At 65.0% G+C, this 57,671-nt stretch carries 50 protein-coding genes and 1 tRNA gene (2 of these 51 running past the window's edge); 45 read left to right on the top strand and 6 right to left on the bottom strand.

The window, feature by feature from the left end:
* The 15 genes from QME84_02585 to QME84_02515 all read left to right on the top strand — a co-directional run.
* Positions 1 to 2,474, top strand: partial view of a cation-transporting P-type ATPase gene (locus tag QME84_02585; GenBank protein ID MDI6873163.1) — the 3' portion only. 325 nt of this gene lie to the left of the window's left edge; only the last 2,474 of its 2,799 coding nucleotides appear in the window; its start codon lies off the left edge, out of view; it ends in the stop codon at positions 2,472 to 2,474.
* A 434-nt stretch (positions 2,475 to 2,908) separates the two neighbouring features.
* Positions 2,909 to 3,559, top strand: coding sequence for a TrkA family potassium uptake protein (locus tag QME84_02580; protein ID MDI6873162.1), 651 nt, complete (start codon positions 2,909 to 2,911; stop codon positions 3,557 to 3,559).
* Between the two features lie 11 nt (positions 3,560 to 3,570).
* A complete protein-coding gene (locus tag QME84_02575; GenBank protein MDI6873161.1) occupies positions 3,571 to 4,233 on the top strand; it encodes an NAD-binding protein in 663 nt (220 codons plus the stop codon).
* A gap of 103 nt (positions 4,234 to 4,336) precedes the next feature.
* Positions 4,337 to 4,999, top strand: coding sequence for an NAD-binding protein (locus tag QME84_02570; protein ID MDI6873160.1), 663 nt, complete (start codon positions 4,337 to 4,339; stop codon positions 4,997 to 4,999).
* A 236-nt stretch (positions 5,000 to 5,235) separates the two neighbouring features.
* Positions 5,236 to 5,571: a V-type ATP synthase subunit H gene (locus QME84_02565; protein MDI6873159.1), complete on the top strand. Its 336-nt coding sequence runs from the start codon at positions 5,236 to 5,238 to the stop codon at positions 5,569 to 5,571.
* 19 nt (positions 5,572 to 5,590) lie between these two features.
* Positions 5,591 to 7,573 (top strand): V-type ATP synthase subunit I, encoded by a 1,983-nt coding sequence (locus tag QME84_02560; GenBank protein MDI6873158.1) that lies wholly within the window; start codon positions 5,591 to 5,593, stop codon positions 7,571 to 7,573.
* A 3-nt stretch (positions 7,574 to 7,576) separates the two neighbouring features.
* Positions 7,577 to 8,089, top strand: a complete 513-nt coding sequence (locus tag QME84_02555) for a V-type ATP synthase subunit K (GenBank protein MDI6873157.1) — start codon at positions 7,577 to 7,579, stop codon at positions 8,087 to 8,089.
* Between the two features lie 23 nt (positions 8,090 to 8,112).
* Positions 8,113 to 8,724 (top strand): V-type ATP synthase subunit E family protein, encoded by a 612-nt coding sequence (locus tag QME84_02550; GenBank protein ID MDI6873156.1) that lies wholly within the window; start codon positions 8,113 to 8,115, stop codon positions 8,722 to 8,724.
* A 162-nt stretch (positions 8,725 to 8,886) separates the two neighbouring features.
* Complete coding sequence (locus QME84_02545; protein ID MDI6873155.1) at positions 8,887 to 9,849, top strand: V-type ATPase subunit; 963 nt, start codon at positions 8,887 to 8,889, stop codon at positions 9,847 to 9,849.
* Between the two features lie 66 nt (positions 9,850 to 9,915).
* The gene (locus QME84_02540; GenBank protein MDI6873154.1) at positions 9,916 to 10,239 is read left to right on the top strand and encodes a V-type ATP synthase subunit F; all 324 of its coding nucleotides are present in this window, start codon (positions 9,916 to 9,918) and stop codon (positions 10,237 to 10,239) included.
* A gap of 82 nt (positions 10,240 to 10,321) precedes the next feature.
* Positions 10,322 to 12,085 carry a V-type ATP synthase subunit A gene (locus tag QME84_02535; protein MDI6873153.1) on the top strand — a complete coding sequence of 588 codons (1,764 nt, stop codon included), beginning with the start codon at positions 10,322 to 10,324 and terminating at the stop codon, positions 12,083 to 12,085.
* A gap of 138 nt (positions 12,086 to 12,223) precedes the next feature.
* Positions 12,224 to 13,600, top strand: a complete 1,377-nt coding sequence (locus QME84_02530; protein ID MDI6873152.1) for a V-type ATP synthase subunit B — start codon at positions 12,224 to 12,226, stop codon at positions 13,598 to 13,600.
* A 40-nt stretch (positions 13,601 to 13,640) separates the two neighbouring features.
* Positions 13,641 to 14,273 (top strand): V-type ATP synthase subunit D, encoded by a 633-nt coding sequence (locus QME84_02525; GenBank protein ID MDI6873151.1) that lies wholly within the window; start codon positions 13,641 to 13,643, stop codon positions 14,271 to 14,273.
* A 275-nt stretch (positions 14,274 to 14,548) separates the two neighbouring features.
* A complete protein-coding gene (locus QME84_02520; protein MDI6873150.1) occupies positions 14,549 to 17,191 on the top strand; it encodes a SpoIIE family protein phosphatase in 2,643 nt (880 codons plus the stop codon).
* Positions 17,192 to 17,319: 128 nt separating this feature from the next.
* A complete protein-coding gene (locus QME84_02515; protein ID MDI6873149.1) occupies positions 17,320 to 18,747 on the top strand; it encodes an AMP-binding protein in 1,428 nt (475 codons plus the stop codon).
* Positions 18,748 to 18,833: 86 nt separating this feature from the next.
* Here the strand turns inward: QME84_02515 and QME84_02510 are convergent, their stop codons facing one another.
* Positions 18,834 to 19,985, bottom strand: coding sequence for a pyridoxal phosphate-dependent aminotransferase (locus QME84_02510; protein ID MDI6873148.1), 1,152 nt, complete (start codon positions 19,983 to 19,985; stop codon positions 18,834 to 18,836).
* 261 nt (positions 19,986 to 20,246) lie between these two features.
* On the opposite strand from QME84_02510, the gene QME84_02505 reads away from it, so the two are divergent.
* Entirely contained in the window at positions 20,247 to 20,897 is a 651-nt protein-coding gene (locus tag QME84_02505) for a haloacid dehalogenase (protein ID MDI6873147.1), read from the top strand.
* 177 nt (positions 20,898 to 21,074) lie between these two features.
* Here QME84_02505 and QME84_02500 read toward each other — a convergent pair whose 3' ends face one another.
* Complete coding sequence (locus QME84_02500; protein ID MDI6873146.1) at positions 21,075 to 21,818, bottom strand: TetR/AcrR family transcriptional regulator; 744 nt, start codon at positions 21,816 to 21,818, stop codon at positions 21,075 to 21,077.
* Positions 21,819 to 22,433: 615 nt separating this feature from the next.
* Here QME84_02500 and QME84_02495 point away from each other — a divergent pair.
* Positions 22,434 to 23,783: an alpha/beta fold hydrolase gene (locus QME84_02495; protein ID MDI6873145.1), complete on the top strand. Its 1,350-nt coding sequence runs from the start codon at positions 22,434 to 22,436 to the stop codon at positions 23,781 to 23,783.
* Between the two features lie 360 nt (positions 23,784 to 24,143).
* Here QME84_02495 and QME84_02490 read toward each other — a convergent pair whose 3' ends face one another.
* The gene (locus tag QME84_02490; protein ID MDI6873144.1) at positions 24,144 to 24,818 is read right to left on the bottom strand and encodes a metal-dependent transcriptional regulator; all 675 of its coding nucleotides are present in this window, start codon (positions 24,816 to 24,818) and stop codon (positions 24,144 to 24,146) included.
* 496 nt (positions 24,819 to 25,314) lie between these two features.
* Between QME84_02490 and QME84_02485 the strand changes: the two genes are divergently transcribed.
* The 16 genes from QME84_02485 (at position 25,315) to QME84_02410 (ending at position 43,926) form a co-directional block, all read left to right on the top strand.
* On the top strand, positions 25,315 to 27,444 hold the full coding sequence (locus QME84_02485; protein ID MDI6873143.1) for a sodium-translocating pyrophosphatase: 2,130 nt from the start codon (positions 25,315 to 25,317) through the stop codon (positions 27,442 to 27,444).
* Positions 27,445 to 27,630: 186 nt separating this feature from the next.
* Positions 27,631 to 29,808, top strand: coding sequence for a DNA topoisomerase I (locus QME84_02480; protein ID MDI6873142.1), 2,178 nt, complete (start codon positions 27,631 to 27,633; stop codon positions 29,806 to 29,808).
* Positions 29,809 to 30,479: 671 nt separating this feature from the next.
* Positions 30,480 to 31,418, top strand: coding sequence for a malate dehydrogenase (gene mdh, locus QME84_02475; GenBank protein MDI6873141.1), 939 nt, complete (start codon positions 30,480 to 30,482; stop codon positions 31,416 to 31,418).
* Complete coding sequence (locus QME84_02470; protein MDI6873140.1) at positions 31,396 to 32,250, top strand: fumarate hydratase; 855 nt, start codon at positions 31,396 to 31,398, stop codon at positions 32,248 to 32,250. Before mdh ends, QME84_02470 begins: the two co-directional genes overlap by 23 nt.
* 17 nt (positions 32,251 to 32,267) lie before the next feature.
* Entirely contained in the window at positions 32,268 to 33,893 is a 1,626-nt protein-coding gene (locus QME84_02465; GenBank protein MDI6873139.1) for an MFS transporter, read from the top strand.
* A gap of 83 nt (positions 33,894 to 33,976) precedes the next feature.
* Positions 33,977 to 34,537 carry a FumA C-terminus/TtdB family hydratase beta subunit gene (locus tag QME84_02460; GenBank protein ID MDI6873138.1) on the top strand — a complete coding sequence of 187 codons (561 nt, stop codon included), beginning with the start codon at positions 33,977 to 33,979 and terminating at the stop codon, positions 34,535 to 34,537.
* 454 nt (positions 34,538 to 34,991) lie between these two features.
* Positions 34,992 to 35,651, top strand: coding sequence for a dTMP kinase (gene tmk / locus QME84_02455; GenBank protein MDI6873137.1), 660 nt, complete (start codon positions 34,992 to 34,994; stop codon positions 35,649 to 35,651).
* Between the two features lie 289 nt (positions 35,652 to 35,940).
* A complete protein-coding gene (gene holB, locus QME84_02450; protein MDI6873136.1) occupies positions 35,941 to 37,098 on the top strand; it encodes a DNA polymerase III subunit delta' in 1,158 nt (385 codons plus the stop codon).
* 161 nt (positions 37,099 to 37,259) lie between these two features.
* A complete protein-coding gene (locus QME84_02445) occupies positions 37,260 to 38,132 on the top strand; it encodes a stage 0 sporulation family protein (protein MDI6873135.1) in 873 nt (290 codons plus the stop codon).
* A gap of 186 nt (positions 38,133 to 38,318) precedes the next feature.
* Complete coding sequence (locus tag QME84_02440) at positions 38,319 to 38,915, top strand: 2-oxoacid:acceptor oxidoreductase family protein (GenBank protein MDI6873134.1); 597 nt, start codon at positions 38,319 to 38,321, stop codon at positions 38,913 to 38,915.
* Positions 38,916 to 39,065: 150 nt separating this feature from the next.
* A complete protein-coding gene (locus QME84_02435; protein MDI6873133.1) occupies positions 39,066 to 39,368 on the top strand; it encodes a 4Fe-4S binding protein in 303 nt (100 codons plus the stop codon).
* A gap of 82 nt (positions 39,369 to 39,450) precedes the next feature.
* Positions 39,451 to 40,671 carry a pyruvate ferredoxin oxidoreductase gene (porA, locus tag QME84_02430; protein MDI6873132.1) on the top strand — a complete coding sequence of 407 codons (1,221 nt, stop codon included), beginning with the start codon at positions 39,451 to 39,453 and terminating at the stop codon, positions 40,669 to 40,671.
* A complete protein-coding gene (locus QME84_02425; protein MDI6873131.1) occupies positions 40,668 to 41,630 on the top strand; it encodes a thiamine pyrophosphate-dependent enzyme in 963 nt (320 codons plus the stop codon). The genes porA and QME84_02425 overlap by 4 nt, the downstream gene beginning before the upstream one ends.
* Positions 41,631 to 41,752: 122 nt before the next feature.
* Positions 41,753 to 41,828, top strand: a tRNA-Thr gene (locus QME84_02420).
* 326 nt (positions 41,829 to 42,154) lie between these two features.
* The gene (locus QME84_02415) at positions 42,155 to 42,679 is read left to right on the top strand and encodes a hypothetical protein (protein MDI6873130.1); all 525 of its coding nucleotides are present in this window, start codon (positions 42,155 to 42,157) and stop codon (positions 42,677 to 42,679) included.
* A 233-nt stretch (positions 42,680 to 42,912) separates the two neighbouring features.
* Complete coding sequence (locus QME84_02410; GenBank protein MDI6873129.1) at positions 42,913 to 43,926, top strand: hypothetical protein; 1,014 nt, start codon at positions 42,913 to 42,915, stop codon at positions 43,924 to 43,926.
* Positions 43,927 to 43,952: 26 nt separating this feature from the next.
* Here QME84_02410 and QME84_02405 read toward each other — a convergent pair whose 3' ends face one another.
* Positions 43,953 to 44,183, bottom strand: a complete 231-nt coding sequence (locus QME84_02405) for a hypothetical protein (protein MDI6873128.1) — start codon at positions 44,181 to 44,183, stop codon at positions 43,953 to 43,955.
* Positions 44,184 to 44,607: 424 nt separating this feature from the next.
* Positions 44,608 to 45,210 carry a PASTA domain-containing protein gene (locus QME84_02400; protein MDI6873127.1) on the bottom strand — a complete coding sequence of 201 codons (603 nt, stop codon included), beginning with the start codon at positions 45,208 to 45,210 and terminating at the stop codon, positions 44,608 to 44,610.
* Positions 45,211 to 45,492: 282 nt separating this feature from the next.
* Between QME84_02400 and QME84_02395 the strand changes: the two genes are divergently transcribed.
* The gene (locus QME84_02395; protein ID MDI6873126.1) at positions 45,493 to 46,344 is read left to right on the top strand and encodes a prolipoprotein diacylglyceryl transferase; all 852 of its coding nucleotides are present in this window, start codon (positions 45,493 to 45,495) and stop codon (positions 46,342 to 46,344) included.
* Complete coding sequence (locus QME84_02390; protein ID MDI6873125.1) at positions 46,322 to 46,837, top strand: DUF6141 family protein; 516 nt, start codon at positions 46,322 to 46,324, stop codon at positions 46,835 to 46,837. The genes QME84_02395 and QME84_02390 overlap by 23 nt, the downstream gene beginning before the upstream one ends.
* 75 nt (positions 46,838 to 46,912) lie before the next feature.
* Here QME84_02390 and QME84_02385 read toward each other — a convergent pair whose 3' ends face one another.
* Positions 46,913 to 48,055, bottom strand: a complete 1,143-nt coding sequence (locus QME84_02385) for an acyl-CoA dehydrogenase family protein (GenBank protein ID MDI6873124.1) — start codon at positions 48,053 to 48,055, stop codon at positions 46,913 to 46,915.
* A 547-nt stretch (positions 48,056 to 48,602) separates the two neighbouring features.
* Between QME84_02385 and QME84_02380 the strand changes: the two genes are divergently transcribed.
* The 10 genes from QME84_02380 to tilS all read left to right on the top strand — a co-directional run.
* Complete coding sequence (locus tag QME84_02380) at positions 48,603 to 49,031, top strand: response regulator (protein MDI6873123.1); 429 nt, start codon at positions 48,603 to 48,605, stop codon at positions 49,029 to 49,031.
* A 657-nt stretch (positions 49,032 to 49,688) separates the two neighbouring features.
* A complete protein-coding gene (locus QME84_02375) occupies positions 49,689 to 50,672 on the top strand; it encodes a 2-hydroxyacid dehydrogenase (protein MDI6873122.1) in 984 nt (327 codons plus the stop codon).
* Positions 50,673 to 50,687: 15 nt separating this feature from the next.
* A complete protein-coding gene (locus QME84_02370; protein MDI6873121.1) occupies positions 50,688 to 52,361 on the top strand; it encodes a thiamine pyrophosphate-binding protein in 1,674 nt (557 codons plus the stop codon).
* Between the two features lie 21 nt (positions 52,362 to 52,382).
* Positions 52,383 to 52,805 (top strand): secondary thiamine-phosphate synthase enzyme YjbQ, encoded by a 423-nt coding sequence (locus QME84_02365; GenBank protein MDI6873120.1) that lies wholly within the window; start codon positions 52,383 to 52,385, stop codon positions 52,803 to 52,805.
* 16 nt (positions 52,806 to 52,821) lie between these two features.
* Positions 52,822 to 53,670 (top strand): SAM-dependent chlorinase/fluorinase, encoded by an 849-nt coding sequence (locus QME84_02360; GenBank protein MDI6873119.1) that lies wholly within the window; start codon positions 52,822 to 52,824, stop codon positions 53,668 to 53,670.
* A complete protein-coding gene (locus tag QME84_02355; GenBank protein ID MDI6873118.1) occupies positions 53,667 to 53,864 on the top strand; it encodes a DUF6485 family protein in 198 nt (65 codons plus the stop codon). The genes QME84_02360 and QME84_02355 overlap by 4 nt, the downstream gene beginning before the upstream one ends.
* Positions 53,865 to 54,095: 231 nt before the next feature.
* Positions 54,096 to 54,359, top strand: coding sequence for a hypothetical protein (locus QME84_02350; protein MDI6873117.1), 264 nt, complete (start codon positions 54,096 to 54,098; stop codon positions 54,357 to 54,359).
* A 378-nt stretch (positions 54,360 to 54,737) separates the two neighbouring features.
* Positions 54,738 to 55,916 (top strand): thiolase family protein, encoded by a 1,179-nt coding sequence (locus QME84_02345; protein ID MDI6873116.1) that lies wholly within the window; start codon positions 54,738 to 54,740, stop codon positions 55,914 to 55,916.
* A gap of 391 nt (positions 55,917 to 56,307) precedes the next feature.
* Positions 56,308 to 57,483 (top strand): CapA family protein, encoded by a 1,176-nt coding sequence (locus QME84_02340; protein MDI6873115.1) that lies wholly within the window; start codon positions 56,308 to 56,310, stop codon positions 57,481 to 57,483.
* 52 nt (positions 57,484 to 57,535) lie between these two features.
* Positions 57,536 to 57,671: the 5' end (the start) of a tRNA lysidine(34) synthetase TilS gene (tilS, locus tag QME84_02335; GenBank protein ID MDI6873114.1), read on the top strand. The gene runs 1,262 nt beyond the window's last position; 136 of the gene's 1,398 nt are visible here — the first part of the coding sequence; the start codon lies at positions 57,536 to 57,538; its stop codon lies beyond the right edge, outside the window.

Here is a 57,671-nt window from a genome sequence, read left to right as displayed (position 1 = left end):
AAGCCCTAAAGAAGCTCCTTCCCCCTATGGCCACCGTCATCCGGGACGGGGAGGAGAAGCAGATCGAGGCCACCCGGCTGGTTCCTGGCGACCTCATCATCCTGCGGGAGGGCGACCATGTCTCCGCCGACGCCCGCCTGGTGTCCAGCGCGGACCTGCGCACCAACAACTCCGCCCTCACCGGGGAGTCCGAGCCCGTGCGCCGCTCCGCGGCCCCGGTCATCGAGGAGGGGCTCTCCCTGAGCGACATCCTCAACCTGGTGTTCATGGGGACCACGGTAACCATCGGGAGCGGCAGGGCGGTGGTCTACGCCACGGGAATGGACACCGAGTTCGGGAAGATCGCTCAGCTCACCCAGACGGTGGAGGAGGAGGAATCCCCCATCCAGATCCAGATGAAGCGCATCACCAAGTTCGTGGCCGTTTTGGCCGTGAGCCTGGGGATCGTTTTCTTCCTCCTGGGCCAGTACGTGGTGAAGCTGCCCTTCGCCGAGAACATGATCTTCGCCATCGGCATCATCGTGGCCAACGTCCCCGAGGGGCTTCTCCCCACGGTCACCCTGGCCCTGGCCATGGCCACGCAGCGCATGGCCAGGCGCAACGCCCTGGTGAAGAAACTCTCCAGCGTGGAGACGCTGGGCTCCACCACCGTCATCTGCACCGACAAGACGGGCACCCTCACCCAGAACGAGATGACCGTGCGCTCCTTGTGGGTGCCATGGTTAGAGGTTGAGGTGAGCGGAGTTGGTTACGCGCCCGAGGGAGAGTTTCTCAAGCGGAACGGCAACGATAAGGGCGGCGGAAAGGGCAACGGCAGGAGGCGCCTCTCGGCGGAGGAGATGAACGACCTCCGCGAGGCCCTGCTGGTCTCCCTGCTGTGCAACAATTCCCGGCTGGTGCAAGAGGACGACAGGTGGCGCGTGATTGGGGACCCCACGGAGGGCGCCCTGGTGGTGCTGGGAATTAAAGGGGGTTTGAACCCGGAGGAACTGAATAAGGATCACCGCCGGGTGACGGAACTCCCCTTCGACTCCTCGCGCAAGATGATGACCGTGGTCTGCGAGGAGGGCGGGTCGAGGAAGGCCTACGTGAAGGGCGCCCCGGGAGAGGTGGTGCGCAGGTGCGCCCGTATCCTCACCCGGGAGGGGGTCCGGGAGATGCGCCCCGAGGACCGTGACCGCATCATGGGGGTCAACGACCGCTACGCCCGTTCCGCCCTGCGCGTCCTGGCCCTGGCCGTGCGGGAAATGCCCCCCGATATCACGCGCTACGAGGTGGAGAACACGGAAACGGACCTCACCTTCGTGGGGCTGGCGGCCATGATGGACCCCCCGCGCCCCGAGGTGGAGGAGGCCATACGCAAGTGCCGTACGGCGGGAATCCGGGTGATCATGATCACCGGGGATTACGGCCTCACCGCGGAGTCCATCGCCCGGCGTATCGGCATGGTGCAGGAGCAACCGGCCATCATCACCGGGGCGGATCTGGAGGAGATGAGCGACGAGGAGCTCAAGAGGCGGCTCAGCGAGGAGGAGGTCCTCTTCGCCCGCGTGGCGCCGGAGCACAAGATGCGCATCGCGCAGGCACTCAAGGAGATGGGCCACGTGGTGGCCATGACCGGCGACGGGGTGAACGACGCCCCGGCGCTCAAGACCGCGGACATCGGCATCGCCATGGGCCGGGCGGGGACGGACGTGGCCAAAGAAGCGGCGGACATGATCCTCATCGACGACAACTTCGCCTCCATAGTGGCCGCCGTGGAGGAGGGGAGGGCCATCTTCGACAACATCCGGCGCTTCATCACCTACATCCTGGCCTCCAACATACCGGAGATCGTACCCTTCATCCTCATGGTCATCTTCAACATCCCTCTCCCGCTGACCATCATCCAGATCCTGGCCGTGGACCTGGGAACCGACCTACTTCCCGCCTTGGCCCTGGGTACGGAGGCCCCGGAACCGGGGATCATGGAGCGGCCGCCCCGGCCCATGGAGGAGAGGTTGCTCAACCTGCGGGTGTTGCTCCGCGCCTACGGGTTCCTGGGCCCCCTGGAGGCCCTGGTGTGCATGCTGGGCTACCTCTACATGTTCGGGTGGAGGTGGGGGGCCGAGCTGCGTGCCTTCAGCGAGGCCAATCCCCTCACCTACGTGAAGGCCACCACCATGTCCCTCACCGGCATCGTCATGACCCAGATCGGCAACGGATTCGCCTGCCGCACCACGCGGGAATCCATCCTGCGGGTGGGCTTCCACACCAACCGTCTCTACCTCCTGGGCGTCGCCACCGAGGTCTCCCTGCAGGTGCTCATCGTCTACGTCCCCTTCCTGAACCGCGTCTTCGAGACGGCGCCCATCGGCTTCAGGGACTGGCTCTTTCTGGTGCCCTTCATCCCCACCTGCCTGGTGGCGGACGAGATAAGGAAGGCCCTGGTTCGCGCCTACCTGCGGCGGAGGAAGAAGGGGGACGAGGGGTGACCGGGAGAGCGGAGACGTTGCCACTCCGCATCGGGTTTACAGGCAAGACGACAGAGGGCGGACTTCGAGGGGTGACCGGGAGGGCGAGAGGAAGCGGCGACACCCTTCATGGGTGGAGATTAAAATGGAAGTTTGGAACATGGTGGGGAAGGCGTTCCCGGCTGGAGAAGCGGCCGGAGGGCCGCGGATGCATGGGGAGTTGCGCGGGTGCTACTATCGAGATGAACGGTTCCGATCACTCGAAAAGCGAGGTCCGGAAGCCTCGCCCGCCCGGCGCAAGTGCAGAAAACGGAATGGATCGGCCGATTGGCCGGGAAGAAGGAGGTTAAACGGGGGTCGGGAAAGGGTCATATGGTAAGAAATGGTAATGATCGGGCGAATGCCTTGGGGCTCCGGCAGGACGGCTGAGGAATCGACAGTGCGGGGGTGAGGAGATGCACGTGGTCATAGGCGGGTGCGGCCGGGTGGGGTCCTACCTGGCCTACATGCTGGAGAGGGAGGGCCACACGGTGGCGGTCATCGACAAGGACCCCCAGGCCTTCGAGAACCTGTGGGAGGGGTTCTCGGGCAAGAAGGTGAAGGGCGTGGTCTTCGACCGCGATGCCCTCATCGAAGCCGGTATAGAGAGGGCGGACGCCTTCGCCTCGGTGACCAGCGGCGACAACAGCAATATCGTCAGCGCCCGGCTGGCCAAGGAATATTTCCGCGTCCCCCGGGTGATAACCCGCATCTACGACCCCCGGCGGGCGGAGATTTACCGGCGCCTGAAGATCCCCACCGTGGCCACCGTGGCCTGGGCGGGCCACCGCATCCTGAGCTACATATCCCACGGCGAGCTGGACAGCGAGTTCCAGTTCGGAAGCGGCGAGGTGGACCTGGTGAGGCTGGACCTCCCCCTGCACCTCGCGGGAAGGAGGGCGGCCGATCTCAACGTTCCCGGGGAGGTCCAGGTGGTGGCCGTGGTCCGCGAGGGGAGCGCCAGGCTGGCCATCCCCGGGACCATCTTCAGGGAGGGGGACATCCTCTTCTTGGCCGTGGCCAAGGAGAGCCAGGCCAAGCTGGAGAGATTGCTGGGTCTTAAGTGAGGGGGACGGAGATGCGTATCATCGTGCTGGGCGGGGGTATGGTGGGCAGGTACCTCCTAGAGGCCTTATCCAAGGAACACCAGGTCGTGGTGGTGGAAAAGAGGCTGGAGAGGGTAAAGGAGTTGCGCGAGTGGTTCCCGGACGCGGCCATCGTCCACGGCGATGCCTGCGAGCCCAAGATACTGGACACGGCCAGGATGGCCGGGGCGGACGTGGCGGCCGCGGTCACCGGGGACGACGAGGACAACCTGGTCATTTCCTACCTGGCGAAGTTCGAATACGGCGTGCCCCTGGTTTTCGCGCGGGTGAACAACCCCAAGAACGAATGGCTCTTCACCTCCGACTGGGGCGTGGACGAGGCCATCTGCAGCGCCTCCATCATCGTCCAGCTGGTGCAGGAGGAGATCTCCCTGGGGGAGATGGTGACCCTCCTGAAGCTGCGCCGCGAGAACCTGGCCGTGGAGGAGGTCCTGCTCGAGGCGGGGAGCAAGGTGGTGGGAAAGAGCATCGGAGAGCTGAACCTACCCCCGCAGACCCTGGTGGCCACCGTGCTCCGCGACCGCCGCCTGCTCATACCCCGCGGGGACCTGGTCCTTAAGCAGGGGGACAAGGTGCTCTTCGTATCCGAGGCGGAGAAGGCGGAGGAGCTGAAGAGGATCCTGGGGCTCAGTTGAATGGTGATAATGGCATGAGGGTGCTGATCGCCTTCAGGAAGCGGGCGAAATGTAGTAAAAGGGACCTGGCGGCGTGGCTGTATGGGGCCTAAGAAAGGGGTGAGTGGAGATCAGGGTAGTGATCATGGGTGGCGGGAAGGTCGGCTCCTTCCTGACCGAGATACTGGAGGCCAAGGGTCATAAGGTCACGGTGATCGAGCGTAACCGCGAGCTCTGCGAGAGGATCGCCTCCCGCACCTCGGCGGTGGTCATAGAGGGGGACGGCTGTGACTTGCGCTACCAGGAGGAGGCCGAGGTGGGGGCGGCCGACGTCTTCGCCGCGGTCACCGGGGACGACGACGACAACCTGGTGGCCTGCCAGCTGGCCAGGACCCACTTCCAGGTGCCCCGCGCCGTGGCCCGGGTGAACAACCCCAAAAACGAGAGGATCTTCAATCGCCTGGGCATAGACGCCATATCCAGCACCACGGTCATCGCCCAGCTCATCGAGGAGCGCACTACGGTGGGGGATATCATCACCCTACACACCCTGAAGAAGGGAAAGCTGGCCGTGGTGGAGCTGGACCTCCCCGAGGACCGCTGCCGCTCCTGCGAGATCCCCCTGCGGGACCTGGGACTCCCCCAGGGCTGTGTACTGGTCTCCATCATCCGGGGCGACGAGGTGATCATCCCCCAGGGCAACTCGGTGCTGCAGCCGGGGGACACGGTCATCGCGGTGACCGAGCCGGAGAAGGAGGCGGATCTCAAGCGCATCCTCACCAGTTAAGTCCGCTCCGGGAACCATCGCGGAAAACCTTCCCGGACAGGCCTTGTCAACGGTGCTGAATGGAATTAATATGTTTAATGCCGGAATTAAAATTTTGGTATTCCGAAAATAAAATTACGGCCGACTGAAAATCTCGCCGACTCGAGGGAGGGTGTACAGAATAGCTTTTGGGGCGGGCGTAGCCCGATAAGCCGTCCCTCTTGCGCTGCGCGTGGAGAGGGAAAGGAAGTCAGGAGATGAGAACCACGGCGGAGAAGTTGAGGATGATAAAGGAGGCGGAGGAGTCCGCCTCGGAGGTCATCGCTGCAGCGCACCGAGAGGCGGAGAAGCTAGTGAGAAAGGCCCGGGAGGAAGCGGAGGCATACAGGGAGGCGGAGAGGAAGAAGGCCCGCGAGGACGGCGAGAAGGAGCTGGAACGCAGGTTGGGGGAAGCCAGGCGGGAAGCCGATGAGATAGCTGCGGAGTTCTCCCGGAGGAAGTCGGCCCTGCTTACTGTCGCCCGGGAAAGGAAGGGAGAGGCGGTAGCTCTCCTATTGAAAAGATTGCAGGAGGCCGGAAAGGCCTCCTTTTAATGTGGCGAAGAGGTAAAAGATGCCCATCGCCAGGATGTCCAAGGTCGCCATTCTAGCTCCCTGCGAATACGGGGAGGAGCTCATCCAGCGGCTCTACGAGCTGGGAGCCGTGCACGTGGTGAACCTTCCGTCCCGTCTTGAGGAGGAGATAAAAGAACTGGCCGAGCCGTGCCGGCCTGAGGTCCGGGAGTTGAGGCTGTCCCTTTCGAAATCCGATTTCCTTATCGAGCTCCTGGAGCGCTTCGAGGAGAAGAAAGGGGGGCTTTTAGGGAGCTTCCTGCAGGAGAGGGTCCACCTCACCTACGAGGAGTTCCTGCGGGTGGAGCGGGAGATTGACCTGGAAGCGCTCTACCGGGAGCTGGAGGAGATCGACATCCAGTTACGACATACCGAGAGCCGCATCCTGGAGACCAGGAGGAGTCTGGAAGCCCTGGGCCACTGGAAGGACCTCCTTTTTCCCCTGGGCGAGCTTGGGCGCCTGCGCTGGTGCCGGGCCGCCTTAGTGACCCTGGGCGCTCCTGGGTACGCGGCATGGGCGGAGGAGATGGAGGCCGCCTGTCCCTATTCGTGGTGGGAGGAACTCCGCAGAGAGGGGGAGCGCCTCTTCCTGGCCGTGCTCGTGCACCGGGATTGCCTGGACGCTTACCGGGAGTTGGCGCAGAAATACGCACTGGAAGAGGTCTGTTTCCCGGGCGTGGAGGGAACTCCAGAGGAGGAGATAACCCGGCTGGAGAAGGTCCTGGAGGAGGAAAGGGCTGGCAAGGAAGCGCTTGAGGAAAGGATCAGGGAAAAACTACCCCTCAAACCCAGGCTCCTGGCCCTCCGCGATTACCTGCGCAACCAGCTTCTCAAAGAAGAGGTCAAGGAGAACTTCCTGCGCACGGAACGGGTGGTGGCCGTGGAGGGATGGGTAGAGGAGTCACAGAAGGAAGAGGTGCTCCGGGCAACCGAGGAACTGGGAGATACCCTGGACATCGCTCTCCAGCCCCCCGGAGAGGGGGATTTCCCGCCCACATTACTGATCAACCGCAGGGTGATAAGGCCCGCGGAGAGTCTGATCAACCTTTTCGGGTTGCCCAATCCGGCAGAGACCGATCCCACGCCGTTCGTGGCTCCCTTCTTCATTCTCTTCTTCGGGATGTGCATCGGGGACGTAGGATACGGAGCGTTGATTTGCCTGGCTTCCTGGTTCGCCCTGAGAAAATTCGATCTCTCCGAAGCTGTGCGGCGCTTTTTCCGCCTCATGCTCTATTGCGGCATAGCCTCAATGTTTGCCGGGGTTTTCACTCGAGGCTGGTTCGGTATAGACGGGGAATCCCTCCCCTCCTTCTTAAAGTTCAAGGGATCCCTGGACGTGCTCATGAACCCCGTGCCTATGATGCTCATCTGTGCCGGGCTGGGGCTTCTGCACATATCCATCGGGGTGGCCATAGAGATGTACGACAACATGCGCCACAACTCGGTATGGCTGGGTTTCTGCGAGCAAGGGACTACCTTGCTCCTGTGGCTTGGACTGGCCGTACTAGCCTTAGGGGGTGGGATAAAGGCCAAGCCGGTGCAGACGGCGGGAACCATACTGCTGGCCGCGGGAGCAGGGGGTGTGATATTCCTCTCCAACATCTCCAGCAAGAGCATCCTGGGCAAGATATTCGGCGGCCTCTACAACTTGTATGGATTGTTCGGGGGCACCATCGGTGACGTGGCCTCCTACCTGCGCCTCTACGCCCTGGGCATGGCCACGGTGGCCATCGGGAGCGTGATCAACCGCATGGCAGGAATGATCTACGCTATCCCTGTGTTGGGAGTGGTTCTGATGGTGGTCATCCTCGCCGGTGGCCACCTCTTTAACTTGCTCATCAACCTGCTGGGCGCCTTCGTCCACCCCCTGAGGCTGCAGTACGTGGAGTTCTTCGGGAAGTTCTATGAGGACGGAGGGGAACCCTTCCGGCCATTCGGACTGGTTACGGAAAAGGTGGTAGTCGACGATTACTCGAGGAGGTAAGGCATGAACGCGACCTTCGGCGGATTGTCCGGCGTGCACTGGGCGGTCCTGGGCGCTGCCCTGGCAGTCATCGGAGGAGGGATGGGCTCGTCCATGGGAATAACCTATATCGCCAACGTGGCCGGGGGCATCCTGGTGGATATGCCGGATCTATTCGGCCCCCTCCTGCCGCTTGTAGTCATCCCCGGTACCCAGGGAATCTACGGGTTTATCACCGGGGTGGTGGTGGCTTTCGTTATGAAACCCGGCTCGGGATGGGGGGCCTTGCCCGGCTGGGTGGGTTTCCAGGTCTTCCTGGCCTGCCTCCCGGTGGCCTTCGTGTGCTGCATTTCGGCTATCTACCAGGGCCTTACCAGCGTAGGTGCGGCTCCCATGGTGGCCAAGCGGCGAGAGGAGATGGGAAGGGCCTTGGTGCTCCCGGCGCTGGTGGAGACCTACGCGGTGCTCTCCCTTATCGTGACCATTATTTACCTTTTCGTGGTCATAAAGCCGCTCTACTCTGCCTTGGGGATTTGAGAGTTGTGAGTGGGGAATAACAGATGTCCTTGGAAAAACTACTCAATAAGATTCGGAGCGATGCCGAGGAGGAGAGCCGCCGCATACTGGCTGCGGCGGAGGAAGAAGCTGTCCGAATAAGGAAGGAAGCGGAGGAAGAGGCGCGCCGCGAAGCAGAATCCATAGCCAGGTCCTTCGGATCCAGGGCGGAGAGAGAACGTCTCAATATCCTCAGTCGTGCCAGGCTGGAGGGGCGTATCAGTTTGCTTGCAACCAAGGATGAATTTGTGGAAGAGGTGGTAAGGGAAACCGCTCGCCTATTCCGAGAGCTCCCTGAAGAGAGTTACCGGGGTTGGTTGAAGGGGATCATCCTAGAGGGCGTGGTCAGTGGAAATGAGATGATCATGGCTTCACGGCATGACAGGGACCTGCTGGAAAGCGGTCTTCTTGAAGAGATAAACCGGGAACTTGCCGCTATGGGAAAAAGGGGCGAGCTGGCCCTTTCCGGAGAAGACGTAACCTTCGACCGCGGGGTGATTCTGCGCGGCGAGGGACTCGAGGTCAATCTTTCGGTGGATGCATTGTTGCAGAGGGTGTGGGAGGAGAACGAGGAGATTATCATTCGTCTTCTTTTCGGCCCGGGAGAAGGCAAGTAGAGCATGGTTATGTCCGGTAAACTGAGTTTGGGAAAGAGGCCTCGTTGGAAGAGGAAACCCTTGGAATACACTCTTGAGGAGGCGGAAAAGCCTCTCGCCCGTTTTCAGGTACGGCGGCCGGTATTCAAACCTTTCCATGACGTGCTTCGTTACGGTCATGCGGTGGGGAGGGTTAGGGCTCAGGAGAAGAAACTTCTTGTCTCCCACCACCTGGGCAGGTTGGTGGAGGCCGATTTCCAGGAGGCCCTGCACATCCTGGAGGAGGTGGAGATGGGGGACTACCTGGCCGGGGCTTCCACGGCCCGGGAGGTGGATGACGGGCTCATCAACTACCTGCACGACGTCTACGAGTTCCTGCGGGAAGCCCTCCCCAAGGACTCGGTGCTCTTCGAGTTCTTCCACTGCCGGTACGACTTCCACAACCTCAAGGTGTTGCTCAAGGCGCGCCTTGGGGGGACAGGGGAGGAAGCACTCCTGCCCCGGCTGGGGAGGATGGACGTCGAGGTCCTGAGGCGGGGGGTGGAGAACCCCCTGGAGCTCCCCTCACCATACAAGGAAGTGGTGGTGGAGGTGATGGAGAGAGAGCCCTCCCCGCAGGAGGCGGAGACCATCATCGACCGCCACTACCTGCGCTACCGCCTGTTCCTCGCCCGGCGGGAGGGGAGCGAGTTCCTGGTGGAGTTCGCCCGCACGAGCATCGACTTCGCCAACCTCAAGGCCCTTCTGCGGGCGAGGCGGCTGGGGAAGGACCGGGAGGCGGTGCAGAGGTCCCTGGTGGAGGGGGGCTTCATCCCCCTCCCTCACCTTCTGGACCTCTACGGCGACACCGACGAGGTGATGATGCGCAAGCTGGAGCAGACCCGCTATTCCTCCCGCCTCCTGGAGCTCCTGGGAGAGGAGGAAGAAAAGCCAAGCCTGAGCGACTTCGACCGCCGCAGCGACGACTATATCATGGACATGCTGCGGGCCAGCCGGCGCATCTCGGTGGGCGTGGAGCCGGTATTCGCCTTCGTGCGGGCCCGGGAGAACGAGGTGACCATGGTGCGCATGATCCTCATGGGCAAGCTCCACAACCTGGCCCCAGAGGCCATCGAGAGGATGCTCCGCAAGCCCTACTTGGAGTAGGGAGAGGAGAGAAGTGGCAATACAGGGCGGGAGGCGGCTAAGGTATGGGAAGGAGAGAAGAAGCGGATGACGACCAGGAAGAAAGTGGCCATGATCGGGGGTCGAACCTCCACCCTGGGATTCCGGGCCCTGGGGGTGGAGACCTTCATCGCTTCTCTTCCCGAGGACGGTCCCCACATCTGGGGAGAGCTGGACCTGGAACGTTACGCGGTGATCATGGTCACCGAGCCGGTCTTCGAGGTGCTGCACCGGGAGGTACCCGGGTTCCCGCCCCATGGCGGGTTGCCGGTGGTGCTGGTGATTCCGGCGGTCACCGGGACCCGGGAGATGGCCGCGGCCAGGTTACGGGAGCGGATCATCAAGGCGGTGGGCGCCGACCTGGAGAGATGACGTGATTGGAATAAGCTGGAAATAGATTCGGAACCGGTGTGTGAGGGATCGCGAGATAAGTCAAAAAGAGGGGATGGATCAGATGGAAGCGGGAGTAGTGGTCAAGGTTTCCGGTCCCCTGGTGGTGGCCAGGGACCTGCCCGATCCCAAGATGTACGACCTGGTCAAGGTGGGCAGGGAGCGGCTGATGGGGGAGATCATCGAGCTGCGGGGCAACCTGGCCTCCATCCAGGTCTACGAGGAGACGGCGGGCCTGGGGCCGGGGGACGAGGTCATATCCACGGGCGAGCCCCTCAGCGTGGAGCTGGGACCGGGCCTGCTCACCTCCATATACGATGGCGTGCAGCGTCCCCTGGACGTCATCCGGGCCAAGTACGGTAACTACGTCACCCGCGGGGTGGAGGAGCCCGGGCTTTCCCGGGAACGCCGGTGGGCCTTCACCCCGGCGGTAAAGGTGGGGGACGAGGTGGGCCCCGGGGACATCCTGGGCACCGTCCCGGAGACCAAGGTCATCACCCACCGCATCATGGTGCCGGTGGGGGTGGAGGGAAAGGTCTCCGAGATCAAAGAGGGGGAGTTCACCGTGGAGGACGTGGTGGCCGTGGTGGAGACTCCCCGGGGAGAGGTCCCGGTGACCATGATGCAGCGCTGGCCGGTCCGCCGGCCCCGCATGTACGCGGAGAAGCTGACCCCCTACGAGCCGCTGGTCACCGGGCAGCGCATCGTGGATACCTTCTTCCCCATCTCCAAGGGGGGGACGGCCTGCGTGCCCGGCCCCTTCGGTTCGGGGAAGACCGTCCTCCAGCACGCCATCGCCAAGTGGGCCAACGCCCAGATCGTGGTCTTCGTGGGCTGCGGGGAGCGCGGGAACGAGATGACCGACGTCCTCCTCGAGTTCCCCGAGCTCACCGACCCCTACAGCGGCGAGTCCCTCATGCTGCGCACGGTACTCATCGCCAACACCTCCAACATGCCGGTGGCCGCCCGGGAGGCCTCGGTGTACACGGGGATAACCATCGCCGAGTACTACCGGGACATGGGGTACCACGTGGCCCTACAGGCGGACTCCACCTCCCGCTGGGCGGAGGCCATGCGCGAGATCTCGGGTCGGCTGGAGGAGATGCCCGGCGAGGAGGGATATCCCGCCTACCTGGGCACCCGGCTGGCCGCCTTCTACGAGCGGGCCGGGAGGGTGGTGTGCCTGGGGAAGGACCGCCGGGAGGGCTCGGTGAGCGCCATAGGCTCGGTGTCCCCTCCAGGAGGCGACCTCTCAGAGCCGGTGACCCAGGCCACCCTGCGCGTGGTCAAGGTCTTCTGGGGGCTGGAGGACCGGCTGGCCTTCGCCCGCCACTTCCCGGCCATCAACTGGCTGAACAGCTACAGCCTCTACCTGGACAAGGTGGAGGACTACTGGAGGCAGGAGGTGGAGCCGGCCTACGCGGAGCTGCGCGAGGAGGCCATGGGCATCCTGCAGAGGGAGGCGGAGCTCCAGGAGGTTGTGCGCCTCATCGGCATCGAGGCCCTCTCCGACCAGGAGCGCCTGATAATGGAGACGGCCAAGTCCCTGCGCGAGGACTTCCTGCAGCAGAACGCCTTCGACGATGCAGACGCCTTCACCTCGCTGCGCAAGCAGTACCGGCTCCTCAGGCTGATCATGACCTACCACCACCTGGCCACCCGGGAGCTGGAGAAGGGGAGGCCCATCGAGGAACTTATCGACCTCCCCGTCCAGGAGGAGATCGCCCGGGCCAAGTTCATCCCTGAGGAGGAGCTGGAGAGGTTCGACCGCCTGGAGGAGAAGGTGGCCGAGCAGCTGGCCGGGCAGGTCTCGGAGGTGAGGGCCTGAAGGGCAGGGGACGGTCCGGTCGTCCCGTGGAAGAGCCCCCTTGACAGATATTGGGTGATCGCAGGACGGGCCGGGGGATCGTGGGACGGCGGCGGTCCCCGGGACGGTGAGTATCCAGTGGGGAAGGAGACGGAGAAGATGCTCAAGGAGTACTTGACGGTCAAGGAGATAGTGGGACCCCTCATCCTCCTGGAGGGAGTGGAGGGGGCCAAGTACAACGAGCTGGTGGAGGTGGAGTTCCCGGACGGTTCCGTGGGGCTGGGAAACGTCCTGGAGGTGGAGGAGGACCTGGTCCTTTTGCAGTCCTTCGAGGCCACCAGCGGCCTGAACATCCGCCAGACCAAGGTGCGCTTCACCGGGCGCGGCCTGGAGCTCCCGGTCTCCCGGGACATCCTGGGCCGAGTCTTCGACGGCCTGGGGCGTCCCATCGACAACGGTCCGCGCATCATCCCGGACAAGAGGCTGGACATCAACGGCAACCCCATCAACCCTTACGCCCGGGACTTCCCCACCGACTTTATCCAGACCGGCATCTCGGCCATTGACGGCCTGAATCCCTTGGTGCGGGGGCAGAAGCTCCCCATCTTCTCCGGCGCCGGACTCCCCCACTCCCGCCTCGCCGCCCAGATCGCCCGCCAGGCGGGCGTGCTGGGGGCGGAGGAGGAGTTCGCCGTGGTCTTCGCCGCCATGGGCATCACCTTCGAGGAGGCGGAGTTCTTCATCCAGGAGTTCCGCTCCACGGCGGCCATCGAGCGGGCGGTGCTCTTCATCAACCTGGCCGATGACCCGGCCATCGAGCGCATCGCCACCCCGCGCATGGCCCTCACCGCCGCCGAGTACCTGGCCTTCGACCTGGACATGCACGTCCTGGTCATCCTCATCGACATGACCTACTACTGCGAGGCCCTGCGGGAGATCTCCGCCGCCCGCAAGGAGGTCCCCGGGCGGAGGGGATACCCCGGGTACCTCTACACCGACCTGGCCACCATCTACGAGCGGGCAGGGAGGATCAAGGATGCCAAGGGTTCCATCACCCAGATCCCGGTGCTCTCCATGCCCGACGACGACAAGACCCATCCCATACCCGACCTCACCGGCTACATCACCGAGGGTCAGATCATCCTCTCCCGGGACCTGCACCGGAGGGGCATCTACCCGCCCATCGACGTCCTGCCCTCCCTCTCCCGCCTCAAGGAAAAGGGCATCGGTCCGGGCAAGACCCGCGAGGATCACTCGCCCCTCTCCAACCAGCTCTTCTCGGCCTACGCCAGGGGCAAGGAGGCCAAGGAGTTGGCGGTCATCTTGGGGGAAGCCGCCCTCTCCGAGGAGGACAGGCTCTTCGTGCAGTTCAGCGAGGCCTTCGAGGACCGCTTTATCCGCCAGGGCGAGTACGAGGACCGCAGCATTGAGGAGACCCTCACCATAGGCTGGGACCTGCTGCGCATCCTGCCCCGCGCCGAGCTGAAGCGGGTCAAGGAGGAGCATATAAGGAAATATATGGAAAATACCGGTTGAGCCGGTGAGGGATCGGGTTGCCGGTTAAGAGGAGCGGGATATGGCTCGTATCCAGGTGAACCCCAACCGCATGGAGCTCCTGAAGCTGCGCAAGCGCGCGGCCATCGCGGAGCGGGGCCACAAGCTGCTCAAGGACAAGCTGGACGAGCTCATGAAGCAGTTTCTGGCCCTGGTGCAGGAGAGCCGGGAACTGCGCCGCGAGGTGGAGGCCCGCCTGGCCGACGCGCATCTCATCTTCGCCATCGCCCGCTCCGAGGTGATCACCGAGGAGGTGGAGGAGTCCCTCTCCGTCCCCACCATGAGCCTGGAGGTGGAGGTGGAGCAGGCCAACATCATGGGGGTGCGCGTTCCCCATTTCGAGGTGCGCATGGAGGGCGAGTTCGACTGCTACAGCCTCATCTCCACCCCCTTCTCCCTGGACGCGGCCCTCCTCAACTACCGGGACCTCACCCCCGACCTGGTGAGGCTGGCGGAGATGGAGAACAACGTAAGCCTGCTGGCCCAGGAGATAGAGCGCACCCGGAGGCGGGTGAACGCCCTGGAGCACGTGCTCATCCCCTCCCTGAAGGAGACCATCGTCTACATCACCATGAAGTTGGACGAGATGGAGCGCTCCTATCGCACCCAGCTCATGAAGATCAAGAGCATGCAGGAGGAAGCGGCCTCCCGCTGATGTAGACGGCGGGGCTCTCCCGCTTTTTGACAGACGTTTTCCGCCCCCCATATACTCATAAAGGTAGGAAGTGAACCCCCGAGGCCCGTTTTCTGCTACCCTTCAAGGACGCCGGGAAACCGTCCGGAGGAAGCGGGACGGAAGGAGCCGGCTCACTAAGGAGCGCAAGTACGGAGGCTGACCTTCCCCTCCGTGCCGGGGGCTGGTCGAGGAGGATACCCCCCGAGACGCTCGGCGCGCACCCGCCGGGGGGTAAAGTGTGACGGGGTGGGCGGATGCTGAACGATTTCGCCGGCAAACTTTCCCTGCGCCTCGCCGGCCTGGTGGAGGAGATACAGGAGGCCTTCGAGCGCAACATCCCCACTTACGCAGCCCTCTCCGGGGAGGCCAAGGCCGATGTCCGCAGGCAGCTCACTGAGCTCATCCGGCGGACCACCGGCTTTCTGGTGGGGCGGGGTGCGGGCCGCGACGAACTCTACGCCTTCGCCCGCCGGGTGGGAAGAAGCCGGGTCATGCAGAACATTCCCCTGGGGGACCTGGTGCGGGCTGTATTCCTGGTGGAGGCCATCATCTGGGACCGCATTCTCCCCGCCGTCAGGGAGGGGGAGCTGGGAACCCGGGAGTGGATAGATTTCCTCAAGGCCTCGGGGGAGGTGAACGCCGAGATCCTCGCCGCCCTTTCCGCTTCCTACCTGGAGACCAAGGACGAGATGGTGAGCCGCCAGCTCCGCGAGCTCCATGGGCTCCTGGAGGTAGGGCGTACCATAACCTCCACCATGGACCTGGACACGGTGCTGAACCAGATCCTCGAGGTGGCGGCGGGAATCGTGCGGTCCCCCATGGGAGCGGTCTACCTCCTCGAGGAGGGGGCCGAAGAGCTGGTGCTGGTGGCCCAGATGGGACTGGCCCCGCCATGGACGAAGGGCCGGCGTGTGGATCCCCGGCGCTCGCTCCTGGGCCGGGCCTTTGAAACCGGGGCGCCGGTCAGCGGAGCGGATGACCGGCTGCGCGGACTTTCCCTCCCCGTCCCGGCCGGCGGCGGCAGGGTCCGCTCCGCCCTCTCCTGCCCCATCCTCAAGGACCACACGCCCCTGGGGGGGATGGAACTCTACGACGCGGAACCCCGTTCCTACGACCGCCTTGACATGGCCCTCCTGGCCGCCTTCGCGCCCCAGGCGGGAGTGGCCATCCAGAACGCCCGCCTATTCGAGCTGGAGAGGAGGCGCGCCCGGGAGATGGAGATGATGAAGGAACTGGCCGAGGAAGCGGCGGCGGCGGTGGGCTTCGACCAGGCGGTGGGCATCATCCTGCGCAAGATGGCGGAGGTGGCCAAGGTGGAGAGATGTATCCTCTTCCTCTACCACCCGGAGGATGAGGAGCTGGAGTTCGTGAGGGGCCACGGCCTGACCACCCCGGTGAACCGGCGCCTTAAGGGGAGCCGTCTCCCCCTCTCCCGGGCGGACCTGGTCACCCGCCGGGCTATACGGGAGGGGGAGATGGTGGCGGTGTCGGAGGTGGAGGGCGACCCGCGCGTGGACCGCGGCCACCTCTCCTCCCTGAACTTGAGGTCCTGCCTGGTTATCCCCCTCTTCCGGGAGGGCGCAGTGTCCGGGGTGATGGTGCTGGGAAACGTCCGCTCCCCCCGCGTCTTCGAACCGGGGGAGGTGGAGATGGTGAGGGTCATCGCCGCCCAGGCGGCGGTGGCCGTCTTTCAGGCCGGGCTGCGCCAGCGCATCCAGGAGAGAGAACGCAGGCTCCAGGAGCTGGAGGCCAACGAGCGCATCTACCGGGAGAGGGAGCGCAGCGAGGCCATCATCTCCGCCAACCCGGAGGCCATCATGGTGGTGGACCGCTCGAGGAACATCGTCCTCTTCAACCCCGCCGCCGGGGAGCTCTTCGGGTGGCGCCAGGAGGAGGCCCTGGGCCGGCACATCCACGAGGTCCTCTATGGGGAGGAAAACCCGGAGCCGGGGGTCTGTTCGGTGCTGGACTGCCCGATAGAGGCCGCCTTCCGGGGGGAAAGGGCCGCGCTCCCGGAGATGGAGTACGAGAGGCGGGACGGAAAAAAGGTCTGGATAAGCGGTTCCTTCTCGGTCATCCGCAACCCGAAGCGCCAGATAGAGAACGTCATCTGCGTTTTCCGCGACATCACCGAGCAGAAACGCTTGCAGCACCTGGCCCTGGTGGACAAGGAGCTGGACATCGCCGCCAGCATCCAGAGCGCCTTGCTTCCAGAGGGTTCCCTGGAGAACGAGGCGGTGAAGGTGGTGGCCCACATGGAGCAGGCACGCATCGTGGGCGGCGACTGGTACGACTACTGGATGGATGGGGAACGGCTGGTGGTGGTGGTGGGAGACGCCGCGGGAAGCGGTATCCCGGCGGCGCTGCTGGCCACCCTGGCCATGAGCGCCGTGCGCGCCGAGGCCGTGGACGGCCGGGACCCCCTGGAGGTCATGCGGAAGGCCAACCATGCCCTTTATCCTCACCGCCTGGAGGACCGCTTCATAACCATCATCTACGGGGAGCTGGACCTGCGCACCCTGCGTTTCCGCTACGTTAACGCCGGCCACAACGATCCCTACCTGATCCGAAGGGGCGGGGAGGTGGTCCCCCTGCCCTCGGAGCGGCGCACCATCCTGGGGGCTTTCGAGAGCCTGGACCTGGAAGTGGAGGAGGTGAACCTGGAACCCGGCGACCGGCTCTTCTTCTACACCGACGGGGTGGTGGACTGCCGCGACTCCCGCCGCCGTCCCTTCGGGGAGAAGCGCCTGCGCCGTTTCCTCAAGGGGGCTGGATCGCGGTCCGCGGAGGCCTTCCTGGGGGAGCTGGTCGAGGTGTTGCGCCGCTACTGCGGGGGCGCCATGGAGGACGATTTCACCCTCCTCCTCTGCGACGTGAAGCAAAGGAACCTCCCTTAGGTCCCCATGTAAACCCGGTGGCGCCCGGGAGGGGGACAAGCGTGGTTTATAATGGAAAACACGGCGGGCATAGGCACGTCCGCCGGGAGACGTTGTTCGCGTGAGCGGCTGTCGAGGTGCTTGCTGGGATGAGAATAGGCGAAGTCACCCCGGAGAAGGCCCGGGAATTCGCTCGGTCCTGGAATATTTACCGGCGGGACGCCCGGAATCCCCTGTGGATGAGCACCGAGGAACTCGAGGGGCTGCAGGCGCACAACCTCAGGCGACAGCTGGAGCTGACTGCCCGCTTCAGCCCCTACTACCGTGAGCTCTTCCGCCGGGAGAAGGTGGAGGTGGAGAAGGTCCGCTCCCTCGAGGACCTGGAGAGGATACCGGTCACCCCCATGGAAGCCTACCTGCGCAACCCCCTGGCCTTCCTCCTGGTCGTGGACCCGCCGGGGGAGCTGGACGTCACCTACGAAATAACCTACACCTCGGGGACCTCCACTGGGACGCCGGCTCCGTTCTTCAACACCGCCTACGACATGTACAACATCAGCCTCGCCATGCGCCGCATGGCCGAGATATGCTGGATGACCCCCCGGGACACCGTCCTCAACCTCTTTCCTTACGGCAACCTCCCGCACATCGGCTTCTACCGCACCGTGCACCTCGCCTCCTCGGTGGGCATGAAGCTGGTCAACGCTCTCACCGGGAGGGACGTGCCCGGCTTCCCGCTCCACCGGTCCCTGGACGAGGCCCTCGAGCTGGCCGCCGAGCACCGGGTCACCGTGCTGGCGGGCATGGGACGCCAGGAGAGGAGGTTCATCCTGCGGGGGGAACAGGCGGGAACGGACCTCTCCTCGGTGCGCATCGTCCTCTCCCTGGGGGAGACGGTCACCGAGGGGATGCGCGAGGAGATGCGCGCTCACCTTCCCGGGGAAGCCTCGCGTGCCTTCATAATCAACGGCTACGGGTTCACCGAGTGCCAGGGGAGCTTCGTGGAATGCTGCGAGTCCGGGGGTAACCACAACCCGGCTCCCAACCTTTACCACCTGGAGGTCCTGGACCCCAAGACCCTGCGGCCACTTCCCGACGGAGAGCTGGGTCTCCTGGCGATCACCCACCTGGACCGGCGGGGCACGGTGCTGCTGCGTTACCTGGTGGGGGACCTGGTGGCCCTGGAGAGGGGGGTCTGCCCCCACTGCGGCCGGGTTGGAGGGCGCCTGGTCATCCGCATGGGTTCCACCTACGCGGTGCGCGCGGACAAGGTCGTCCGCGTGGAGGGCAAGCTGGTCAACCCGGAGGCGGTGAGGAACCAGCTGGCCGGGGTGCGCGGGGTGGTGGAGTACCAGCTGGTGGTGGAGAAGGAGAACCCCGGCGACCCCCTGAGCCCGGACCGGCTCACTCTGCGCCTCTCCGTGGCTGGGAGGCTGCGCCAGGACCTGGAGAGGGAAGTGACGGCCAAGGTGCGCGAGGCGGTGGGGATAACCCCGCGCATCGAGTACGTGCAGTCCCCGGAGATATACGACCCATCCCGCGTCCTTAAGGCCACCCGTATCGTGGACCGGCGCTGAGGACATATATTTCATTAATTACCAACACGTGAATTGCCGTTCCCGCCGCTCCCGGAAGGCGTGCCCCTCCACCTGGGGCCGGGTATTCAACCCCGGCGGACCAGGTATTCCTCCAAGCGGCGCATGCCCTCCTTGAGTCGGTCCAGGTGGTTGGCGTAGCTGAAGCGGATGTAGCCTTCCGCCCCGCTGCCGAAATCTATGCCCGGGGTCACCGCCACCCGGGTCTTCTCCAAGAGTTCCATGGCGAAGGAATAGGAATCGGCGGTGAAGCGCTTGGCGTTGGCCAGCACGTAGAAGGCGCCCTGGGGCTCCACCGTCACCCCGAAGCCGATCTCCCTCAGGCGGGGAAGGAGGAAGCGGCGGCGCTGGTCGTAGGTGCGCACCATGGCCTCCACCTCCTCGGCGGCCTCGGTGAGGGCGGCGATCCCCGCCCACTGCACGAAGTCGTTGGCGGAGATGAAGAGATTCTGCATCATCTTCTGGATGGGGCGGACGAATTCCGGCGGGGCGATGAGGTACCCCAGCCTCCAGCCGGTCATGGCGTAGAGCTTGGAGAAGCCGTTGATGACGAAGGCCTGGTCGGTGAACTCGAGGATGGAATGCTCCTTGCTCTCGTACACCAGCCCGTGGTAGATCTCGTCGCTGACCACGTAGAGTCCCCTTCCGGCCAGGGAGGCGATCTCCTCCATGACCTCGGGTTCGAGGAGGTTTCCGGTGGGGTTGGAGGGGGAATTGATGATGATGGCCTTGGTCCTCGGGCTCAATTTCTTCTCGATCTCCCGGGGCCGGTACTGGAAGCCGTCCTCCTCGTGCACCAGGACTTCCACCGGTTTCCCATCCACGAATTCCACGATATTGGGATAGCAGGCGTAACAGGGGTTGGAGAGGATGACCTCGTCCCCGGGGTCCAGGAGGGCGGCGAAGAGGAGGAGCATGGCCGGCGAGCTCCCGCTGGTGACCACGATGCGGTCCGGGTCCACCTCCACGTGGTACTTGCGGTGGTAGTTCTCGGAGATGGCTTCCCGCAGCTCCCGCACCCCCTGGCTGTGGGTGTAACGGGTCTTGCCCTCCAGCATGGCGCGGTAGGCGGCCTCCTTTATGCAGCGGGGGGTGTCGAAGTCGGGTTCCCCCACTTCCATGTGCACGATGTCGTGGCCGTCCCTTTCCATCCGCAGGGCCCGTTCCAAGACCTCCATGACGATGAAGGGGGGGATGCGCTCTCCCCGTCGCGCGATCATGGTCACCTCCGAGAGGGTTACCGGCTTTCCATTCGCGGAACCCGGGGTCGATCCCCGTAAGACTTGGGGTTTATTATAATACACCGTCGTCTCCCTTCCCCGGCCGCCTGATTGTGCGCCATGAAACGGCTCGGTGATCGCCCGCCGGGAAATCCCTCCTGGTATGTCCCGCCCCGGGATGATGCGGTGCCCGGCTCCCGGGAGCGCCTCCTGGTGTATATTGATCTTCGAGGACAAACGGAACGTTGGAAGGGGGAGAGCATGGACTGGGAGGCGCTGCGCACGCGTATCAGGGCGGACTTCGAGGCCAAGAACAACACCCGGGAGGAGGTGCTCAGGCTCTGCCGCTCCCTGGTCCAGACCTCCAGTTACGTCATCCGTGCCGTCCACCGGGGGGAGAGGGAGGAGGCGGAGAGGCTTCTCGAGCAGGCCGCCGGCCTCTCCTCGAGCATCACTCACATGACCGAGGATCACCCCGAAGTCTATACCGCGGGCTTCGTCCATGACGCCCAGAAGGAATACGCCGAGGCCCGGGCCACCTACGCCCTCATCTACCGCGAACCCCTACCCGGCCCCGAGGAGCTGGGGGTGGAATACCCCGCCTACCTCAACGGGCTAGGGGAGGCGGTAGGCGAGCTGCGGCGGGCCATCCTGGACCTCATCCGGGAGGGACACCTGGAACGGAGCGACGAGCTGCTGTCCCACATGGACGACATCTACTACCTGCTGGTGTCCTTCGACTACCCGGACGCCATCACCGGCAACCTGCGCCGCACCACGGACATGGCACGGGGAATTATCGAGCGCACCAGGGGCGACCTCACCACCGCCATCAGACAGAGCAAGCTCCGACAGGCCATATCCGAGCTGGAGGCTCGCCTGCAGGCTGGAAAGGACCCCTCCGACCGCTGAATGCAGGCTCAACCGTTTCCCCCCGCATGGTGTTTACGGTAAGTCACGTTTTCCGTGCCCCGGCGCTCACCCGCAAACCACGGGATTTACTTGGGTGGATCACCGTCTTGATCTTCGGCCATGTCGGTGGACCATCTATTTTCGTTCGTGCGCAGGGAATATATACTGATGAGGGTTTCAGGGCTTTTTCTCATCAGCTATCGCGCATGGGTTACCTTTTTGCGCTTCAACCGAAACCCTGTCCCGTTCCCGGCCCATCAAGATGGATTCCATCTCCGCCAGGGCCGCGTCCACCGCGGCCTGGGAGACGGCCAGAGCGCGGGAATGGTTCCTGACCTGTTCGAAGGCAATCCTTTTCAGGTCGCACCGAGGGTCGGGCATGACGTGGTTAAGCACTGCGGCCACTGAGGTCCCCATGATGAAGGTGGCCGCCAGGTCGAAGTCAACCTTGATTATCAGCCCCATCCGGTGCAGGAGCCGTAGGTCCTCGGAGAGATGCATTCTCACGGCGCGGCTTAGCTCGGCCACCCTCTCCGAGAACTGTGGGTCCGTTCCCATGGCCTCCTGGAGAACGGATACGGAGAGGTGGGGATTCTCCCGGTGAAAGCGCAGGTACTCGAGGGCTTGGTCGTACCAGAGCAGCAAGGGGGGCTCGCCGGCCTCAATGCCTTCCCGCAGGCGCTTCCCGGACTGGTGCATAAGGTTGCTTATATTATGAAAATAGAGGTCCACCAGGCGGAGAAAGATGTCCTTCTTGGAGTTGAAGTAATGGTAGAAGGTCCCCCGGGCCACGCCCGCTTCCTCCACGATGTCCGTCACCGAGGTATGGCGGTAGCCCTTGGTGGCGAAGACCCTGGCCGCCACCTTCAATATCTGTTCTTCCCTCTCCTGGCGGGAGAGGATGGTCCTTTTCTTAACCATGAATCCCGCCTGCCGCTTAGATAACCGTCCCCACCCGACATACGATGCCCCGATGTCGTTCCGTTTTCCTGCCCATAACTACTACCGGCAATTTCCATGCCCGTCCATTCCCCAAAGGGGCTGCTCCGCGGGCATCCCCGGAAGGATTAAGCACGTTCCTGTACGGTGCACCTCATACCGCGGAGTGGCTTGAGTGATGGATTACGGGACGCGAGCCGCCCATCTCCAAGCCCCTCTTCTCGGCCGCGTTTCTTCGCTATTATGCAACCCCCGGCGAGAAGGGGCAAGCGCGGAGAGCCGGTACTGCGTTCCCGGTGCGAGCCGACGGTGGGCTTAAACGCAATACCGGATTCAATCAAGAATAGATTGACATGTCAATCTATTTTTATTAAACTTATCGTTAATAATACACATCGGTATTGATTCCGGCGGCTAAGGGGCTCGGAGGAAGGCCCCGGCAGGAGGTCGAAAGGGCGTTGACGCTCCCTGCATTTTTTTCATGCGGTGAGGATAAAGTCGGCTTCGGGACGTGAAAGGGGGGATGTGCTGAATCGGAGACCATCGAGTTCGCCTTCCAGGGAGTTTGAACGCTCCGATGACTCAAAGGGGGATGCGATGAAGGTAAGGGTTACCGCCATACTTGTTTCCTTGCTCGTCTTCCTCACGTCCTTCTTCGCCGTGGCGCAGGTGCAGGGGGGCGTCGCCGTCGCCGTGGCCTCCGCGCAGGACCTTTACCCGGTCCGCACCCAGGACGGGGTGGACCTGGTGCTCCAGAGATACAGGCCGGATGCCCAGAGCCGGCACAACGTGGGGGCACAGCCAGTGATCCTCATGCCGGGACTCCTCTGTAACCACAACTTCTTCCAGGTGGAGACCCCCGCGGGGAATGATTATAACCTGACGCTTCCCGAGGACCTCGCCGGCTGGGCGGAGGGCGATCCCTACATCCAGGCCGATCCCATGCGCTACTACAGCCTAGCCTATTACCTCTGGGATCAGGGCTACGACGTGTGGCTGGCCAATTACCGTGGCGAGGGCCGGGAGCCCATGCGCAGCGGGGGAGCGGTGGGATACGCCATAGACGAGCTGGGCATCTATGACATGCCGGCCATCGTTACCAAGGTGCGTGAAGTGACCGGAAAGAAGCCGGTCTGGGTGGGCCACAGCATGGGTTCCACCATGGCTTACATCTACCTGCAGGGCGCTAGGTTCATCGATCCCACCATGCCCACCTCCGGCGTGGTCTCCGACGATTACCTGCGGGCCATGCGTAACGACGGGAACGGGCCCCAGGCCCTCAAGGCCCTAGTGGACCTGGACGGCCCGGTGATCCCCGGGGGGTCCATTCCCGGCCTGCTCCAGCCCCTCCTGTGGACGGCCCTCTACGTGCCCTTCTACCTGGATCTGAGGGCGCTCACCGCCACCCTGGGCTGGGTGGCGGCCTCTCCCGCCATGATGCTGGAGTCCCTGGCCCGTATGCTGTGGGGCGCCCTGGGGTACCCGGACCTGGGGCTGCTCAACCTGCTCCTGCTCATCAACCCCGACAACATGAGCGGTGAGGTAGCTTCCTATTTCTTTCAGTTTGGTTTGGACGGGGTGAGCACCCGGGTGCTGGCCCAGTTCTGTGACGCCATCGTGCACCAGAAGTTCAGGGAACATTACCGCAACCGCGGTTTCCTGAGCTGGCTGCGCTGGGCACCTCCGGCTCCCTGTCCCGGGGACGGGTTCTATTATTATTCCGACAACCTGGGCAAGATCAGCCTGCCTTCCCTGGTCATCGCGGACGCCACGCGGGACATCACCAACCCGGAGGACATCAGGCGTTTCTACGACTCCAAGGCCCGCAACGACAGGGATAAATTCGCGGTCATCCCGGGAACCGCTCACGTGGACCTGGTGATCGGGCTGAACGCCCCGGAGGAGCTGTTCCCGCTGATCGGAGAGTGGCTGGAGAGCCTGGATTGAAGGTCATCGCCGTCTCAAGGGGAGTGGGGGTTGGGACGGCGCACGAACGGTGACCCGGAAGCCATCACGGGTTGAGGCCCTCACGCGGACCACGCGAGGGGGGCCCCTTTCTTTTTGCCGACGACGCCCTTGTTGGGGAATGAATATCGATGCGGAAGCTTTCTCTCCGGCTTGACCTCGAGGTTTCACTTGGAGTGGAGCATGAAAGGGCTCCAAGGATAACGGGTAGGGCCAGGATACGAGTTTCCTGCCTCCGCGGCTCGAGAATAGGTGATCGGGGAAGCGGCGGGATTGTGGAGCAGGAGTTTCGTTTCCAGTCCCTCCGTCTGGTACCAGGGGAGCTCGGGCGGAGCCTTCGGCTCAAGTGATCTTCCGGACGTGGATGGAGTTGGCCAGGTGCCACCCCACGGTGCGGCGGTTCCGGCCCACCACCGCCTGCAGAGGTCCCTTGAAGGGGTCCTTGGCCACCACCCTTATCTTCACCCCCGGCTTGATGCCCAGGGAGGCCATGAACTGCAGCAGCTCTGGCTCGTCGTCCTTGACGCTGATAACCTCCGCTCGCTCCCCGGGCTCCAGGGAGTAGAGGGTGGTCTCCTCCATGCGGACGTCCTCCACCTTGGAGGGGATGGGGTAGCCGTGGGGACATACCTTGGGGCGGTTGAGGGCCACGAAGAGCCGCCTCTCCACCTCCTCCGAGATCTGGGTCTCGAAGCGCAGGGCCTCCTCGTGGGCCTCGTGCCATTCGAAGCCCAGCATGTCGGTGAGGAAGCGCTCCACGATGCGGTGCCTCCGGATGGCCTTCACGGCCAGCTTTTCCCCTTTCGGGGTGAGGGTTATGCCGTGATAGGGAGTATAATTTATAAGGCCTTTCTGGGAGAGCTTCTTGAGGGTGTCGGTAACCGTGGAAGGGGCCACTTTCAGGGACTCCGCCAGGGCGGAGGTGGAAACGGGGCACTGCGACTGCTGGAGCCGGAAGATGTGCTTAAGATAATCGCAGTGCTGATCGAATAAAGAGGATTGCCGCGAAGTCTTCATCACCCCTCCCAGGGTCCTTGAAATTTTGAGTAACCCAAATTATAATTTCGGCATTCCGAATTTTCAAGGCGATAAGGACCATCGGATATTAAGTTAAGTCACGAGTTGCCGGCGCGAGACCGGAAGAAGGTTTCCTGCGGAAGTCCCGAAATAGATCTGCGGATGAGATGATCAACCTGTGGGGTTATCGACCATGTTTACCGCGCCGCAGAGGAAGGCTGAACCGGTGAAGGCCTCTTCCGTTGTGATCGACCGGTCAGCTGTGAAGCCAGCTCAGGCGCTGAAAGGCCTGATGACCACGGAAGGCGCGGGTGGGGAAGTGCAGGAGGGAACGGATATGTGTGGTTCGTAAAGCGGGCAGGCACGACGACTCGACTCACGGCGGGCGGCGAAGGATGTCGGTGGGATGGAGTGCCCGGCGATAGACTATAAATACTTGGAAAAACAAAGGAACGGTATAAGTCGATAACGGTCTGTCAGGGAAAGGAGTGATGAGATGGAGAACGCCTGGCCCTATATCACGCTCATCGCCGGACTGCTGGGCCTGGGTACGGCAGGTTTTTACGCCTGGTGGGTACTCAAGCAGGATCCCGGGGACGAGAAGATGCAAACCATCTCCAGGCATGTGCAGGAGGGAGCGGCAGCGTTTCTCAAGCGCGAATATTCCACCGCCATCTGGTTCCTCCTCCTGGTCGCCCTGGCCATGTTCTTTTTCGTGAAGAACGGGGACCTGCCCGTCGGCAGGTATCAGGCCCTCGCTTACCTGTTTGGCGTGGTCTGCTCCGGAAGCATCGGGGTCATCGGCATGACCGTGTCCACCCGGGCCAACTGCCGGACCACGCAGGCCGCGAAACAGGGGATGGGGCGCGCCTTGAGGCTGGCCTTCCGGGGCGGCTCGGTGACCGGCCTTTCCGTGGTGGGGATGGGCCTCTTCGGCGTGTCCTTCGTCTACCTGCTGATGACCAAGTGGTGGGCGCCCCATACCGTCCTGCAGGTGATTCCCGAGCTGGGCAGGAACTCGGTGCCTGACGTGGTGGCCGCCTTCGGACTGGGCGCCTCGTCCATCGCCCTGTTCGCCAGGGTAGGCGGAGGCATCTTCACCAAGGCCGCCGACGTGGGCGCCGACCTGGTGGGCAAGGTGGAGGCGGGCATTCCCGAGGACGATCCCCGCAACCCGGCGGTCATCGCGGACAACGTGGGGGACAACGTGGGGGACGTGGCCGGTATGGGCGCCGACCTCTACGAGTCCTACGTGGGTTCCATCGTGGCACCGGTGGCCCTGGGAGCCATCCTCTTCGCCGGTACCGGGTACGAGTGGAAGGGGATGGTCCTTCCGCTGGCCATAGCCGCCGTGGGTATCATCTGCTCCATACTGGCCAGCTTGATCGTCAGGGGCAGGGAGAGCGGGCATCCCGGAAGGTCTCTGTCCCTGGCCACCTACAGCGCGGCGGTGCTGACCACCATCGCCACCTATTGCCTGGTCGTCCTGTTTCTCAAGGACACCCCGGGCGTCAAGAACCCGGTGGGCTTCTTCATCGGCATAGTGGCCGGCCTCTTCGCCGGCATGTTCATCGGGCAGGTCTCCGAGGTGTACACCTCTGACGCCTTCCCCATCGTCAAGAACCTGGCCAAGTCCAGCACCACCGGTTCGGCTACCAATATCCTTTCCGGTATCGCCGTGGGCATGGAGTCGACCACGGCTTCCATCATCTTCCTGGTGGGAGCCATCGCCGCCGCCTACCTGGCGGGGCGCTGGGCCATGGGCGGCGCGGCGGCGGGATCCCTCGGGGTCTCCGGGGGGATCTACGGCATCGCCCTGGCGGCCATCGGTATGCTGTCCACTACGGGAACGGTAGTGGCCGTGGACGCCTACGGGCCCATCGCCGACAACGCCGGGGGCATCGCCGAGATGAGCGGGCAGCCTCCGGAAGTGCGCCAGATAACCGACAGCCTGGACGCCGCCGGCAACACCACGGCGGCCATCGCCAAGGGCTTCGCCATCGCCTCGGCGGGGGTTACCGCCCTGGCCCTCTTCCGGGCCTTCACCGACGCGGCCAAGGTGCCCTCCATCGACCTCAGCCACTACCAGACGGTGATCGGCCTCTTCCTGGGCGCCGCCTTCCCCTTCCTCTTCGCCTCCCTGGCCATCAGCGCCGTGGGCAAGGCAGCCAACAAGATGGTGGAGGAAGTGCGGCGGCAGTTCCGGGAGATCCCGGGCCTCCTGGAGGGCAAGGAAGGGGTCAGCGCGGAATACGCCCGGTGCGTGGACATCTCCACCAAGGGCGCGCTGCGCTACATGATCGCCCCCGCCTCCATCGCCGTCCTCAGCCCCATCGTCATCGGCCTGTGGAACGCCGAGGCCCTGGCCGGATACCTGGGCGGTGCCCTGGTGGTGGGCTTCCTCATGGCCATCTTCATGGCCAACGCCGGTGGGGCCTGGGACAACGCCAAGAAATATATCGAGGCCGGGAACCTGGGCGGAAAGGGTACACCCACCCACGCCGCCGCCGTGGTGGGCGACACGGTGGGCGATCCCTTCAAGGACACCGCCGGACCCTGCATGAACATCATGATCAAGGTGATGACGGTGATCTCCCTGGTGTTCGCCCCTCTCTTCGTGAAGTAGGATCCGAGCCGCGGGGCCGCCCTCGCAGGAGGGCGGCCCCTTCGCATTTTCCGGGAACCTGGCTGGCATCACCACTTATGCACCGCTTGTGAACACCGCTTAAGATCGGACGTCGGGGTGCGGTCTTGGAGGAAGGGTTGCCGTTCCTTGACGGCGCATTATTAATGTGGTACGGATATTTGCCGAATGTTCGCCGGGGAGCGGGAGGTGAGGGAGGGGAGCTCTCCGGCGGAGGTTGAATTCCAGGAATTACCATTTAACCGGACCACGGAGAGCGGGTACATGAAGCTTATCATCACCGAGAAGAACACTACCGCGCGGCGCATCTCCACCATCCTCTCGGATGGGAAGGCGCGCCCGCTCTCCTCGTCCCGTAACCCCGTGTACGTCTTCCGCATGAACGGGGAAGAGGTCCACTGCCTGGGACTCAAGGGCCACATCCTCAAGGTGGACTTCCCGCCCCGCTATCAGCAGTGGCAGGAGGTGGAGCCCCGGGAACTGATCCGCGCCGACATAGTCAAGGTCCCCACCAGCAAGACCCTGGTGCGCACCCTCCAGAGCGAGGCCCGCAAGGCCGACGAGGTGATCATCGCCACTGACTTTGACCGGGAGGGGGAACTCATCGGCGTGGACGCCATCAACATCATCCGGGAAGTGCGGCCGGACATCAGGGTCCGGAGGGCGCGTTTCTCGGCCCTCACTCCCGCGGAGATAAAGCGCGTGTTCGCCCACCTGGAGGACCCCTACTACAATCTGGCCTCGGCCGGGGAGGCCCGGCAGGACATCGACCTCATCTGGGGGGCCAGCCTCACCCGCTTCATCAGCCTGGCCTCCACCCGGCTGGGCAAGAACTTCCTCTCCGTGGGCAGGGTCCAGAGCCCCACCCTGGCCCTCATCGTGGACCGCGAGAAGGAGCGCAAGGAGTTCGTCCCCACTCCCTTCTGGACCCTGAAGATAGACTGCCGCAAGGACGGGGAGACCTTCCAGGCCGTCCACGCCAGGGAGCGGTTCCCAACGCAGGAGGAGGCCGAGGAGGCCCACTCCCGCCTGGAGGGGAAGGCCACGGTGCGGGAGGTCAAATCCTCGGAGAGGGTGGTCAAGCCCCCCATCCCCTTCAACACCACGGGGCTGCTCACCGCGGCGGCCTCCCTTGGTTTCCCGGCGGCCAAGGCCATGAACATCGCCGAAAACCTGTACATGAACGGGTACATCAGCTACCCGCGCGTGGACAACACCGTGTACCCGCCCTCCCTGGACTTAAGGGGCATCCTGCGGGAGCTCTCCAGGAGCCCGGCCTTCCGCGAGCCGGCGGGGGAGCTTCTGGAGAGGAAAAAGCTGGTACCCACGCGGGGAAGCCGCCAGTCCACCGACCATCCTCCCATCCACCCCACGGCCGCCGCTTCCCCCGACGACCTCTCTCCCCAGGAGTGGAAGATATACGAGCTGGTGGCCAGGCGCTTCATGGCCACCCTGGCCGGCGAGGCCCGGGTGCTCTCGGTGCGCGCCGACCTCGAGTGCGGCCCGGAGCCCTTCGTGGCCCGGGGCTCGCGCACCGTGGAGGAGGGCTGGTACCGGTTCTATCCCTACGGGAGGAAGAAGGAGGTGGACCTCCCCCACCTGGAAACGGGGGAGGTGGTGGAGGTGGTCGACACGCCGCCGCCAAAGAAGGGAGAGACGCAGCCGCCGCCGCGTTACACGCAGGGCAAGCTCATCGAGAAGATGGAGGAGCTGGGACTGGGGACCAAGTCCACGCGCCACGCCATCATCGAGAGCCTCTACCAAAGGGGATACATCTACGGGGATCCCATCGTTCCCACGGAGACGGGGATCGCCGTGGCCGAGGCCCTGCGCAAGTTCGCCGGGGTGATCTCCTCGCCCGAGATGACCGCCGCCCTGGAGAGGGACATGGACGCCATCGTGGAAGGCGCCGAGACGCGCCGGGAAGTGGTGGACAAGTCGCGGGAGATGCTGGAGGAGGTCATGCGCCTCCTGGAGGACAGCCGCTCGGAGGTGGCGGCGGAGATACGCAACGGCATCCGGGAGGACCGCGTACTGGGCGCCTGCCCGGGCTGCGGCTCCCCTCTGCGGGTCATCCGGGCCAAGAAGAGCAAGAAGAGGTTCGTGGGCTGCAGCAACTACCCGGAATGCACGGTGACCTATCCCCTCCCGCAGAACGGCAACCTGGTCCCCACGGACGAGGTCTGCCCGGAGTGCGGCTCGCCAAAGGTGAGGATGGTGAACCGGGGAAGGAGGCCCTGGACCTTCTGTCTGGACCCCGACTGTCCCACCAAGGGCCGGGAAGCCCCACCGGGCGGCGAGGGAACTCCATCCGGCGGCGCGGACCGCAAGGGGGAAGGGGCATAACGGTCGCCGGGCGGCCTCCGGGCGATTTGAGTCGGAATGGACGGAGGCCGCCACGAAGCCTTATCAAACGAGAGCGCCGCGATAAGAAAGCAAGGCACCCTTCTTTAGGGATAAAGGGAGACGATATACCGGGAAAAAGGAACCGTGAGTGGAATTGAACGGTATTTTCTGCTTCGTCACGCCCTCGTGTACCCTCGGATCAACCTCTTCAGCCCCTCAAGGAAATGCGGGTGGAACATCGGTGAAGATCTTACCCGGAAGGGTTGGATTTTCCTCCCGGACGCGCATCGAGAATCCTTAAGACCCGTTTTCGAAAGGATCTTATCCGTTTGGCGGCGGGAGGCCGCCGTTCAAGAGCCTCGCGGTGATTATCGTTTCCGGACCGGGTTGCTTATGGAAACGATTGCCGGTTAAGGCTCCGCGGGGTCGGCTTGCGCTTGCAGGTAAGCCCACCATCGCCTGCTGCCCCGTCGGTTTCGACTGGACATGTCCCCGGAAGGGGGTGATCTGCAGCAGGGCATTCCCACCCGAGGCCTATTTCCGGGAGGCAGGTTCGGCGCTTCACGTTCGGCCGCGCCAAGGCTCCCGGACCCGGTGGCGGTTTGCGCGCCCGAACGGCTTATAGGAAAATAACGCCATAACCCGAAGGGAAGGAAGGAGGAGGTTGGTTCATGCGCAAGGTCACCGTGGTGGGAGCCGGCATGGTGGGTTCCACCACCGCCATGCGGGTGGCGGAGGCAGGGCTGGCCGACGTGGCCCTCATCGACATCTACGGGGACCTGGCGCGGGGCAAGGCCCTGGACATCTCCCAGGCCCTTCCCCTGACCGGTTCCCCTTCCCGCGTGGAGGGCGGGGACGATTACCGCCTGGCCGAGGGGAGCGAGGTGGTGGTGGTGACCGCCGGCTTTCCCCGCCAGCCCGGGATGTCCAGGGCCGATCTTTTGGGGAAGAACGCCGAGGTGGTGAGAAAAGTGGTGGAAGCGGCCGCCGCCGCCGCCCCGGAGAGCGTGATCATCATGGTCACCAATCCCCTGGACGAGATGTCCTACCTGGCCTGGAGGGTGACCGGATGGGACCGGCACCGGGTAATGGGCATGGCTGGGCTCCTGGACGGGTCCCGACTGGCCTACTTCGCCGCCCGGGAGCTGGGCGCCTGCCCCTCGCAGGTCCAGCCCACGGTGCTGGGAAGCCACGGCGAGGCCATGCTTCCCCTCCCTCGCTTCACCACCGTGGCCGGGGTCCCCCTGGACGAGCTGCTCCCGCCGGAGAAGCTCGAGGAGCTGTGCTCGAGGACCCGGGAGGGGGGAGCGGAGATCGTCTCCCTCCTGAAGACGGGAAGCGCCTATTACGCCCCCTCCGCCTGCGTGGCCCGCATGGTGGAGGCCGTCCTCCGCGACGAGGAGTGCCAGGTGACGGCCAGCGTCCTCCTGGAGGGAGAATACGGCCTGAGCGGCGTCTTCCTGGGGGTTCCGGTGGTCCTTGGTTCGGGAGGGTGGAAGAAGGTGGTGGAGCTTCCCCTCGATGGCGAGGAGCTGAAGGAGCTGGAGGAGTGCGCCCGCCTCATCCGGGGCAGGATGGAGGAGCTCGATGGGTGGCTGGCGAGTTCTTGAGCCCTCGCGGTTGAGCGAGGCGATGGAGGAGCTGGCGATAAGGGCCTCCCTGGAGCTTCCGCCGGACGTGGAAAGGGCCCTCGTAGAGGCCCGGGAAAGGGAATCCTCGCCGCTCGGGAGATACGCCCTGGACATGATCCTCGAGAACGCGGCGGTGGCCAGGAGGGAGCGGCTGCCCTTGTGCCAGGACACGGGCATGTTCCACCTCTTCGTGGAGCTGGGGGAGGGAGTGGCCCTGCCCTCCGGCTTCCGTTCGGCGGTGGACGAGGGGCTGCGGAGGGCCACCCGCAGGGTACCCCTGCGTTCCTCGCTGGTGGATTTTCCCATCGGGGAACGCCGCAACCGGGGCGACAACACCCCGGTGCACGTGCACGTGCACGAGGGTGGACCCGAGGGAAGGGTGCGCCTCACCCTCCTGGCCAAGGGAGGGGGGAGCGAGAACGCCACCCGCCTTTTCATGCTCCTTCCCGGGGAGGGTGAGGACGGGGTTCGCAGGGCGGTCATGGAGGCGGTACGGACCAAGGGGGCCCAGGCCTGCCCTCCCCTGGTAGTCTGCGCGGGAGTGGGGGGGGATGCCGGGGAGGCCCTGGAGCTGGCCCTGCGGGGCATGCTTCGCCCCGTGGGAAAGAGGCATCCCCGCGAGCCCCTGGCCCGCCTGGAGGAGGAGCTCCTCGAGGAGGTGAACGCGACGGGCATCGGGGCCGCCGGGCTGGGCGGGGACACCACCGCCCTCGACGTCCACCTGGAGGAGGCTCCCACCCACATCGCCTGCCTCCCGGTGGGGGTGGTGCTGGGGTGCCACGCGCTGCGGCGCAGCACGCTGCTCCTTTAGGCCGGTGGAGATGTAGCATGGAAAAAGATACCAGGGAAAGCTGCACCGACTATCGGCCGGGTAGTTTCCGGCGCACGGAGGAAGACCTACAGATAAGGCCGGCTGCTTTCCGGGGACTGTTGCGCAACCGCGATTTCCTCTTCCTATGGTTGGGGCAGATGATTTCGGCCGTCGGGGACTGGATAATCGTGGCTGTGCTCTTCGCCTACGTGGACCAGATCTCCGGCGGGCGCAGCTACGCCATCAGCCTCATGATGCTCTCCAAGTTCCTGCCCGCCGTGCTCCTGGGCTTCCTGGCCGGGGTGATCATCGACCGCCTGGACCGCAAGTCCACCCTCATCCTCTGCGATCTCTCCCGCGCGGCGCTGGTCGTCTTCCTGCCCTTCGCCGGCAACCTCCTCTTCATCTGCATCCTGGTCTTCATCATTGAGACCTTCACCATCATCTACGGGCCGGCCAAGGATGCCAGCATCCCCGACCTGGTGGAGCCGGAACAGCTGACCAACGCCAACTCCATGAACATGCTCACCCTTTATGCCTCCATGGCCTTCGGCACGGCCCTCGCCGGAAGCATCATCGGCTTCATCTCCTGGCTGGGCAGGCTGAACCCGGGCTTCATGGGCAAGATCGACCCCAACAAGGCGGCCTTCTTCATCGATTCCCTGACCTTCTTAGCCTCCGCTTGGCTCGTCTACCACATCGGCTTCAAGAGAATACCCCGGGAGGAGCGCGTGAGGATGACCTCCGTGCAGGTGAGGCAGGACTTCCGGGAGGGCTTCAGATACCTCTGGGGGAGGGCCCTGACCCGCACCGTGCTCCTCCTCACCCTGGCCTGCTTCCTGGGGGGAGGGACCATCTACGTGCTCACGGTGAGCTTCGTGCGCTACGTGCTGGGGGGAAGCGGGTCCACCTTCATGTACATCCTCACCACCCTGCTCTTCGGCATGATGGGGGGTTCCATCCTGGCCGGGGTGTTCAGGAGCCGGGTGCGCAAGGAGAGGGTGCTGGGGTTGGCCATCTCCGGTTTCGGGGCGGGGGTGGTGCTCTTCTCCCTACTCGCCGTGACCTGGATATCCTTCCTGGTGGCCTTCCTGGGCGGGGTCTTCATGGGCTACGCCATCGTGGGCATGGTCACCCTGCTGCACGAGAAGCTGGACGAAGAATATCGGGGGAGGGCCTTCGCCACCATCCAGGTCATCATGCGGGCCTCCATATTCGTTTCCATCATGCTGGCTGGGCCCCTGGCGGACCTGATAACCGGGCTGGGGCGCCGGCTGGGTTTGCGGCCCCTCTCCCTGTGGCTGGTGAGGCTGGGTGGCTCCTACCGGGGAGAGATAGACGGGAGGTACGTCGATTTCCGTTACCTCCTCAACGGGCCCCAGCTCATCCTGCTCATCGGGGGCCTGGTGATCTTCGCGGCCGGCCTCTACGGGCAGCGCTCCTTCCACCGCTGTTTCGCGGGGGAGGAGTCTCGGGGAGGTCCCTTGACTGCGGGGAGCGCGGGTACGAGCGGGTCCCTCGACCCTTCCCGGGGTGAGGGCGGAATGGGGCTACGAGGCCCCTGCTCGGAAGCGGGGCCGGAGTCGGTCGGGCGGGTTTCGGGGTTGGTAAATCTTTCCAATAAGGACGGAGACGGCGGCTGAAGTGGGGAAAACGGCACGGGAATTCAAGTCAGGACCATCCCGGTACGGATCTCCTGGTTCTTGGCGAAGCGAGGTGAAGGGCGATGGCTGACGGCAGGGAGGGCGGAGGGATAAGGGTGACCACCCCCCTCACCCGGGAGTTCCGGGAAAGGGTCTCGGCGGGGGATCGCCTGCTGGTGACCGGGAGGCTCATCACCGCCCGCGACCAGGCGCACAGGAGGCTGGTGGAGACCCTGGAAAGGGGGGAACGGCCACCGGTGGACCTGAAGGGGGAGATAATATATTACGCTGGTCCCAGCCCCGCGCCCCCGGGAAAGGCCGCCGGCTCGGTGGGGCCTACCACCGCCTCCCGGATGGATCCCTACACACCGCGCCTGGCCGCGGAGGGCATCGCCGCCTGCATCGGCAAGGGGCCCCGTTCCCCGGAAACCAGGCGTGCCCTGGTGGAAAACGGCGTCCTCTACCTGGTGGGCATCGGGGGAGCCGCGGCCCTGCTGGGTTCCCGGGTGCGGGCCGTGCGCCTACTGGCCTACGAGGACCTGGGCCCGGAGGCCGTATACGAGCTGGAGGTGGAGGATTTCCCGGTCCTCGTGGCCTACGATCTCAGGGGGGGCGACGTCTTCGCCCACCTGGCCCGGCCGTAAGGGCGGGGAAGGAGGCCGAACCCCGCGCGACCTCACCGAGGTGGCCATACTTGTCCCACCCGGCCCCCAGGCGGCAGGGTACGTCAAACTCCATCCGCCGGCACCGGCGTTCAGGGCAGCTCCCGGGGAACGAGCCTGTGCGGCGGCCGCAGTCGACACAGGGTTGAAAGGCAGCCGGAGGCCGGAGTTTCGCGATAAAACGGTTATGTTCCGGAAATGCGGGAGGCCGGAATCAACGAGGGAATCCGCACCGGAACCCGCCGTTTTGATCCCTGCGTCCGGCGGTGCCCATCACGACCTGCCCTCGGCGCCGGGGACACCCCGGGAGAAACCGAGGTACGGCCTCCCGCTTCCGCCACTCGGAGAAGTTGGCGTGGATTCCTGGTGGACTGGAACCGCCGCGGGGGATAAACTTTTCCCTTGACGGGACGGAGGAGAGGAAGAAAGGAAGGAGATGAGCCACAGGAACGCTTTGAGGCCGGCGGCGAAAAGGAAGGGAGTCCTCATCACCTTCGAGGGCGTGGAGGGATCGGGAAAGACCACCCAGATGAACATGCTCCATGCTCACCTCATCCGCATGAAGGTGGACGTGGTGGCCACGCACGAGCCGGGCGGGACCAGGCTGGGCGAGGAAATAAGGCGCATCCTGCTGGATCCCGCCTTCCGGGAGATGCATCCCCTCACCGAAACGGTGCTCTACGCCGCCGACCGGGCCCAGCACGTCTACGAGGTCATAAAGCCGGCCCTGGAGGCGGGAAAGGTGGTCCTCTGCGACCGCTACCTGGACTCCTCCCTGGCCTACCAGGGGGTGGCCAGGCGGGTGGGCCTGGAAGGGGTGCGCAACCTTAACGAATGGATCACCGACGATCTCTATCCCGACCTTACCTTTCTCCTCGAGATACCCTACCGGGTGGGCCTGAAGAGGCTGGAGAAGCACAAGAAGGCCCTAGACAGGATGGAGGGGCAGCCGGAATCCTTTCACGAGCAGGTGCAGGAGGCCTATCGCACCTTGGCCAAGTTCTTCCCCCACCGTTACGTGGTGCTCAACGGGGCGGACAAGCCGGAGACCATCCATCACCGGGTGATGGAGGAGGTAATGAAGATCCTCCCCTGAGAACCGCCCCGCGGGAGGGGACCGGTTCCTTAACCCGTTCTTATTTCCTCTCCCTGTCCCCGGATTGTCCCGGGGGGCGAAGGGGAGGGGGGAGCGAAGGTCCGGGTAGCGGGGCCGGAAGGGCCTCCGCGGGTCAAAGCGGGCGGCGCCCGTGAGGATTGAGGATTAAGCTAGCGGAGGGAAAGCCGTCCGGTTTCACGTTCTCGCATCACCGGGCAGGGAATCTCGTTAACCTTGGCGGGTGACCGAACGTCGGATAAGCGGAAGGCATGGGTTAGGAGTCCGGAAGATGGGCCGGGAAGAAGGCTGCACGTGGAGAGGGATATACGGGCAAGAGGCCGCCGTGGCGTATCTCCGCTCCATGCTCCGCCGGGGGGACGTCCCCCACGCCCTCCTCTTCACCGGGCCGCGCGGCGTGGGAAAGTTCACCGCTGCGCTGGTGATGTCCGCGGCCCTCCTCTGCCCCTCCGGGGACGCGGACGGCTGCCCCTCCTGCCGGAGGGTGGCGGCGAGGGTGCACCCCGACCTGCACCTGCTCGAGCCGGAGGGGATGAACATAAGGGTGGAGCGGGTACGCGAGTTGGAGGGCATCCTCCACCGCAAGGCCGTGGAGGGACGGGGCCGCGTGGTGGTGGTAGACGAGGCGCAGTCCATGACCGCGGAGGCGGCCAACGCCTTACTCAAGACCCTGGAGGAACCCCTGCCGGACACCTACCTCATCCTGGTCTCCGAGAGCCGGGAAAACCTGCTCCCGACCGTGGTCTCCCGCTGCCGGGAGGTGCGCTTCGCCTCCATCGGTTCGCGGGAGCTGGAGGAATACCTGGCGGAGAGGGAGGGCCTCCCCCGGGAGGAAGCGCGGTCCCTGGCGCGCCGGGCGGGAGGGATGTTCGGCCGCGCCGTTACCTGGGCGCGCCACCCGGAGGCGGCGGCCTACTGGAGGAAGGGCGTGGAGTGCGCCGCCTCCCTGCGCCGCCTCACCCTCCGGGAGGCTCTGGAGAGAATGGAGTCCTGTCGCCGCGAACTGCACGACCTCAGGCTGGAGGATGGGGAAGAGGGTATGGAGGCCTACCTGGAGGCCCTGGACAGGAGGAGCGCGGAGCGCCTGCGAAAGCGCCGGGAGGAGGAGATCTCCCGCCGCAACAGGCGGGCGAGGCGCCTGGCCGCCCACGACTTGCTGGATGGCATGGCCTCTTTCTACCGGGATATAATGCTCTTGATCCTGATGGGGGAGGAGGGACGAGAGGCGGGGGATTCCCTGCTTCTCAACCCGGAGTGGAGGAAGGAACTGGAAAGAGAGGCCCAGCACCTCGACGCCCCGCGGGTCCGCAAGTGCCTGGAAAGGCTGCGGGAGGCCGGGAAGGCGCTGGACGCCAACGTGGACGAAGAGCTCCTCTTCTCCCACCTGGTGATGGAGCTCAGAGGCATACTTGGCCGCGTGCCGGCCTGATGGAGGAGAACGGTTTCCGGGCCTCCGGGAATCGCCCCGACCGCTTGGAGCGGACGCCGTGCGGGTCCGGCGGTCGGTGAAGGGCCGGAGCACGACGGGTTCAGGGAAGTGGCGCCCACCTCGCGCCCCGGGCGTCGGGGGAGGGCGCCGGGAGGTTGAAGATGGCCACGGTAGTGGGAGTGGTTTTCAAGAAAGGCGGGAAGGTCCACTACTATGATCCCGACCGGCTGTCCCTGCGCGTGGGGGACGAGGTCATGGTCCCCACGCCCAAGGGAGTGGAATTCGCAGTGGTGGTGGTCCCCCCCCGGGAGATACCCGATCCCCGCGACCCGGAGAAGCTGCGCAAGGTCATCAGGAGGGCGACGGACCGGGACCGCCAGCAGAAGGAGCGCAACGAGTTCCGCCGGGACCGCGCCTGGCGCAAGTGCCTGGAGCTCATCGCCAAGCACCAGCTGCCCATGAAGCTGGTGGACATGGATTACGCCTTCGACGGCAGCTCCATAACCTTCTATTTCACCGCCGAGGGGAGGGTGGATTTCCGGGCCCTGGTGCGCGACCTGGCCTCCACCCTGAAGACGCGCATCGAGCTGAGGCAGATAGGGGTGCGGGACGAGGCCAAGATGATCGGGGGCCTGGGGCCCTGCGGCCGGCCCCTGTGCTGCGTGACCTTCCTCAACCAGTTCCACCCCATCTCCATCCGCATGGCCAAGGAGCAGCACCTCCCCCTCAACCCGGCGAAGATATCCGGCATCTGCGGTCGCCTCATGTGCTGCCTCCACTACGAGCAGGATGCCTACCGTCGCTTCCTCCGCTGGGTTCCCGCGGTGGGGGAGAAGGTGGAGACGGAGCGGGGACCGGCCAGGGTGGTGGCCCACGACGTCCTCCACGAGAGGGTCACCCTGGAGCTCGAGCACGGGGAGAAGTTCACCGTCCCCGCCGCCTACTTCGGCCCGCCGCCCCAGGAGGTGGAGCCGGAGGAGGAGGTGGAGGACGAGATCGTGGAGGACACCGACGAGGAGTTGGCTCCGGACTAGCGCTTCACCGGCCCCTTCCGTCCTGCCGGGAGGCCTCGGGCCTGTGGTGGACGACGCCGGGGCGGGGAGGGAATCCCTCTCATCGACAAGCTAAACTTGCGTGTGCTATATATTTGGTCTATGTGGGTCCCGAGCTTTCCCGGCCCAAAAGCGGCGGAGAGGTGGATGTCAGTTTAAAGGAAAAAAATGGTAGAGATTCGCTTTCACAGCCTGGGCGGGCAGGGAGCGGTGACCCTCATCAACCTCCTGGCCCAGGCGGGAGACCTGGTGGGCAAGCGGGTGCAGGCCTTCCCTTTCTTCGGCGCCGAGAGGAGGGGGGCCCCCGTGAAGTCCTACGTACGGATGGACGACCGGCCCATCCACCTGAGGAGCCAGATATACCGCCCGGACTTCCTGGTGGTGATGAGCCCCTCCCTGCTGCAGGCGGCACTCGAGGAGGGAACCAAGGAGGGCTCGGTGCTCCTGGTCAACCAGCGGGAGGAGGAAGATGACGCCCTGAGTGGGCTCCCCTTCCGGACCTACGCGCTGGACGCCACCTCCATCGCCCTGGACCTGGGTATGGTGGTGGAGGGGATGCCCGTCCTGAACCAGGTTTTCCTGGGGGCGGTCTCCTACGTCACCGAACTCATCCCCCTGGAGGCGGTGAACGAGGTCATCCGCCGCAACATCCCTCCCGGTCGCCAGGAGGCCAGCATGGAAGCGGCCAGGAGGGGCTTCACCTCCGTGCGCGAGGTGGCGGGAGCGGGGAAGAGGGAGAGCCGGGAGAGGACCGCCGCCTCCTGAGCATGGCCCCACCGGCGGGGGGATGTCCGCGCCTTGATTTCGGATAACCGCCGCCGGAGGGGTTGCTATCGTGTGGAGGAAGGACCGCATACCGGAACGCGCGGGGCATCCTTGCCGCCGCGCGGGAAAAGAGAGGAAACGGGGATAAGGATGCCCGGAAGGAAGAGAAAGGAGAAGCCGGAGGAGATAGGTTTCCTCACCACCCTCTCCGTACCCTCGGAGGGGAGCGTGGGGCTGACCGGCACCTGGAGGACCTTCCGTCCCGTGCTCGACCAGGAGCGCTGCAATAAGTGCCTGCTCTGCTGGATATACTGCCCTGAGGCCTGCATAACCAAGGAACTGAGGATAAACTACGACTACTGCAAGGGGTGCGGCGTGTGCGCCGAGGAATGCCCCACCAGGGCCATGAGCATGGTGAAAGAGGATGAATATGAGGACGGAAAGGACCGGTAAAACCAAGGCTGCTGCAAGGGGTGCGGCGTGTGCGCCGAGGAATGCCCCACCAGGGCCAGGAGCATGGTGAAAGAGGATGAATATGAGGCTGGTAGAGACCGGAAACCACGTGGCCGCCTGGGGGGCGCGCCTTTCCCGGGTGGAGGTGGTGTCCGCCTATCCCATCACCCCCCAGACCCAGGTCATCGAGGAGATATCCCGCTTCATAGACGAGGGGGAGATGGAGTGCGAGTACATCCCCGTGGAGAGCGAGCACAGCGCCATGGCGGCCATGATCGGCGCGGCGGCCATGGGAGTGCGCGCCTTCTCCGCCACCTCCTCCCATGGCCTGGCCTACATGCACGAGCTCCTGCACTGGGCGGCGGCCGTCCGCCTTCCCATGGTTATGGTCAACGTCAACCGGGCCCTGGGGCCGGGATGGAACATCTGGTGTGACCACCAGGACACCATGGCGGCGCGGGACACGGGGTGGATCCAGCTCTACTGCGCCGACCACCAGGAGATACTGGACACCGTCATCCAGGCCTACCGCATCTCCGAGGACCCGCGGGTCATCCTACCGGTCATGGTCTGCTACGACGCTTTCCTCATGTCCCACACCTACATGCAGGTGGACATCCCCGATCAGGAGGCCGTGGACCGCTTCCTGCCCCCCTTCCGCTCCCTGTGGAAGCTGGACCTGGAGTATCCCTTCACCCACGGGTCGGTGATCTACCCCGACGACTACGAGGAGGTAAGGTTCTCCATGCAGCAGGCCATGGACAACGCCCGCCGGGTCATCTCCGAGGCGGCCCGGGAATACCGGGACCTGCTGGGCTTCTATCACGGTGAGCTGGTGGAGACCTACCGCATGGAGGACGCGGAATACGCCCTCCTGGCCCTGGGCACCGTGGCCTCGGAGTGCCGCGTGGCGGTGGACGAACTGCGGGAGATGGGCTATCCCTGCGGCCTGGTGAGGATACGATCCTACCGTCCCTTCCCGGTGGCGGAGCTCCGGGAGCTCCTGGCTCCCCTGCGCGCGGCGCTGGTCATCGACCGCGCCGTCTCCTTCGGGCTAGAGGGCCCCCTGTTTTCCGAGGTCAAGGCGGCGGTCTACGGGAACGGCGGCCCCTCCATCCACGGCATCATCACCGGCCTGGGAGGGCGGGACGTGCCCTATGACCTCATCGTGGAGAACGCGATGGCCGCTTTCAAGGAAAAACTGCCCCACGGGAGCCACTGGCCCGCGGTGCGCCTGAACGAGCACCACCGCCTAGTGAAGAGGAGCCTGGAGGAGTACTGGAAGAAGGAGGGAGTGCGGTGAGGCTGCGCGATTTTCCCGCCGAGGAGCTCTTCCTGCAGGGGAGCGCCGCCTGCCAGGGATGCCCGGGCAGCGCCGCCCTCCGGGTGGCCTTCAAAGCCCTGGGGAGGAACACCATCCTGTGCGTCATAGCCTCCTGCACCTCGGTCCTGCAGAGTCCCTTTCCCGTGTCCGCCCTCAATCTCCCCACCCTGAACATGGCCTTCGCCACCGGGGGCGCGGTGGGCTCGGGAATGTCCGCGGCCGCCGAGCGCCTCACGGCCAGGGGGAAGTTCAAGGAGAAGCCCACCATCCTGGTGTGGGCGGGAGACGGGGGGACCTACGACATCGGCATCCAGGCCCTCTCCGGGGCGGCGGAGCGCAACGCGGACCTCATCTACGTGTGCTACAACAACGAGGCCTATTCCAACACCGGGACCCAGCGCAGCGGAGCCACCCCCTACGCCGCCTGGACCACCAACACCACCAAGGGCAAGGAGGAGTGGCGCAAGGACGTGGCCCAGATCATGGTGGCCCACGGCATCCCCTACGTGGCCACCGCCTCCCTGGCCTATCCCACGGACATGTTCCGCAAGTTCGCCAAGGCCAGGGAGATCCGGGGGACGCGCTACATCGAGATCCAGGCCCCCTGCCCCCCGGGATGGAAATTCCCCTCCAGCCACACGGTGAAGATCGCCCGGCTGGCGGTGCAGACCGGGATGTGGATGCTCTATGAGCACGAGAATGGGAAGACCACCTACACGGCGGGCACCCAGCGCATCATCCAGGGCCAGGCCAAGCTCCTTCCGGTGGAGGAGTACCTGAAGGCCCAGGGGAGGTTCCGCCACCTCTTTCACCCGGAGAGGGACGAGGAGCGCATCGCCGCCATTCAGAAGCGCATAAGCGACGTCTTCGAGACCCTGCAGTTCACCCACAAGATGAAGGAACACATCATGGATATAGAGATCTCCCCCCGTTTATGAGGAGCGGGTCATGGGGGTAGGTTTTAGAATTTTTACCTTTTTAGACGAAGGGAGTCATGGCTTGCGTTTAATACCCCTGGGGGTATCAAAATTCAAGACCTGACCCCCTATAATCGACTTGGGCCGGCGTAGCTCAGCAGGTAGAGCAGCTCACTCGTAATGAGCAGGTCAGGAGTTCGAGTCTCCTCGCCGGCTCCAGCAAGAGCGCGGGCCGGGGGCGTGTCTGGTCGCCTTCCGGCCTTCTTGCTTACATGATTTCCCTCCTGTCCATCGCTTGGGACGCCGTTTCCTCCCCTTTCACGGGACCCCGGGAGGCGCCGGGCGTTGCCGTCCCGCGTGCCGTCCCCCGCGGCTACCCGCGGGTTAATATGCCTCGCGGTTTCCCGTTCACCCCACCGGAGGCACCGTTCGCCCCCCTTATCCCCGCGCTGGTGGTGTTTCCGGTAAAGGTGGGAGGCGAGGACTCGATAAAGGGAGTGAAAAGAGGTTCTCGAAACCTATGGCCCTGAAAAGGAGGTAGGAAGATGAGGAAGAGGATGAGAATCCTGGGGATGCTGGGGGCCGCTTCCCTGCTCCTGGTGCTCCTCCTGGGAGCCCCGGCCCAGGCCGCCAACCCGGAAACGGTCAATGTTTCCGCCACGGTGGCCGAGGCCCTGCGCCTCACCGTGAGCAAGAACGCGGTGGATTTCGGAGGGACACTGTTGCCTGACGGCGGTCCCGGCGGTGACGGCGTGTACAACGACGGCCTGACTGCCACCGTGTGGGGTAACAGGCTCTGGAGGTTGCAGGTGTCGAAGGACCACGATCTCACGGATGGAATCTACACCATACCTTCCAGCCGCCTGACCTTCACCTCCAGCTCGAGCGACGGAAGGGTGACGGCGGTTCAGGGTACTCCCACGGAGTTCGGGACAAACGTCATGGTGGCCGAGGGCAACCGGGGCGGCAACATCGGTCCCATCAACGTGAACTATACCATCGACATCGAGTGGGAGGACCCCCCGTCCACCTACACCGCCACCCATACCTACACGGTGGTAGCCCAGTAAGGAGTTTGCCCACAAAAACGTGGCCGCAAGGGTGGAGGGCCCGGCCAGACCGGGCCCTCCCGCCTTCGTCCCCCAGAATTTGTCACCTCCACCTTTATCCACCATAATGTTTCCCGGTGGGGGAGGGACATCCAGGTCCCCGGGGGCGTGGGCGAGGACGCCGGCTTTGCCCGGGGGAAGGCGAAGGAGGGAAGGCCTTGAGCGGTTCAGGTGATAAGGGAAGGGAAAGGCCAATGACCGGAGGGGGAAGGAGGTGGATTTCGGCCCTGGCCGGCAATCCCCTCGCCCGGACAGCCCTTGTCCTGTCCACGGCCCTGCTCTTCGTTCTCCTTCCGTTGGGGCCGCGGGAGGCACAGGCCCAGGATTTCGATCTCACCGTCTCCCCGGTGAAGAAGGAATTGACCGTGCAGCCGGGGGAGAGGATAGATTTCCAAATCACGCTGATAAACCACACCGAACGGGACCTGGAGCTCCTGGTCTACCCCATGGACTTCTTCATCAATCCGGACAACAGCTACGAGTTCCACGAGCCCGGCTACTACTCTTATTCCTGTTCCCGGTGGCTGGAGATGCGGCGCGACCGCCTGACCATCCCCCCGCGTTCCCAGCACGAGGAGCCCTTCACCCTGGTGGTGCCCCCCGACGCGGAACCGGGAGGGCACTACGCGGTGCTCTTCTTCCAGGACGCCTCGGAGCCGCCCCCGGGCCTGGGGGTCAAGCCCACCTACCGCATAGGTTCCCTCATCCTGGTCACCGTGCCCGGGGACATCGTGCGCGAGGCGGAGATCCGGTCCCTCTCCGTGGAGAGCGATTTCCTGTCCCTTTGGGGGCCCCCCGAGGGGGGAGAGGCGGGATGGCCGGCACGGAGCATGAAGTACCACCTGGAGGTGGAGAACACGGGGAACGTGCACCTCACCCTCCAGGCCTACCTCACCTACCGCGCCGGAGTAGGTTTCGGTTCCGGTTCCGTGGACCTGGGGGAGATAACCATCCTCCCGGGCACGGTACGTTATTTCGACGGCTTCCTGCCCTCGCCGCCCTGCCTGGGATATTTCCGGGTGGAGGCGGTCATCATGTACGGGCCGGACATGTACACCTTCGACACCGAGAAGCGTGCCGGGGGCAGCTTCTGGGTGGTGCCCCTCCTCTGGATACTCTTCATCCTCTTGGCGGCGGCGGGCACCTGGTACCTGGTGAGGTTTTTACGGGGGCGCTTCCGGGTGAGCCTGAAGGTGACCCGCAAGTAGGATATTAGCTCCCGCGAGGGCGGTCCTCACCTCGCGGTCACGGTGAGGAGGAGACCTCCTTCCTCCTGGGTCACGGCGGGGATGTTGCTCTGCAGGGTGCCGTCAGCGCGTACCCGCACGCAGGGGGCTATGGAGACCTTCACCTTGACCCCCTCGGCGGCCACGGCCTTCGCGGGAAGGGCCAGGAGGGCGAGCAGCAGGAGCGCCGCCAGGGAAGCGGTGAGGATGCCCTTGGCCAGCGTCTTCCACCCCTTCATCTCCCGTGCACCTCCCGCCATGTTCTCCTCACATTTCATTTAACGGAGGAGAACGGCGCGGCGGGTATCCGCTGAAGGTCCGATAATCACCCCCCGGAGGTAGCAGTGTTGTGTGGTGGTCAGGTTAAACGGAGGAGAACGGCGCGGCGGGTATCCGCTGAAGGTCCGATAATCACCCCCAATAACCTCCGGGGGTAGCAATTTTGCGAGGTCGTAAGGTTCCTGGGTCCTGCGGCGGGTGTACGCAAGGTGAGGTTCCGGCCACGTTCCCTCGCACCCCTGGCCTCCAGTCCCATTCGGACTCCATTCGCCGGGAAGGCCTTCAGCGGTGGATTCTGCCCCGACCCCCGCAGGTGGGGCAGGTGGACGTCCGCTTCAGGGTTCCCGTTCCTCCGCACGTGCTGCACGGCACGCTGGAGCCCCTTCACGAGTAGCACACGCCGGAGCCGCCGCATTCCGGGCAGGTCTCCGAGATGGTGACCGTCCCCCTTCCCCCGCAGGTGGGGCAGGTCACGTAGGCCGATCCCAGGCTCACGATGAGCGTGACCGCGGACCCTTTCTTGAGGGAGGTGCCGGGCGCGGGGTCCGAGGCGCAGATCAGCCCGGCGGAGACGGACTCGTTGTAGGCGCGCTGGAGGTTGACCCCCAGCCCCAGTCCCTGCAGAACGGATAGCGCTTCTCCCTCGGGCTTTCCCCGCAGGTCGGGTAGGGTTACCAGTTCAGGACCCCTGCTGATCACCAGGTCCACCGTGGTTCCCCGTTCCACCCTCTCTCCCTCCGGCAGCAGGGTGCGGATGATGAGGCCCGGGGGAACCGTGTCTGAATATTCTTCCGACAGGGTGCCGATATCCAGCTCCTCCCCGTCGAGGACGGTCCTCGCTTCCTCGACGCTCAGTCCGCCGAGGACCGGAACGACGGTGTCGACAACTTCTGGTGCCGATTTCCTGCATCCGCAGAGGAGAATGACCAGGGACAGGGCGACCAGCACGGGAGCGGCCACCCATCTTCCGCTTGAACCTCGCTCCATTACTTCCACCTCCCTGACGTTTTTATTTTACCCAGGTTTCCGAAAAGCTATTCCTGGACCGAATTTCCGCCCCGTCGGCATTTTCACCTGGAGGCCGCGTCGCGGGTATGGAAAGGAATTCCATGGACCTTCACGCCTCTCCCCAAGCCGTAAAAGCGGGCCGTGGCGACGGGTGAACCGGGGGCGGATCTGTTAGACTTTAAACGGCCTCGGTCCCGGGGCGTCCGGTTTCGCCGATCCACCTCCCGTCGGCGATGCTCTCGCCGGCAGGGGGCGGTGCGGATGCGGCGAAGGGGAAGTCGGGTAAAAGGGAGTGATGCCGGGGTGCGTCCCGTCCTTTTCCACATTGGGTCCTTCCCCGTCTATTCCTACGGGGTCTTCCTCTTCCTGGCCTTCCTGGCCGGGGTCCTGGTCGCCGGGCGGGAGCTGAGGCGCAAGAGGCTGGACGGGTCGGCCATCTACCCGGTGGGGGCGGTGGCAGCGGTGAGCGGGGTTCTGGGGGCGCGCCTCTTTTACGTCCTCGGGCACTGGAGGGAGTTCTCCCCGGATTGGCTTTCCGCCTTCGACCTCAACATGCGGGGGCTGGTCTTCTACGGCGGGCTCGCCCTGGCCGTTCCCGCCTGCGCGCTGACGGTGAGGAGAATGGGGCTCCCGGCGGGGAAGGTGGCCGACGCCGTGGGGCTCACCCTGCCCCTCTCCCTGGCCGTGGCTCGGGTGGGATGTTTCCTCAACGGCTGCTGCGGGGGGAAGCCCTCCAGGCTGCCCTGGGCGGTGACCTTCCCGGGGTCGAGCACGGCGGTGCATCCCACCCAGCTCTACGAGCTTCTCCTGGACCTGGCCCTCTTCTTCTTCCTCCTGCGCTTAAGGAAAAGCGTGGCCGGGGACTGGGATCTCTTCCTGCTGGCCGTGGGGGGTTACGGCGTGGTGCGCTTCCTCAACGAGTTCTTCCGCTACCACGCCGAATCGTCGGCAGGCATCTTCTTCCAGGTGACCAGCGTGGCGGCCGCCGTTATTTTCCTCTCCCTGGTATGGTACCGTGAAAGGAGAGCGAGAAGGGAACCGGAACCCGCTACCCTGTCGAGCGGTTCGAGAGACACGGAGGGCGAAGGACATGAGCGAGACGACGACCGGTGAGAAGTGCATCTTCCGCGAGGAACAGCGTTTCCACCAGTGGTGGATATACGCCTTGGTCCTGGGGACGGCAGGTTTCGCCTGGTACGCTTTCCTACGCCAGGTGGTGCTGCGCAGGCCCCTGGGGAACCGGCCCTCCCCCGACTGGCTGATGGTCCTCACCTGGCTCCTCATGGGCATCGGTTTCCCCTGGCTTTTCCTCTCCGCCCGCCTGGTGGTGGAGGTGCGGGAGGACGGCCTCCACTACCGGTACTATCCATTCCACCGGCGCTGGCATCGCCTGGCCCGGGAGGAGATAGCGGAGGCGGAGGCCAGGACCTACCGTCCCATCCTGGAGTACGGGGGGTGGGGGATACGCTGGGGCTGGAGGGGAGGAAGGGCCTTCAACGTCTCCGGGAACCGTGGCGTGCAGCTCAGGCTGCGCGACGGGAGGAGGGTGCTCTTCGGTTCCCGCCGCCCCGAGGAGCTGGAGGTCGCCCTCCGGAAAATACTGTGAGCTTCCGGAGGGGACTCGGGCGGTGAGCCCGGTCTCCGGGGGATTCTCTGCTTCGCGCGCAGGGCCCGCTGCCGTTCACAGCCCGTAGGAGCGGGCGATGATCTCCCGCATGATCTGGTCGGTGCCCCCGCCGATGGGCCCCAGGCGCATGTCGCGGTAGGCGCGCGCCAGGGGGTACTCCTCCGTGTAGCCGTAACCGCCGTGGATCTGCAGGGCCCGGTCGGCCACCCGGCAGGCCATGTCGCAGGTGTAGAGCTTGGCCATGGCCACTTCCCTGACCGGCTCCTTGCCCTCCACGTAGAGCTTGAGGACGTGGTAGGTGAAGGCCCGCCCCAGCTCGATCTCCATGGCCATATCCGCCAGCATGTGGGAGATGGCCTGGAACTTCCCGATGGGCCTCCCGAAGGCCTGCCTCTCCTTGGCGTACTGCAGGGCGATGTCGAAGAGGAGCTGGGCACCGGCCACCGCCCCCAGGGCCATGATCAGGCGCTCCCAGACGAAATTCGCCATTATCTGGTAGAAGCCCCGGTTCTCCTCCCCCAGCAGGGCGTCGGCAGGCACGCGGACGTCGATGAAGGAGAGCTCCCCGGTGTCGGAGGCCTTCCAGCCCAGCTTCTTTATCTTCCTGGAGGTCTCGAAGCCGGGGGTGCCGCGGTCCACGATGAACTGGGAGATGCCGGCGTAACCCTTGTCCCGGTCCGTCTTGGCCGCCACCACCACCCAGTCGCAGCGTACCCCGTTGGTGATGAAGGTCTTGGAACCATTGATGATCCAGTCCGAGCCGTCGCGCACGGCGTAGGTGCGGATGCCGGCCACGTCGGAACCGGCCTCCGGTTCGGTGATGCCCAGGGCCCCGATGGTCTCTCCCTTTATGCCGGGCACCAGGTACTTCTCCTTCTGCTCGTCGGTGCCGAAGCGGTTTATCTGGGGCATGGCGATGCCGATGTGGGCGCCCAGCCCGGCGGCCACCCCCGCCGAGCCGCAGCGGGTTATCTCCTCGTGGAAAACCGCCTCGGCTATGCGGTCGTCGTCCCCGCCGTACTTCTCCGGGTAGGACATGCCCAAAAAACCAAGTTCTCCCATGCGGGTGAAAACCCAGCGGGGGAACTCCTCCGCTTCCTCCCATTCGTCGGCGTGCGGTGCGAGCTCGTTTTCCACGAACTCCCGGAGGTTGCGGCGGAAATCCTCGTGAACAGGTTGGAAGATGTCGTAGCTCATCCTGCCCTCCCTCGAATCGGAGCGCCGGCTTTTTGAAGGCGCCCTTTCGGCCGGTCGAACCAGGAAGATTTTATAACACCGGTGGGTCCACGGGTAAGGGTGTGAAGTTGGGTGGGGGGTTGACCGATAAAAATTTCGTTGGCGGATGTAGAATCGGCGATGTCGATGCGGAATAATGGTGCCGACCCGTTCAGCGTACGTTGGGAACCCATTTCCTTTTGGAAAAGTAAGCATAGAAGGGGTGGGCGGAGAAATGGCCGGGCACCCGCGTTATGTAGCCAGTTTGGTCAACCCCTTGCTGGGCGAGCTATTGTCTCCGGGGGCACTTTCGGGGATGAAGGGGACCGAGAGATCGCGTTTTCGTCCCGGAGGGGCAAGAGAAGGGGACAATGGGGATGATCCTTCGGTGTTCGACCCCTCATCCATGGCGCTGCACTCGGTCACCGGAACGAATGGCCCGCTGGAGACGGTGTAGGAGGTTTGTCAGGAGCGGTCTTTAAAGTTTAAACTAAGGCATCGGGGGTAAAACGACACGTGGAGGGTGGAAATGGCCTACCGGGTCCTGGTGGTGGACGACGATCCCATGGTGACCCGCCTGGTGCGCATCAACCTGGAGCTGGAGAACTTCGAGGTTGAGGAGGCCTGGGATGGGAAGACGGCCATGCGCATGATGCGCGAGAACCGGCCCGACCTGCTGGTCCTGGACATCATGATGCCCCAGATGGACGGCTGGGAGATCCTCAAGCTGGTCCGGGAGGATGAGCGGTTGCGGGACCTTCCCGTGGTGGTGCTCACCGCCAAGGTCCAGGAGGAGGACATAGCCCGGGGCTGGCGGATGGGCGCCGATGGTTACATCGTCAAGCCCTTCAACCCGGTGATCCTGGCCGACGCCCTGCGCAAGGTCCTGGAGGCCACCCCCGAGGAGAGGCTCGCCCTGCGCAACGAGGAGATAGAGCGCTACAAGGACATCGTCTGACCTCACCTTCCGGTTTTTCCACCGCCTGCCAGAGCGGCGTCATCCCGGGAATCGCGAATCACCTCTTTCTCACGCGCTGCGGCTCGAGCCTTCTCCTTCACCCGGAGGAACGGTCCGCGCCCGGTCGCCGGTCTCCCGCGTGGCTTGCGCCGGGCCGTCCCGGAACGAGAACGCCTTGCGCACCGGAGAAAATCCCGCCCGGAACCGCCGGCGCCCAAATTACCATTATTTGGTAGCAAAGGTCGCGCCGCGTCGCTTCCGATGCGGGGGCCCGGAACGCCGGTCCATGTCTTTTCATGCCCCCATCATGGTGTTCGTTCCCGGCGGTCTCGGGTTATGCGGGCCCCCGGGAATCCGCCTCGCGTCCTTCCTCCGCGGAACGGGTGGCCTTCCTTCCGCGGCGTGGATAATAATGGTGTGAAGTGGGCATCATTCATTGTAGACGGTAGGCGGACGGCGGCCGCGACGGCCTCCGCGACGTCCGCGGGCGCGTCCTCTTCAATAGTAGGCCGAGGCTCGACGCGCCCGATACTCTCGTGGCTTCCGGCACGGGCGGGGAAGGGCGGAACGGCGGGGGAGGCGGGTTCGCGGCGGCCGGGCAGGAGACAACGGCGTACCGGTGAGCGGCGGAGGAGCCGGAGAGCAAGGGAGGTGGAGATGGCCAGGGTAGTGGTACTTTCCCCCCTGCCCGAGGAGGCGGTGAGGGGTATGCTGGCGGGTGTCCTGGAGGGCCGGGAGGTCACGGTGGAGGTCTACCGGGGTGACCCGGGACCCGGCCTGGAGGAGGCGGTGCGGGGCGCGGACGTGATCATCGGGGACTTCACCTTCCGCCTGCCCATAGACGCCCGGGTGGCGGAGGCGGCGCGGGGCTGTCGCCTCATCCAGCAGCCCAGCATCGGTTACCAGCACATCGACCTGGAGGCCACCCGCAGGGCGGGAATCCCGGTGGCCAACGTGGGGGCGGCCAACGCCGTGGGGGTAGCCGAACACGCCGTGATGTTCATGCTCTGCCTGCTCAAGAAGGTCCTCTACTTTCACCATAAAACCGCCGCGGGGGAGTGGGGGCAGCAGGACATCTTCACCCTGGGGATGTACGAGCTGCAGGGCAAGACGGTGGGGATCGTGGGCATGGGGAACATAGGCCGGGAGGTGGCGGCGCGCCTCCGTCCCTTCGGTTGCCGCATCCTCTATCACGACCTGGTGCGCCTCCCGGCCGAGAGGGAGAAGGATCTGGGCGCGGAATACGCGGAACTGGAGGACCTGCTGCGGATCTCGGACATCGTCACCCTCCATGTCCCCCTCACCCCGGAGACCCGCCATCTCATCAACCGGGAGAGGCTGGCCCTCATGAAGCCCGAGGCCTACCTCCTGAACCTGGCGCGGGGCGAGGTGGTGGACGAGGAGGCCCTGGCCGAAGCCCTGCGCGAGGGAAGGCTGGCCGGCGCGGGCCTGGACGTCTTTGCCCAGGAGCCGGTGGACCCGGACAATCCCCTGCTGAAGTCGGACAAGGTCATCCTCTCCCCCCACGTGGCGGGAGGGACCAACGAGAGCCGGGTGCGCATGCTCCAGGTGACCATCGACAACGTCACCCGGGTGCTCTCCGGGGAGAAGCCCCGCTTCGTGGTCAACGGCGTGGAGTGAGGAAAGGAGGGGCCCATGAACTGCGCCCAGATGCTCATCGAGGGCCTGAAGGTCATGGGGGTCCGGCGCATCTACGGGATCATCGGGACCTCAAACTTCGCCTTCGTGAACGCGCTCTACGACCACCGAGAGGACATCCGCTACGTCTCCTGCCGCCATGAACAAGTGGCGGCCAGCATGGCCGACGCCGAAGGACGCCTGACCGGGATACCCGGCGTGGTGCTCACCCATTCCGGCCCGGGTACCCTCAACGCCCTCATCTCCACGGCCAACGCCTACAAGGACGGGAGTCCCATGCTCGTCCTCAGCGGGGCGGTGAAGCGGAAGTTGCGGGGAAGCGACGGCATGCTGGAGGCTGACCACCCGGCCATATTCTCCTCCCTGTGCCGGGGGGTCTTCCGGGTGGAGGAGGCGGACCATGCCGCCGCCGTCCTTTCCCGCGCTTACACCCTGGCCGTCTCCGGGGGGAGGGGGCCGGTGCTCATCGAGGTGCCCGAGGACGTGTGGGAGGAGGAGGTGAAGGTGGAGGCGCCCCGCTTCCGATTCGCCGCCGAGCACCGGCCTTCCCTGCACGTGGAGGACGTCTGGAAAGCCCTGGAAGTCGTCAAGGGAGCCTCCCGGCCCCTCCTCCTCTCCGGGGGAGGGGTGGCCTATTCCGGGTCCTCGGAGCTCCTGGTGCGGCTGGCCGAGTCTCTCCAGGTCCCGGTGGTCACCACCGGGAACGGGCGGGGGACCATCCCCGAGGACCATCCCCTGTGCCTGGGAAGGGCGGGCTTCGGGGGAGGGAACACCGTGGCCGACGCCGCGCTGTCGGAGGCGGATGCCGTCCTGGGCCTGGGTTGCGTCATCTCCGACCTCACCTCCTACGAGTACACCCTCCCCATCCCCGGGGAACTGGTGCTGGTGAACATCGACATGGAGGCCATGCTCAATTGCCGGAGGAGGCCACAACTGCCCATCGAGGCCGACGTACGGGATTTTCTCCTGGAGGCCGTGGACGCGGTCAGGGATTACCGGCCTCCGGAACGGAGGGAGTGGTGGGAATTCCTGGAAGGAAAGCGCGCGGAGTGGAGGGCGAGGGTGGAGGAGGCCCGGAACTCGGACCGGGAGCCCCTTTCCGGGGCCCGGGTCATCCACGAGCTCTCCCTTCTTTTGCCCCGGGAGAGGATAATCACCGTGGGGGCCGGCACCCACCTTCTCTACCCCATGGCCTTTCTCCCCTGCCTGGAGCCCCTGACCTACCTCTCGGCGGTGAACTTCGGGGCCATGGGCTTCGGCTTCCCCGCCGCCCTGGCCGCCAAGCTGGTGCGCCCGGAGCGGGAGGTGGTGGCCATCCTGGGGGACGGGGACTTCATGATGACCCTCCAGGACCTGGAGACCGCCTGCCGGGAGGGGATAAAGGTCCTGGTGCTGGTGATGAACGATCACATGTACCGGGTGCTGAACATCCGGCAAAGGATACAGTGCCAGGGGAGGATACTGGGGACCTGCCACGGAAACCCGGACTTCGCCGCCCTGGCCCGTTCCTTCGGCGCGGCGGGATGGAGGCTGGAGCGGGTGGCGGACATCCAGCCGGTACTGAGGGAGGCCCTGGCAGCGGAGGGCCCGGCGGTGGTGGACGTGGTCATCGACCCCGAGGACCTCCCGCCCTTCAACCTGGAGGCCTCCCTGCGCATGAGCATGGGCTGAGGGCCGGGAAGGTGAGGAGGCATGGAGGGCGTGAGGATGAACCTGAAGGGCGGGGGTTTCGAGGTGAGCACCGGGGCCAGGTCCCAGCTCGTGGACATCACCTCCCGGGTGCGGGAGGTGGTGCGGGGAACGGGGATCCGGGAGGGCCTGTGCCAGGTTTACATACCCCATACCACCGCCGGGGTGACGGTAAACGAGGCCGCCGACCCGGACGTGGCCGCGGACATACTCGAGCACCTGGAGAGGCTGGTGCCCCGGGGGAGGTACCGGCACCGGGAGGGGAACGCCGACGCCCACATCAAGGCCAGCCTGGTGGGCTTCTCGGCCACCCTGCCGGTGGCCGGGGGGGACCTGGCCCTGGGGACCTGGCAGGGCATATTCCTGTGCGAGTTCGACGGCCCGCGGCGGCGCAGGGTAAGGGTCACCGTGCTTGGATCCGGTTGAACGATGGGGGCGTGAGATGGGGAGCGGGGAGGCGCGCATGACCGGGCTGATAACCCTCACCAGCGACTTCGGCACCTCGGAGGAATGGGTGGGGGTGGTCAAGGGAGTCATCCTCTCCATCAACCCGGAAGCGGTCATCGTGGATATCAGCCACCATATCCCACCCTTCGACATCGGCAAGGGGGCCTTCGTCCTAGCCGCCGCCCTTCCCCACATGCCCCGGGGGGTTCACCTGGCGGTGGTGGATCCCGGGGTGGGCACGCGGCGCCTGGCCGTGGCCTTGCAGTGTGCGAGGGGGGACTTCCTGGTGGGCCCCGACAACGGCCTGCTCATCCCGGCGGCGGAACGGCTGGGGGGCGTCGCCCGGGCCTATTTCTTGGAGAACCGCGATTTCTTCCGCCATCCCGTCCACCCCACCTTCCACGCCCGGGATATCTTCGCCCCAGTGGCCGCCCACCTCTCCCTGGGGGTGGACCCCTCGGAGATGGGGATGGCCATGGAGGTGGAGGACCTGGTTCCGGCGCCCTGGGGAAGGGCGCGGGTGGGGGAGGGGGCGGTCTACGCCACGGTGATCGACGTCGACCGCTTCGGATCCCTGCGCCTCAACGCCTACCCGGAGCAGGTGGAGGAACTTGGGTACCGGCTGGGGGACCGGGTGCTGGTGGGAATAGGAGAGGAGGAGATGGAGTTCGCCCTGGCCTCCACCTTCGGGGAGGTGGAGGCGGGAGCCCCCCTCTTTTTCGAGGATTCCTCGGGGGTCATGGCCCTGGGGATAAACGGCGGCAGCCTGGCCCGGAGGACGGGCTCCCGGCCTGGGGATACGGTCATCATCTACGGGCCCTTGGAGGGAAAGGAGGAGAAGTGAAGGAGGAGTGCAGGAACTACCAGTCCAACCTGGAAATATGTAATTGCACCTACGAGCCCTGTTCCCGCAAGGGCTACTGCTGCGAGTGCCTCCACTACCACCGCCGCAACGGGGAGCTTCCCGCCTGTTTCTTCCCTCCCGAGGTGGAGAGGACCTACGACCGTTCCATAAGCCGTTTCATCAAGAGCCGTTGAGCCCGCCGGTCCTTGGTGGTGGAAGGAAGCGGGGGACACGCGGATTCTACGCGGGCTCGTATAAATTGAACGTCTTGCCGCCATACATTAAACCGGAAGGACTGCCGGAAGGCGAAGGCGGAGAGGCGTGAAACCCGCCCTCTTCCGCTACCCGAAAGAGCATGAGACCCTTCTTTTTCCATCCCTTCCCCTTCCTCGCACCCTTACCCTTCCTTGTATGTGGGTTAACTGATGGACACCATGGCCATCTTCCGTTTTTTCACCCCGGAAAGAGAACTCGAGCCCCTGGAGGTTCCCCCGGAGGGGGAGACCAGGACCACCGTTTATCTCAACGACCTGCTGGGACTTGAAAGCGGACGGGAGGTGTCCACGGAGGTCAAAGTGGAGGGCAGCGGCATCGTGGCCGTGGAGCGGGCCATGTACTTCGTGTACACCAGCCCGGAGACCGGGAAGGTGATGTCCGGGGGTACCTGTTCCATCGGCTTCGGGGAATGATTCCCGGGCGCGCGGAGCGGCCGTAAGCCCGCGGGAAACCGATTTCCGCCCGGAAGTTCCCGGCGGGAAGGAAGAACGGACGGGAGGGGTAACCGGAAGGCCGGCGCTCGGCCGGCCTTCCATTTTATGGTAGAACCACGCCGGTGCGGGTGGGCAAGCGTCGGCCGGCCATGGATAAGGGTCCTGCCTCCAGCTCCTCCCATGAAAAGATCGACGGCCGTTATATAATATTGCGGATCGTCCGGCGCAGACCGTGGAGGACTGCCCCGCCCGGTTGAGCTTGAGGGGCAAGTTGACCCACCCCTTCGTGTCGGGGTCCGCGCGGCAAGTTTCGGAGAACCGTTCGTGGAGTGACGCAGAGGGAATCAAGGAGGGAAGATGGAGGAGGTCTACATCGTCAGTGGTTGCCGCACCCCCATCGGCCGTTTCGGGGGGAGCCTCAAGGACGTGATGCCCGCCGAGCTGGTGCGCATCGTCATCGAGGAAGCCCTGAGGCGGGCGGGCATCCAGCCCGATCAGGTGGACGAGGTCATCTTCGGGCAGGTAGCAGTGCGCTACGATGAACTGTGCATGCCCGCCCGCATGGGATCCTTGAAGGCCGGCATTCCTTATACCGTGCCCTGCAACATGGTGGGGCGGGCCTGCGGGTCGGGCATGCAGGCGGTGGTGGACGCCGCCCGCGCCATCCGCCTGGGGGACGCCGGCGTGGTGGTGGCCGGCGGCGTGGAGAGCATGAGCAACATTCCCTTCTATAACGACGATCTGCGCTGGGGCCGGAGGATGCGCCACAGCGTGATGAAGGACGGCCTAACGGACATCCTCACCGACCCCTATAACGGGCTGATTATGGGCCTCACGGCGGAGAACGTGGCCGAGCGCTACGGCATCTCCCGGGAGGACCAGGACGCCTACGCCCTGGAGAGCCAGCGCCGCGCCGCGGCAGCCATCTCCGCCGGGAAGTTCCGGGAGGAGATCGTCCCCGTGGAGGTCAAGACCCGCAAGGGAACGGTGATCTTCGACACCGACGAGCATCCCCTTCCCGATACCACCCTGGAGAAGTTGGCCGCCCTCAAGCCGGCCTTCAAGGAGGGAGGGACGGTCACCGCGGGGAACGCATCGGGAATAAACGACGGCGCCGCCGCCCTGGTGGTCATGTCCGGGAGGAAGGCGGAGGAGCTGGGCGTGAAGCCCCTGGCCCGTATAATCTCCTGGAGCTACGTGGGCGTGGACCCGGACATCATGGGAATAGGTCCCGTATACGCCATTCCCAAGGCCCTGGAGAAGGCGGGCCTGAAGCTCGAGGACATCGACGTCATCGAGCTCAACGAGGCCTTCGCCGCCCAGGCCGTGGCCTGCATCCGGGAGCTGGGCCTGGACATGGAGAAGACCAACATCTACGGGAGCGGCATAGCCCTGGGGCATCCCGTGGGCTGCACGGGAGCGCGCATCCTGGTGACCCTCATGACCGCCCTCAAGGAGAGGAACGGAAAGTACGGCCTGGGGTCCCTCTGTTGCGGCGGGGGCCAGGGCATCGCCATGATCATCGAGCGCCTGTGAGGGGACCTGCCCCACCCGGATGAGGGGAGGCCTGCGCTGCTTCAGTGCGCCCGGAACGAGGGAGGAAACGGTATGCCACGGCGAGGGAAGCGGTGGAGGTTGGCTTTGGAGGACGGACGGGCCCGGTGGACTCAATCCACGCCCCGGCCTAGCGTGAATTTCGGGGGCCGGGCCTTCCCTCGGCGGGACCGGGATTCGCTGGGATAGAGGAAAAGGGGATTCCCGTGCCGGGCTGCACTCGCTCTCCCATGCCGGGTCCCGCGGCGGCGGGCCGGGTCGGGGAAGGGGACCCGCGGTATGATGGTATCAGGCGACCTCCGGCCGAACGGATGAGGCGGCCCGTGACGGGTAAACACCGCCGGGCCTCGGCACTGGCGGAGGGGAGTGAAGGATGAGCAGGTTCTTGCAGGGACGCCTGAGGAGGACTCTCGCCCGGCGACAGGCCGCTTTTCTCACCGCCCTGACCCTCCTGGTCGTCCTTTCCTCCGTGCTGGTGTTCGTGACCACCGCGCCGGGAAACGGCGGAACGCCTTCCAACGGACCCGAAACGGCGGCCCCAGCGGGGGAGGAGGCGGTGACGTCCGGGAAATCGGAAGCCGCCGGGAAGGTTTCGCTGGGGCTGGGCGGGGATGTCACTTTCGCCCTGGAGATGGCCCAGCTGGTGGAGGCCTATGGACCGGACTATCCTTGGCGGAACCTGGGGGATCTCCTGCGGGAATACCGCTTCTCGGTCGTCAACCTGGAGGGGCCCCTTTGCGGTACCGTCCACAGGGTCAACTCCGACCAACCCTTTTACCCCATGCGCGGTGACGTCTCCTGCGCCCCATCCATGGCCGAGGCGGGGGTGGACGCGGTGTGCCTGGGGAACGACCATGCCATGGATTTCGGTTCCCCGGGACTGGAGGAGGCCCTGAACGTCTTACGCATGGCGGGAATAGCCACCGCGGGAGCCGGTTCCTCCCTTAGGGCGGCCCTGGAGCCCGCCGTGCTCCGGGACGGGGAGGGTGGGGAGGTGGCCGTCCTTTCCTTCTCCGACGTGGGACCGGCGTCCTACGCCGCGGGCGAGGACCGGGCCGGGGTGGCTCCCGCGGAGGCCGCGGTGGTGGAGGAGGCCGTGCGGCGGGCGGCCGAGGAGTACCCCCACGTGGTGGTTTTTATGCATTGGGGGGAGATAGGGTCCGCTGGGGTCACCAGTCGGCAGCGGGAGCTGGCCTCCATCTGCGCGCGGAGCGGGGCCGACCTGGTGGTGGGCTCCCACCCGCACGTGGTGCAGGGGATGGAGGTGGTGGAGGGAACCCCGGTTTTCTATTCCCTGGGCAACCTGGTCTTCTACTCCCAGAGCGAGGAGGGGAGGCGGGGCATCTTCCTGGGCTGCCGCTTCGCGGACGGCCGGCTGGAGCGGCTGGAGATCTTCCCCGTCCTCATCGAGGCCGGAAGGCCGGTGCTCATGTCCGGCTCGGCGGCCGAGGATTTCCTTCGCGCCTGGTCGGAGGGGTGCCCGGGAGTGGAACCGGGACTTTCCGAGGCGGATGGAAGGGTTTTCCTCCGTTGGATACCCGGTTCATGAGCCGGACGGGCGGGCGGGCCGACCGCCGGCGAAGGGTGGAGGTGGGGGCTCCATGAGGTGGGAGAAGGAGCGGTTCGCCGTCATCCAGCGGGTACGCCGGACGGTTCGCCGGTGGGGGATGCTCTCCCCCGGGGACCTGGTGGTGGTGGCCGTTTCCGGAGGGGTGGATTCCCTGGTCCTTCTGGACG

Source organism: Actinomycetota bacterium (genome assembly GCA_030019255.1).
Taxonomy (GTDB): domain Bacteria; phylum Actinomycetota; class Geothermincolia; order Geothermincolales; family RBG-13-55-18; genus Solincola_A.
This window is presented reverse-complemented; position numbering and strand designations above follow the sequence as displayed.

What these genes read in the sequence shown, in the direction of transcription:
- QME84_02385 (MDI6873124.1), bottom strand. Translation starts at nt 48,055, where the DNA reads ATGAGCTACGACATCTTCCAACCTGTTCACGAGGATTTCCGCCGCAAC.
- QME84_02360 (MDI6873119.1), top strand. Translation starts at nt 52,822, where the DNA reads ATGGGGAGCGGGGAGGCGCGCATGACCGGGCTGATAACCCTCACCAGC.
- QME84_02555 (MDI6873157.1), top strand. Translation starts at nt 7,577, where the DNA reads ATGAACGCGACCTTCGGCGGATTGTCCGGCGTGCACTGGGCGGTCCTG.
- QME84_02530 (MDI6873152.1), top strand. Translation starts at nt 12,224, where the DNA reads ATGCTCAAGGAGTACTTGACGGTCAAGGAGATAGTGGGACCCCTCATC.
- QME84_02540 (MDI6873154.1), top strand. Translation starts at nt 9,916, where the DNA reads ATGACGACCAGGAAGAAAGTGGCCATGATCGGGGGTCGAACCTCCACC.
- QME84_02415 (MDI6873130.1), top strand. Translation starts at nt 42,155, where the DNA reads ATGAGGAAGAGGATGAGAATCCTGGGGATGCTGGGGGCCGCTTCCCTG.
- QME84_02390 (MDI6873125.1), top strand. Translation starts at nt 46,322, where the DNA reads ATGAGCGAGACGACGACCGGTGAGAAGTGCATCTTCCGCGAGGAACAG.
- QME84_02445 (MDI6873135.1), top strand. Translation starts at nt 37,260, where the DNA reads ATGGCCACGGTAGTGGGAGTGGTTTTCAAGAAAGGCGGGAAGGTCCAC.
- holB (MDI6873136.1), top strand. Translation starts at nt 35,941, where the DNA reads ATGGGCCGGGAAGAAGGCTGCACGTGGAGAGGGATATACGGGCAAGAG.
- QME84_02470 (MDI6873140.1), top strand. Translation starts at nt 31,396, where the DNA reads ATGGGTGGCTGGCGAGTTCTTGAGCCCTCGCGGTTGAGCGAGGCGATG.
- QME84_02400 (MDI6873127.1), bottom strand. Translation starts at nt 45,210, where the DNA reads ATGGAGCGAGGTTCAAGCGGAAGATGGGTGGCCGCTCCCGTGCTGGTC.
- QME84_02340 (MDI6873115.1), top strand. Translation starts at nt 56,308, where the DNA reads ATGAGCAGGTTCTTGCAGGGACGCCTGAGGAGGACTCTCGCCCGGCGA.
- QME84_02495 (MDI6873145.1), top strand. Translation starts at nt 22,434, where the DNA reads ATGAAGGTAAGGGTTACCGCCATACTTGTTTCCTTGCTCGTCTTCCTC.
- QME84_02535 (MDI6873153.1), top strand. Translation starts at nt 10,322, where the DNA reads ATGGAAGCGGGAGTAGTGGTCAAGGTTTCCGGTCCCCTGGTGGTGGCC.
- porA (MDI6873132.1), top strand. Translation starts at nt 39,451, where the DNA reads ATGAGGCTGGTAGAGACCGGAAACCACGTGGCCGCCTGGGGGGCGCGC.
- QME84_02560 (MDI6873158.1), top strand. Translation starts at nt 5,591, where the DNA reads ATGCCCATCGCCAGGATGTCCAAGGTCGCCATTCTAGCTCCCTGCGAA.
- QME84_02550 (MDI6873156.1), top strand. Translation starts at nt 8,113, where the DNA reads ATGTCCTTGGAAAAACTACTCAATAAGATTCGGAGCGATGCCGAGGAG.
- QME84_02520 (MDI6873150.1), top strand. Translation starts at nt 14,549, where the DNA reads ATGCTGAACGATTTCGCCGGCAAACTTTCCCTGCGCCTCGCCGGCCTG.
- QME84_02500 (MDI6873146.1), bottom strand. Translation starts at nt 21,818, where the DNA reads ATGGTTAAGAAAAGGACCATCCTCTCCCGCCAGGAGAGGGAAGAACAG.
- QME84_02490 (MDI6873144.1), bottom strand. Translation starts at nt 24,818, where the DNA reads ATGAAGACTTCGCGGCAATCCTCTTTATTCGATCAGCACTGCGATTAT.
- QME84_02410 (MDI6873129.1), top strand. Translation starts at nt 42,913, where the DNA reads ATGACCGGAGGGGGAAGGAGGTGGATTTCGGCCCTGGCCGGCAATCCC.
- QME84_02365 (MDI6873120.1), top strand. Translation starts at nt 52,383, where the DNA reads ATGGAGGGCGTGAGGATGAACCTGAAGGGCGGGGGTTTCGAGGTGAGC.
- QME84_02435 (MDI6873133.1), top strand. Translation starts at nt 39,066, where the DNA reads ATGCCCGGAAGGAAGAGAAAGGAGAAGCCGGAGGAGATAGGTTTCCTC.
- QME84_02515 (MDI6873149.1), top strand. Translation starts at nt 17,320, where the DNA reads ATGAGAATAGGCGAAGTCACCCCGGAGAAGGCCCGGGAATTCGCTCGG.
- QME84_02375 (MDI6873122.1), top strand. Translation starts at nt 49,689, where the DNA reads ATGGCCAGGGTAGTGGTACTTTCCCCCCTGCCCGAGGAGGCGGTGAGG.
- QME84_02580 (MDI6873162.1), top strand. Translation starts at nt 2,909, where the DNA reads ATGCACGTGGTCATAGGCGGGTGCGGCCGGGTGGGGTCCTACCTGGCC.
- QME84_02465 (MDI6873139.1), top strand. Translation starts at nt 32,268, where the DNA reads ATGGAAAAAGATACCAGGGAAAGCTGCACCGACTATCGGCCGGGTAGT.
- QME84_02480 (MDI6873142.1), top strand. Translation starts at nt 27,631, where the DNA reads ATGTTCGCCGGGGAGCGGGAGGTGAGGGAGGGGAGCTCTCCGGCGGAG.
- QME84_02345 (MDI6873116.1), top strand. Translation starts at nt 54,738, where the DNA reads ATGGAGGAGGTCTACATCGTCAGTGGTTGCCGCACCCCCATCGGCCGT.
- QME84_02565 (MDI6873159.1), top strand. Translation starts at nt 5,236, where the DNA reads ATGAGAACCACGGCGGAGAAGTTGAGGATGATAAAGGAGGCGGAGGAG.
- QME84_02405 (MDI6873128.1), bottom strand. Translation starts at nt 44,183, where the DNA reads ATGAAGGGGTGGAAGACGCTGGCCAAGGGCATCCTCACCGCTTCCCTG.
- QME84_02370 (MDI6873121.1), top strand. Translation starts at nt 50,688, where the DNA reads ATGAACTGCGCCCAGATGCTCATCGAGGGCCTGAAGGTCATGGGGGTC.
- QME84_02510 (MDI6873148.1), bottom strand. Translation starts at nt 19,985, where the DNA reads ATGATCGCGCGACGGGGAGAGCGCATCCCCCCCTTCATCGTCATGGAG.
- QME84_02380 (MDI6873123.1), top strand. Translation starts at nt 48,603, where the DNA reads ATGGCCTACCGGGTCCTGGTGGTGGACGACGATCCCATGGTGACCCGC.
- QME84_02350 (MDI6873117.1), top strand. Translation starts at nt 54,096, where the DNA reads ATGGACACCATGGCCATCTTCCGTTTTTTCACCCCGGAAAGAGAACTC.
- QME84_02525 (MDI6873151.1), top strand. Translation starts at nt 13,641, where the DNA reads ATGGCTCGTATCCAGGTGAACCCCAACCGCATGGAGCTCCTGAAGCTG.
- QME84_02460 (MDI6873138.1), top strand. Translation starts at nt 33,977, where the DNA reads ATGGCTGACGGCAGGGAGGGCGGAGGGATAAGGGTGACCACCCCCCTC.
- QME84_02575 (MDI6873161.1), top strand. Translation starts at nt 3,571, where the DNA reads ATGCGTATCATCGTGCTGGGCGGGGGTATGGTGGGCAGGTACCTCCTA.
- QME84_02440 (MDI6873134.1), top strand. Translation starts at nt 38,319, where the DNA reads ATGGTAGAGATTCGCTTTCACAGCCTGGGCGGGCAGGGAGCGGTGACC.
- QME84_02505 (MDI6873147.1), top strand. Translation starts at nt 20,247, where the DNA reads ATGGACTGGGAGGCGCTGCGCACGCGTATCAGGGCGGACTTCGAGGCC.
- QME84_02395 (MDI6873126.1), top strand. Translation starts at nt 45,493, where the DNA reads ATGCGGCGAAGGGGAAGTCGGGTAAAAGGGAGTGATGCCGGGGTGCGT.
- tmk (MDI6873137.1), top strand. Translation starts at nt 34,992, where the DNA reads ATGAGCCACAGGAACGCTTTGAGGCCGGCGGCGAAAAGGAAGGGAGTC.
- mdh (MDI6873141.1), top strand. Translation starts at nt 30,480, where the DNA reads ATGCGCAAGGTCACCGTGGTGGGAGCCGGCATGGTGGGTTCCACCACC.
- QME84_02485 (MDI6873143.1), top strand. Translation starts at nt 25,315, where the DNA reads ATGGAGAACGCCTGGCCCTATATCACGCTCATCGCCGGACTGCTGGGC.